Raw genomic sequence first — 57,671 nt, 5'->3', positions numbered from 1 at the left:
AGCAGCATTTCGGAAACGCCTTTAGGCGAAGTGATCGCGACTTTCTTGCCGGGCAGATCCGCGACCGTTTGCACGTTGGTGCCAGGCATCGTGACCATCGAGGCTTCCGCCACGCTGCGCGTGCCGACGTTGACGATCACCAGATCGAGCCCCTGGCGTTGCGCGGCCAGCGCCGCCGCGACCGCCACTTCGCCATACGGCGTCTTGCTGGCCAGGATGTTGCGAACGGTCGTGCCGCCGCCGCCCGAGGTGAGAATGCCCGTAATATCGACGCCGGCCTTCTTGAAGAGGCCCTTGTCCATGGCGACCGCATACGGCAGACCGTAGAGGCTGCTGCCCCATTGCGTGACGGAGATTTCATCGGCCTGCGTGGCCGGCCCGTACACCAGGCTGGCAGCCGATAGCACCAGCGACGCACCGAGCGTGACGCAGGCTCGCTTGACGAACCACTTCATAGAGAACACTCCGGATCAGGAAACCCGATAACTATCGAAGCTGTGCACCGCCCGTCCGCTCGGGTCCAGCCACCGAAATGAGCGTACACGCGGCAATTAAAAGAGTAAATGCAATGACCATGCCATCACCAGCGGCGTTTACCCGAGCCGTCATTACGTCTGAAATAAGCCTCTTAAGCCCTTTATATTCAGGGCCCCGGCTCTTCCATCCATATTTTTCAAGCCCGCAACCCGCCCTTCCAGCAAACAGCGCGTCGCACCACAAAAAACATTTACACACTATAAATGCACACTGAGTGGGATCGGCCCACGCTTGGTGCACGGCGCACAGCTTAACTCCAATACGACCTTAACCCCGTGCGCCTGTCACGCGGCTAAGGCATTCGGCGAAATCGGCCGCCGCGGTTTGCGGGTTGCGGCTGCTCCGTTCCACCAGCCCGACTTCGCGAACGAACGCGTCATCGTCAAGCGGCAAGGCGGCAACGGTCTTCGGCATATGAAGCCCCGCAGCCTGCGGCACGAGCGCAACACCGACGCCTTGCGCCACCAGCCCGATGATGCCCTGCAACTCGTCAAGCTCGACGACGTCGTGCACCGTCACGCGAATCCTCCGCAGAAAGCGCTCCACTAACCGGCCGCCAAACGAGTTGCGATCGTAGCGGATGAAGGGCTCCGATTTGAGCAGCGAACGCCACGGACGATCGGCCAGCTCGCGCCGCACCAACAACGCGAACGGCTCCGCCATCAACGTGCGCCACTTCAACTCGGCCGGCAGCGCAAACGGCGGCTTGATGATCACCGCGACATCCACCTCGCCCGAATCCACCTGCGCCAGCAGATTGAGCGACACGCCCGGTATGACCCGAATGCGCCAGCCCGGCGAATCCTCGCGAAACCGCTGAATGGCGTTGACCAGAAACGACCCTTGCGCCGAAGCGATGGCCCCTACCCGCAGCAGGCCCGACTGTTCCGCCGCGCCGCCGCGATCGGCCAGGCGCGCATAGACCGAGAGCAGTTCTTCCGCCACTTCGACGGTCCGCTTGCCTGCCGCGTTGAGCGTCGCGGAGCGGCCGGTTCGATCGAACAGCGCAAAACCCAGATCTTCCTCCAGACGCTGGATCTGCGCGCTCACCGCCGATTGCGTCAAGCCGATGTGCGAGCCCGCGCCCGCAAACGTGCCGTAACGCACCACGGCCAGGAAGGTCTTGAGCTCGCGCATCATGATGGAATTGATCGATTTTGTTGTTGCTGAGGGCAAAAATATATCGTTATTCGACTATTTTTGTCATCCCTAGACTGGTTTGCATGGCGCGGACCTAGCGTGACGCGCCACGACGACGGCGCCGTACGGCGCCTGCTCGAAGGCAGACGAACTGCCATTTGAACCATCTCAGGACCCCAATATGAACGACATCACCAGCGCCGTGCCTCCCTTTCATCTGGCCTTTCCGGTCCATAGCATTGCGGCTGCCCGCGAGTTTTACGGCGACCTGCTCGGTTGCCCCGAAGGCCGTAGCGCGGAAGACTGGGTCGATTTCAACTTCTACGGCCATCAGATCGTGGCCCATCTCTCGCCTGATGAAGTCGGTCACCGCAAGACTAGCGCTGTGGATGGCGACGCGGTTCCCGTCCGCCATTTCGGCGTCGTGTTGCCGATGGATCAATGGCAAGCCGCGGCGAAAAAGCTCACGGCGGCCGGCCTGTCATTCATTATCGAACCGCACATTCGCTTCAAGGGCGAAGTGGGCGAGCAAGCCACGATGTTCTTCCTCGATCCGTCGGGTAACGCGCTCGAGATGAAGGCCTTCGCAAACATCGCGTCGTTGTTCGCCAAGTAGGCCGGCGCACATGAGCACCGCCATGCCCCTGAATCGCGCGGCAGCGAACGCCGCGTCCGATGCGGCCGAATGGACCCTTCATGCGTCGGGCGAGCGTTTGCTGATCGTCGAGTTGCAGGCGAAAGATCGCGTCGCGGCGAATCGGCGTGCGCGCGATTTCGCCGCGCGCATCGGCGCTGAGAACCTGCCGTACATCAGCGACATCGTGCCGGCCATGACGACCGTCGGTATTCACTACTCGCCCAGTCGGGTTCCGCTCGTGAGAGAGGGGCAAGCGCCCTATGAGGCGCTCGTCGAGACGCTGAACCGGCTGCTCGCCAGCGTCGCCGCCTCACAGAGCGCTGCAGCGCGCGTGGTCGAGATTCCGGTTTGTTATGGCGGCGAACATGGGCCCGATCTCGAAGATGTCGCCCGCGCTTGCGGCCTGTCCGTCGCGGAAGTCATCGAGCTTCACAGTGGCGCGCTGGTGGACGTGATGATGCTCGGCTTTGCACCCGGGCATCCTTACATCGGCATGTTCGACGAACAGTTGAGCCCTGCGCGGCGTGCGACGCCCAGGACCGCTGTCGCGGCCGGGTCGATTGGACTGGCCAACCGGCAAACGGTCATCTATCCGTTGACGCTTCCCGGCGGCTGGAATCTGATTGGCCGCACCCCGCTCACCTTGTTCGACCCGGCGCGAGAAGCGCCCTGTCTCGTCGACGCAGGCGACCAGATCCGCTTCGTGCCGATCACACCAGCGCAGTTCGACACCCTGAGCCCGACAACCGGAGTGCAGCGATGAGCATCGAAGTCATCAAACCCGGGGCGCTGAGCACCTTTCAGGACCTTGGCCGCACCGGCTATCAACATCTGGGCATTCCGGTCAACGGGGTGATGGATGAGCGCGCCCATCGGCTGGCCAATGCGCTCGTCGGCAACCTGCCGCAGGGCGCAACGCTCGAGATCACCTTGATGGGACCGGTGCTCAAGTTTCATCATGAGGCCGTGATCGCGATCAGTGGTGCTGATCTCGGCGCACGAATCGAGGGCGAGCCTCTCGCGCTCGATCAGGTCGCCGTCGTCGCGGCGGGCAGCGAACTGTCGTTCGGCAAGCGCAGTGCCGGACTGCGCGCCTACCTGGCAGTGCGAGGCGGATTCGCCGTCGATGCGGCGATGGGCAGCGCCAGTACCTATACCCGTGGCGGCTACGGCGGTCATGCAGGACGTCCGCTGAAGAAAGGCGATCTGCTCGAGACGGGTCCGTATGTTCAGTCCAGCAAACTGGCCAGGCTGGCCCAGGTGGCCAAAAGCCTGAGCAGCGCGTTCGACGACGCGGTCGCGCTCCCACCCGACGCGCCGATACGCGTGATCCCCGGGCGCGAGTGGACTTACTTCTCGTCGCATGCCCGCCAGGCACTCGAAGCCGCACCGTATCGCATCTCGCCCCAGTCCGACCGGATGGGCTACCGCCTCGAAGGCGAGAAGCTCGAACTGACCGAGCCGCGCGAAGTGGTTTCGGAAGCGGTTAGCTTCGGTTCGATTCAGGTGCCGGCCGACGGTCAGCCGATCATCCTCATGGCGGATCGGCAAACGACGGGCGGCTACCCGAAGATCGGCCACGTTTGTGCGGTCGACCTGCCGCGTCTCGCGCAAAAGATGCCCGGCGAGACCATTCGGCTCAAAGTCGTCGATCTGGGTACGGCCCAGCGCCTGATGCTGTCGCAGGAACGCAGCTTCACGGCGCTGGAGCAGCATTGCCGGACATCGACGTGAACGCGCCGGCGTTCGCATTCGGGCCGCGCGGCACAACCCAGCAACAGATTGGGGCTGCGCAGACCTGATTGTCCGGACGGAATTTCGAGTAACACGCTTTGGCATTAATTAAGACAACTTATCTATCTCGCTTGCCTCTCACGCGTCACTTACCCTGGAACCGAACATGTCCAACGCCTCAACCGCAAACCTGAATGTGGACGCGCCGCCTTCGACGGCGTCGGCCAGACATGCCACCCACAAGGCCGCGATGGCCGCAGCCGCCGGCACGGCAATCGAGTACTACGAATTCGGCGTCTACGGGTACATGGCGGCCATTATCGGGCCGCTCTTTTTCCCGGCGGACAACGCCACGGCCGCCTTGCTCTCGGTCCTCGCCATCTTCGGCAGCGCGTTTCTGATGCGCCCGGTTGGGGGCATCGTGCTGGGCCGGCTCGGGGACAAGCTGGGGCGCCGCAGCGTCCTGCTCGTGACGGTGATCGGCATGGGCGTCGCCACCGTGGCGGTTGGGTTGCTGCCCACGGCCTCGGTCGCCGGCGTGCTCGCCCCGGTCGCGCTTCTGCTGGTCCGGCTTGCACAAGGCTTCTTCTCCGGCGCGGAAGTGACCGGCGCCGCCGCGTATGTGGCGGAATGCGCCCCACGCGGCCGGCGCGGTTTCTACGGTGCGGCGACGCCTGTGGGCGTCGCGCTCGGCGGCGCGCTGGCCGCGGCCGTCTGCGGTTTGACGACCGGCTTGATGAGCACCGCGCAACTGCACGCCTGGGGCTGGCGCATTCCATTTCTGATGGCGTTGCCGCTGGTTCTGCTGTCGGCGTTCGTGCGCCAACGGATCGAGGAATCCGCCGCGTTCAGGAAGAGTCTCGAAACCAGCCAGCCCGTCAAGGCGCCGTTGAAAGAGGTCTTCGCGCATCACCGCGCCGCGCTGCTCAAAGTGTTCCTGATCTCGTTCGGCCAGAATGCCGGCTACTGGGTGGGCTTTGTGTTCATGAACATCTACATGATCACCTACCTGAAGTACGACAAGACGAGCGTCTACTGGACGATGTCGGCAGTCAGCCTCACGATGGCGCTTCTGATGCCGGTCTGGGGTGGCCTGTCCGACCGCATTGGCCGCCGCAAGGTGCTCGCCATCGGCTTTACCGCATACATCGTGCTCGTCTTCCCCATGATGATGCTGATGAACCACCAGAACCTCGCGCTGGCGGTTCTCGCGATGTTTATCGTTGCACTGCCGATGCCCATTGTGCAATCGGTGGGCTACCCCACTTACGCTGAACAGTTTCCCACCCGCGTTCGCTACACAGGCATGGCGTTCAGCTTCAACTTCGGCGCAATGCTCGGCGGTGGCGTCACCCCGTATATCGCCACTGCATTGATCGGCCATACCGGCAACCTGCTGAGCCCGGCATTCCTGCTGGTCGGCGCGGCAATCGTCGGGCTTCTGACGCTGACCCGGACCCGCGAAACCGCGGATGAATCGTTGCAGTAAAGCCTCGTCGCATCGTTTGCAATCCGAATCAATCGCAAGGGAAGTTCCGTCGTATGAATGACGTCACGAGCAAGCCGCCTGAAACTTCGCCGCCGCTGGCATGGGCGTTCACCCCGCAGGGCGCCCGCGCCGGAATCCGCGCGGGTTTCAATGGCAACACGAGCGGCATGGCGCCGGGCTACGCGCAAGGCAACCTGGTGATCCTGCCGCGCGACTGGGCGGACGAATTCGCGAGTTACTGCCGGGCCAATCCCACGCCGTGTCCGTTGATCGGCATGACGGAAGTGGGCGAGAGCCTCGTCCCCATGCTCGGCGACAACGTGGACCTGCGCACGGACCTGCCGCGCTATCGGGTATGGCGCGACGGCGTGCTAGTGCAGGAACGCGACGACATCGCGGCGATCTGGCAGGACGATTTCGTCGGCTTTGTGCTGGGTTGCTCGCTGTCGTTCGAACATGCGCTGGAGTTGGCCGGCTTGCGCGTGCGCCATGTCGACGAAGGTAAGGTGGTCCCCATGTATCGCACGGCCCTTCAGACGCAACCGGTTGGGCGATTTCACGGCCCGATGGTCGTATCGATGCGGCCTTATACGCCGCAAGAGGCCGAGATTGCCTACGAGGTCTGCGCGAAGCTGCCGGGCGCACACGGCGCACCCGTCCATATGGGCGACCCGAGCGCGATCGGGATTCGGGATGTCGCCGTTCCGGACGAAGGCGAACCGACGGCGATCCTCGCGGGCGAACAACCTGTCTTCTGGGGCTGCGGCGTGACGCCTCAAGCGGCGGCCATGGAGGCGCGTCCGCCCATTTGCATCACGCACGCGCCGGGCCACATGCTGGTGTGCGATGTGCGAGTGGAAGACCTGAGGCTTCTCTAGTCCCCTCGCACCATGCCGCTCAGCCGAGCGCGATGACCGCGATTTCCACCAGCAGATCGGGGGCGGCCAACTTCGATTCCACCGTCGCGCGAGTCGGTGCGCAGCCCGGCGCAACCCAGGCGTCCCACACTTCGTTCATCGAAGCAAAGTCGCGGGCGATATCGGCCAGCCAGACTTGCGCGGACAGCAGCCGCGTTTTGTCGATGCCGGCCTGCGCGAGAAACGCGTCGATCTTCGCGAGCACCTGCTGCGTTTGGCCTTTCACGTCGAGCGTGCGGTCATTCGAAGTCTGCCCGCCGACGAACACCAGCCCCGCCGCTTTCACGACCCGGCTCATGCGCTGACTGCTTTCGATTCTCACGATCTCATCCATACCTGTTCCCTTTCAAGTTGAATCCGGGCGCCGGGTGGCGCCGTTATCCTTCGTCCGCCGATTCTTGAACCGGCCCAAAGCGATCAATAGCAAACGCATCCAGCGGTAACGACGCGACACCGTCCAGCACCAGTTCCGACACCAGCTTGCCGCAGCCGGGACCAAGCTGAAAACCGCTGCCGCAATAGCCGAACGAGTACGTCAGGTTCGATGCCCGGCGGCTCGGCGAAATCACCGGCAACGAGTCGCTGGTGAACGCTTCCACGCCCGCCCACGCGCGATTGATGCCCAGATGGCGCAGATGCGGAAACAGGTCGACCACGGTGTTGGCGCTTCTGACGAGGCGGGCGAAATCCACTTCGCCATGACGCCCCGGCAAATCGGCAATCCCGATCAGCTTGCCGCCGATCACTACCGTGCCGTTGTCGAACTGTTTGAACGACAGCGGCCGACCCGTTGCGCCAAGCGTCGAGCGGCAGAACGGCGCGACCCGATGCGTGACCATCAGCATCAGCCCTTCCGGGTAGACCGGCACCGGCTCGCCGACCTGCTGCGCGAGTTCACCGGCCCACGCACCGGCCGTGATGACGAGGTGCCCTGCCGAAAACACACCCGCCGGTGTCTGCGCATACCAGCGCTCACCGCGCTGTTCGATGCGGCCAACCGGCGTGCCTTCATGAAACACCGCCCCGCGAGCCTGCGCCGCACGGCGAAACGCAGTGGTCGCCCGATACGGCAGCGCGTAGCCATCCTGTTCGACCCAGATCGCGCCGGCCACATGCGGCGCGAGCGCCGGCTCGAGTTCGCGCACGCTCGCGCGGTCGATAATCTTCTCGTGCGTAAAGCCCTGCGCCTCGAGCGACGCGACGCGCTCGCGGCACTCGTCGAGTTCGGCCTCGCTCTCGGCAATCTTCATCTGGCCCGACGCGACAAAACCCGCGTCGTCGCCGATGGTCTCGACGAGGTTGTGCCAGATCTCGCGCGACATCAGCGCCAGCGGGATTTCCGGCAACGGCCGGCCGAGCGTGCGCACCCCGCCGGCATTCACGCCCGACGAATGGCGGCCCACGTAGTCGGCTTCGAGCACCGTCACGCGCACGCCACGGCTCGCGAGATGAAACGCGCTGCTCGATCCGTGCAGCCCGCCGCCGATCACGAGCACGTCCGCTTCCTGAACGGCGGCGCTATTCACCGGCGAGTTCTCCGAGCGTGAGCGGCTTGATCGGCGGGCGGATGCGGTAATAACCCACGGTTGCCGGCGGCACCTTGCGCGCATCGGCGATCACTTCGGTCACGGTCAGCCCGCACATGCGCCCCTGGCACGGTCCCATCCCGCAGCGGCCGAACGACTTGGCCTGATTGGGCCCCTCGCAACCCAGCGCCACGATGCGGCGCACTTCCCCGGCGGAGACCTCTTCGCAACGGCAGACCAGCACGTCGTCCTGCGGCACGCGATTCTCGTCGCGCGGCCGGTACAGGCTGTCGAGGAACGGACGGATGCGCCGCGCCTCGGCCAGCTTGCGCAGCGGCGCCGTCGCGTCGCGATCGCGCGTAGGTTGATCGATGGCGCCGAGTTGCGCCGCAATCGCCAGCGCGGTCACTTCGCCCTGCGCTCGCGCGGCCTGGGCCCCGGCGATGCCGCTGCCGTCTCCGGCGACGAAGATGCCGCTCACGTCGAGTTCGCCCCATGCATCGGTTTGCGGCGTGAAGCACAATTGCGCGTCGTCCCAGCGATGCGACGCACGCAACGACCAGGTGAACTGCGTATTCGGCACCACCCCCTGATGCAACAGAATGACGTTGGCTTCGACGCGCTGCGGCACGCCGCGCACGGAAAAACTCAACGCATGCGCCCGTTCGGTCCCATCCTCGCCCGGTGCGCCTTCGATACGCAGATCGTCCGCAGCCTCATGGACCGGCACGCCCGCCTCGCGCAACGTACGGATCAATTGCAGGCCCTTACGCAGATCGGGCCACGCACGCAACGCCGACACGAGGTGCCGCTTGGCACGCCAACGGTCCTCGTTGCGCGTGGTATCGATTAGCGCGCGAATCGGCACGCCGGCTCGCACGTATTGCCAGCCGAGCAGGTAGAGCAGCGGGCCGCAGCCGACCAGCACCGGCGGCTCCGTCGGCACTTCACCGGCACTTTTCAGCAGGATCTGCGCAGCGCCGGCCGTCAGCACACCCGGCAACGTCCAGCCGGGAATCGGGAACGGCCGCTCGAGCGCGCCGGTCGCGAGGACGACGCGCTTCGCTTCGAAGCTGCCTACGCTGCCCTCCTTCAGGTAATGCACCGAGCGTTCGCGTGTGACTTGCCAGACCGAAGCGTTAGGTACATAGGCCGCGCCGCTGCGCGCGAACTCGGCGGCAAGCGCGGCGCCGGCGGCATAGTCCGGGCCGAGAATCTCACGACGCTGCGCATCGCTGCGCTCGATTGCCCGATAGATCTGTCCGCCGACCGCCTCCTGCTCGTCGAGCAGGACCACGGACAGACCCGCCTGAGCGAGCCGCGTCGCACAGGCAAGCCCAGCAGGCCCGGCGCCGATCACGGCGACATCCACCTGATCAGCGGCCATGAGCATTCTCCTCGCTGACGTGCGACGGCTCGAACGGCAGATCGCGCGCGCCTTCCTGCGAATGAATCCGCATGCCGTCCTGCACCGTCACCAGACAACTTTGCCGGCTCGGCACGCCGTCGATCTCGACGAGACATTCGAAACAGGCGCCCATCATGCAATACGGCGCACGCGCTGCGCCCGTAACCGGTGTTGCGCGGAAGCGCTGCACGCCCGCAGCCAGCAGCGCGGCGGCCACCGAGCGGCCACCTGGCACGGCGAGCGGCTGGTCGTTGAACCAGATCTGGACAGTGGCGTCGGCAACAGCGGGCGCACGCGGGGCGAGCACTCTGAAAAGCGGTTTGGAAGTCATATCAGAACGGAATGGAACATTTATCAAGCATGGCTAAGGATCTGGCCGGCGGCGCGAAACCGGTCGCCGGGAAACGCGTCCAGCTCGTCGGGCATCGCCCCGCCGGCGATCCACGGCGCCACGCGCAGCGCGTGCGCAGCAGCGAGGGTCACGCCGCTGTGACAGGTGACGACAAACGCCCCCGGATACTGCGACGACTGCTCGTAGATCGGAAAGCCATCGGGGCTGTACACACGCAATGCCGCCCACATGCGCACCAGCCGGACCTCCTTCAGCAGCGGGAAGGCGCGCACGCCGCGGCGGGCGATCGTCGACAGCACGTCCGTGGTCGTGAAGTCGTTAAAGCCGACCTCCTCCATCGAATCGCCGAACTGCACGGACCCCTCATCGGTCTGCCGCACGTTGATGGTGGGGTAATGCAGGAACGGCGCGACGCGCTCGCTGACGAGTATCTGGCCGCGATTCGGCGCCACCGGGGCATGCAGTCCGAGCTGCGGCGCCAGCGCGCGATTGCCGAGGCCCGCGGCCAGCACGATGCGCGGCGCGCGCCACACCCCGAGCTTGCCGTGAGCCGCGAAGCCCCCCGCTTCCGGCGCGATCCGGCTGATCTGACTGCTGCCGATGAGCGTCACGCCGCGCCGCTGCATCGACTGGTGCAGCGCCCGCAGCAGCTTGAGCGGATTCACGTGGCCGTCCATCGGCGTATAGCTCGCGCCGACCACCGCGGGGCCGACCGCGGGCAAACGCTCGCGCAGCGCTTTGGCGTCCAGCAGTTGATACGGATAGTCGCCGCCCAGCTCCGCTTGCAATGTAGAGAGGCGCTTCTCGCGTTCGGCCAGCTCCTCGTCCGAGAAGCACAAATGAAAACCACCCGGCTGCCGCAACGACACGTCGACGCCGGAGTCCTCGAGCAGGGCCGCCGCGAGTGCGGGCCAACGCTGCGCGGAACTGCGCGACCAGCGCGCGTACGGCGACAGGCCGTAGCCCTTGCCCTGCACCCACACCAGACCGAAGTTGCCGCGCGACGCGCGAAAACCGCCGTCGCCTTCGTCGAGCACCGTGACCCTGGCGCCTTCTCTCGCCAGCCCGTACGCCACCGCCGTACCGACCAGGCCGCCGCCTACCACCAGCACATCGGGGCTTTCGGCCGTATGACCTCTCATCGTGTTTCTCCGATCAGGACGCGGTCCAGACCGACCATGCGGTCCAGCACCAGCATCAGGACGACCGTGCCGACGATCAACACGGTCGACACGGAGGCCACCAGCGGATCGATCGTCTGCGCGATCTGGTTGTACATCGCGACGGGCAGCGTGGTCGTGCCAGGCGTCGCGACAAAAATCGTCATGGTCAATTCATCGAAGCTCTGGATGAAGGACAACACCCAGCCTCCGACCACACCGGTGCGTATCATCGGCAGCACGACGCGGCGAAACGCCGTGAAGCGGCTCGCCCCGCACGATAAAGCGGCCCGCTCCGCATCGCGATCGAGCCCGACCGCCGACGATAGCGCGAGCCGTAACGCGTATGGCACCACGATGATCACGTGCGTCGCGCACAGCGCCCAGAACGAGCCGCCGAGTCCGAGCAGGCTCAGAAAGCGCAGGAACGCAATGCCGAGCACGACAGCGGGAATCATCATCGGCGAGAGGAAGAAGCCGGTCAACGCGCCGCGGCCCGGAAAGCGATAGCGCGCGATCGCCAGCGCCGCGGGCACCGCGAGCGCCACGCCGAGCGTGGCCGCTACGAGCGCGAGGCGGATCGACAGCCAGAAGGCGTCGACGATGTCCTCGTTCTGCAGAATCGCCCTGAACCAGCGCAGCGAGGCGCCGTCGAACGGCATCGAGATATAGCCCTTGTCGGTGAACGACACCGCGATCACCACGACGAGCGGCGCGAGGATAAACGCGAGAAACAGCGCGTTGAACACCAGGCCCCAGAATCCGTTCTGCTTCATGGCGGCCTCCGCGTCAGTCGAAGATATGCTTGAAACGGCGTTCGGCCAGCCGGCTGCAGCCCATCACGATCGCCACGTTGGCGATCAGCAGCAGCACGGCAATCGTCGCGCCGAGCGGCCAGTTGAGGGTGCCGAGGAACTCGTCGTAGGCCGCGGTCGCGACCACCTTCAGACGCCGGCCGCCGATCAGCGCCGGTGTGGCGAACGCCGAAGCGGACAGCGCGAACACAATGATCGAACCGGACAACACGCCTGGCAAGATCTGCGGCAGCACAACGCGCCGGAATACCCGCAACGGCGAGCCGCCCAGCGACAGGCCGGCCCATTCGACCTGCGGGTCGAGCTTTTGCAGCGTGGCCCAGACCGACATCACCATGAAGGGCACCAGCACGTGCGTCAGCGCGATCACCACGCCCGTCATCGTGAAGACGAGGCGGATCGGTTCGGAGGTGAGATGCAGCGCCTGCAGCGCGTTGTTCAGGACTCCGTTGTTGCCGAGCAGGATCTGCCAGCCCAGCGTGCGCACCACCACCGAGATCAGCAGCGGCCCCAGCACGATCAGCAGGCACACAGACTGCCACGGCCGCTTCATGCGCGCGAGCACAATCGTCTCAGGCACGCCGAGCACGATGCATAGCCCGGTCACCGCGAAGGCGAGTCCTGCGGTACGCGCGAAGATCGCGCCGTAGTACGGGTCGGTGATAACCCGCAGGTAATTCGACAAGGTGTAGGCGGCGAGGGTACCCTGCGTGTCGCTGAAGACGTGAAACGACAGCACGAGGGTCAGCACCAGCGGCACCAGCAGCAAGGCGCCGAACAGCAGGAGCGCCGGTGCGGACAGCAGCCACGGCGCCGCGCCGGCGCGGTCCTGATCAAGCGTGGCCATTGCCGGGTTCCTTTGCGAGCATGCGCAGGTCGTCGTCGGACCACACGAGGCCAACGTGTTCGCCTTCTTCCGGCGGCGGCGCACCGAAGTTCGGCTGCGCCACGCTCAGGCGGCCGAGACCGGTATCGACCTGCAACAGCCACTGGTTACCAACGAACACCCGCGTCGTGATACAGCCGGTGGCGCGCGCATCGGCGCCGGCCAGACGGACTTTCTCCGGGCGGATGTAGACGTTCACCTCGCCTTGCGCGGGCCGCCCTTCGTGCGGCACCTTGAGCGTCGTACCCGCCACGTCCACTTCGGCGCAGCGGCCGTTACGGCGCACCACCGCGCCCGGCAGCAAGTTGGTCTTGCCGAGGAAGGTCGACGCGAAAGGCGTCTCAGGCCGCTCGTAGGCTTCGAACGGCGTGCTCAGTTGCGCGATCGTGCCGCGATGCATCACCGCAATGCGATCGCTCATGGTCATCGCTTCGACCTGATCGTGCGTGACGAGGATCGTCGTGATGCCGAGACGCTTCTGGATGGCACGTAGCTCGATGTGCATTTCCTCGCGCAGCTTGGCGTCGAGATTGGACATCGGTTCGTCGAGCAACAGCAGTTCGGGCTGCATCGCCAGCGCGCGGGCAATCGCCACGCGCTGCCGCTGGCCGCCCGAGAGCTCCTTCGGATAACGGCTTCCCAAACCGCTCAGACGTACCAGTTCGAGCGCTTCGGCCACCCGTTCGGCGCGCGCCGCCCGCTTCATGTTGCGCATCTCGAGACCGAAACCCACATTGCCGTCGACGGTCATATGCGGGAACAGCGCGTAGCTCTGGAACACCACCCCCATGCCGCGTTTCTCGGGCCGCTCATGGGTGATGTCGCGCCCGTCGAGCGTGATCGTGCCGGTGCTCGGCGTGACGAAGCCGGCCACCATCTGCAGGGTCGTGGTCTTACCGCAACCGGACGGCCCAAGCAGCGACAGGAACTCCCCTCGCTCCACATCAAGGTCGATCTGTTCGATCGCGGTGAAATCGCCGTAGCGCTTCGAAATGCCTTTGAGTGTCAGGAAACTCATGTGCGTCCCTGGTGGGTGGGCGAATTCAGCATTCAGCGCTCGACGCTGCGATTCCAGCGTTCGGTCCACTCGGCGCGGTGCTGGTTGATCGTCGTCCAGTCGACCGCGATCAGCTTCGCGACCTGGTCCGGGCCATACGGCACGCGCGCCGCGACATCGGGCGCCAGCTTGACCGTCTTGTTGACCGGGCCGAGCCCCATCGCCTGCGCCTGGGTGGCCTGCACCTGCGGGCTCAACAGATACTGGATGAACTGCTGCGACAGCGCCGGCTGCGCGTTCTCGACCACGGGGCACGCCGCCACCTGCAAGGCGATGCCGCCTTCTTTCGGATAAAGGAACTTCAGCGGAAAGCCCGTGTTCTGCAGCGCAACCGCACGGCCGCTGCCATACGGCGCGAGGATCACGTCGCCGTTCTGCATCAGGCCGTCCATCTCGCCTGGCGTCGGCGCCCACGACAGCACGTTCGGCGCGACCTGTGTCGTCATCGCGGTGAAACCCGGGTCGATATTCTTCTCGCCGCCGCCGTTCATGCGCGCCAGCATCACGAGTGCGTGCAGGCCGTACGTGTTGGTGATCGGCGGCACACCGAGCTTGCCCTTCAGGCGCTTGTCGGTCAGCACGCTCCATGAATCGGGCGGCGGCAGGCCCATCTTCTTGAACGCTTCTTCGTTATAGCCGATCCCCGTGGCGACCATGCCGACCCCGACTGCATTCGGTCCAAGCCGCGCGAGCGGATACAGGTCGTTCATGACCGGCGCGTCGTCGACTTTCGAGCACAAACCCATCTGCATGGCCTGGTACATCGGACCATCGTCCATCACGGCGACGTTGATCTGCTCATGGCCCTTCTGCGCCTGCAGCTTGGCGAGCGTATCGCTCGAATTGCCCGCTACGTAGACGATCTTGACGTTGTGCGCCTTTTCGAACGCCGGGATGATCGTCTGCCGATACATCTGTTCATTCGAGCCGCCGACGTTGGCCACGTAAAGCGTCGCCTCGGCGTGCGCCAGCAGCGGTCCGCACAACGCGCCGGCCCCGGCGAGCGCGGCCAGCAACGGACGCCATGAGGAACGGAACGACGACGGACGACGGCTTCGCTGCGGGTGTCTCATGTGCATTTCTCCAGTCGATACACTGCCGGCAATTGCGGGGGATAGGTGTGAGCGAAATTAATTCTGTCGATCTAAGTGCATAACGTCCAATACGAATAAAATAACGATCCATACCGATCTGATATGGGTTGCGTTCGATGAATCTGAAGCACATTGAAGCGTTTCGCGCGGTCATGCTGGCCGGCTCCATGACCGCGGCGGCCAAGGAGTTGTTCACTTCGCAACCGAACATCAGCCGGCTCATCACCCAGCTCGAACGCGAAACCGGACTGCTGCTGTTCCAGCGCAGCGGCGTCAGACTGATCCCCACCAGCGAAGGCAACGCCTTCTTTCGCGAGGTCGAACGCGCCTATGTCGGCCTGCAGGGGCTCAGCAACGCCGCGGCGCAGATCAAGAATCTGGGTAGCGGGCGCTTGCGCATTGCAGCAATGCCCTCAGCCGGTTTGACGCTGGTGCCGCACGTGATCAAACGCTTCCAGGCGTTGCGCCCGGAGGTCACCGTTTCGCTGCACGTGAATACCTCGGGCACCATCAATCATTGGACCTCCTCACAGTTTTGCGATCTGGGCGTGGCGGTGTACCGCAGTGAAGCGTCAACCTGCGAAGTGGAAATGCTGTCGGAGGTCGCGGCCGTCTGCGTCATGCCGGCGGGCCATCGGCTGGCGAAGAAGCGCGTGCTCAAGGCTGAAGACTTTCAGGGCGAGCCGTTTATCTCGCTCTGTCATGGAGACGGCACGCGGGCGCAAATGGATGAGGCCTTCGACCGCGTGGGGGTGGAACGGGTGCTCGCCATCGAAGCGCAGTATTCGGCGATCTGTTGCGAGATGGTGCGCTGCGGAATGGGCGTGACGCTCGCGCACCCTATCGTCGCGCGTGACTTTGCGGGGCCCGAAGTCGAAATCCGGCCGTTCAAGCCTTCGGTGATGTTCCCCACGTATCTGCTGTTTCCGCCGCATCAGCCGCGCGATCGCCTGACGCTCGAGTTCGTCGACCTGCTGCGCCAGGAGCACAACGAGTTGCTGGAGAACCTGGAAAAGCCGCGGCGCGCGAGCCGGCGCTGAGCCGCCCGCGCCGCAGACTAGCGTGCAGCAACGGCGCGGTGCCCGGCGAAGCTGCAGCGCCCGAATCTACAACGCTGCAATCCGCGCGCGAAAGTGTTCGGTCCCGGCGACGATCTTGTCGAGCACGGCGTCCAGTGCCCAGAAGCGTTCGCGCACGTCGTAATCGATCGCGCGGCAACGGATCGAAGCAAACGTGCCGATACGCTGATGGTAGATCTTCGCGAGCGCCGGATAACCGAGCGCTTCCGAGACCGCCGCGACCACCAGAAACGTCGACAGCTCTTCGGCCAGCGCGGGATTCTGAGCGCTGTGGTGGCGCAGCCAGTGATACAGATCCGGGTGGAAGTTGGTGAAGACGCCGTTGAAACCGGCCGAACCTGCTTTCATCGCATCCCATGCGATCGCGGCGTTCGCATTGAGGATCTTCAGTGGCGAGCCCTCAGCCAACGCGACGCGTCGCTTCACGGTGGCGAGATCGCAACTCACGTCCTTGAGCATCACAAAGCGGCCGGTGTCGATACAGGCCTGCAGTTCTTCATCGGACAGTAACCGGCGATACGGCGCAGGACATTCGTAAAGACCGAGCGGGACCCCGGCCGGCAGACGCGCCAGCAAACGCTGCAGGTTGGCGAGGAAGGTCGCCGTGCCTTCGCGTTTCGGGTCGAGCCGGTTCGTCACCAGCACCACGCCTTGCGTCCCGGAGGCCGCGGCGGCGTTCAGTTCTTCGGCCTGCGCGTCGGGATCGTCGCTGATGTGACCGGACGCCACCACTGGCACGCGGCCCGCCACCTTGTCCACCACGAAGCGCGCCAGCGCGCTGCGTTCGGCGAGGCTCAGGAACTGCATCTCGCTCGATTGCGCGACCGCGAACAAAGCGTCCGCTCCGTGTTGCAGATACCACTCGATCAGACGTTCGAGTCCGGCGTAGTCGATTGCGCCTTTATCGTCGAACGGCGTCAGCATCACCGGAACGATCCCTTCAATGACACCCGCGGTCTTCGGTGTATGACCCATCAAGCTCTCCTCAGGAAAAATTTGCGTTGCGCGGCGCGCGCCCTGTGCAGCACGCCTTCGCGTTACGCGTGTGCATGCGCGCCTGCCGCGGCCGGTTCGTGCTCGGGAATCGGCTGGCGTACCAGCACCAGGTAGGCCAACGCCCCCACGAAGGCGATGCCTGCCGCCGTCAACAGCGCCGGCACGAACGACGCGCTCTGCGCGATGAAACCCGTCACGATCGGCGCCAGTGCGCCGCCGAGAAAACCGCCGAAGTTCTGGATCGCGCCCAGCGACGCGACCCGGCGAGGCGGCGCCGCAGCCGTCGCCAATGCCCACGACGAAGCCGACGCCGCATTCGCCAGAAAGATCACCACCGAAATGCAGGCGAGCGCAATCGTATTGCTCTCGACGAGCGCAGCCGGAATCGTGAAGGCCACCATGCCGAGCATCGCGATGACCACCGCGTTGCGCCGGCTCGCCACCGGCGAACCGCTGCGTTGCGTAATACGGTCGGAGAACCAGCCCGCCAGCAGCGAACCGATAAAGCCGCACAGGAACGGCACGGATGCCGCGAAGCCGGTGCGCAGCAGGCTCATGTGCCGCTCGATGGTCAGATAGCCGGGCAACCACGTCAGATAGACCCAGTTGAGATACACCGAGCCGAAGAAGCCGATCAGCATGCCCCACGTCGTCCGATACGCAAACAGGCCGCGCCATTCCGCAAAGCTGAGTTTAGGAGACGGAGTGCCGGACAGGTCCGCATCCGCGTCGAGGTAGCGGCGCTCGGCTTCGCTCATGCGTGAGCGGTCCGGATCGCGATAGAGCGCGAACCACACGAGCGCCACCACGAGACCCAGCGCGCCGGTCATGACAAAGGCCCAGCGCCAGTGGAACGACACCACGATCACCGACAGGCAGAGCGGCGCCAGCGCGGTGCCCAACGGCGAAGCCGCATTGAAAATGCCGGTGGGCATGCCGCGCGAGCGCAGCGGAAACCAGTTGCTCACCACCCGCGCCGCCGACGGATACTGCGGCGCTTCGCCGATCCCCAGCAGGATGCGAGCAATGACGAAGTAGCCGAAGCCCGACGCAAGGCCGCCGGCTGCCTGCGCGAGCGACCAGAGGATCAGCCCGAGGCCGAGCAACCGGCGCGGCCCGATGCGGTCGACGAGACCGCTCACCGGCAACTGGCACAGCGCATAACTCCACAGGAACGCCGACAGCAGCAGTCCCATTTGCCCGAGCGACAGGCCGAGGTCGGCGCGAATCAGCGGGTTGGCCACCGCGAGCGTGCCGCGGTCCAGGTAGTTGACGACGCCGCTGACCAGCAGCAGCGTCAGCGAGACCGTCTGCGCGCGGCGGATTCGCGGCGGTGCGGATTGCCCTGGCGGGTGCGATGGATTTGATGGGTTGTCGATCATCGTCGCCGGCGCGGTCGTCAGATCTTCGCGTGCAGCGGCTCGGCCGGCTTGGCCGGCTTACCCGGTTTGCCCGCACGACTATCGGCCTGCGCGGGACGCAGCATGGCAATCAGACATGCCGCGACGAGCCCGCTCGCGGCAAGCACATAGAGCCCCGCGGCGGGCGAATGAAACGACACCTCGGCCGCGTTCCTCACCGTGGGCGCAAAGAAGCCGCCGAGATTGCCGATAGCGTTGATCACCGCGAAGCCCCCCGCCGCCGCCGTGCCGCCCAGGTACGCCGCCGGGAAGGTCCAGAAGATCGGCTGAACGGTCATGATGCCCATGGTCACGAAGCAGAGCGCCACGATTGCCGCCACCGGACCCGTGTTGGCGGAGACCGCGAGGCCGCCCGCAATCGACAGCGCCGACAGCACCGCAAAGCCGCGCCGATATCCGGTGCGCACCGCAAAGCCCGGATAAAACGCGCCCGCGACAATCGCACAAGCCCACGGAATTGCCGATATCAAACCGACGTGCAGGCCCACCTTGACGTGCAGCAGCGCACTCACCTGGCTCGGCAGATAGAACGCCACGCCATAGCCGGCAATCTGGATCGAGAAATAGAGGATAGCGAAATGCAGGAGCTTGGGATCGGCTAGCGCGGCGCGGAAACTGGTCTTGCCCATCTGGAGTTTCTGCCGCTCTTCAGCGGCGAGAGTACGCGCGAGCGCTTGCGCTTCGTCGCGCGGCATCCAGGCCGCATCCTCGGGACGATTACACAGGTAGAAATAGCCCCAGACACCCACCAACGACGCCAGCAGTCCCTCGACGAGGAACATCAGTTGCCAGCCGTGCAGGCCGAACAGGCCATCGAGCTCCAGCAGATACCCCGAAAGCGGGCCACCCAGCATCAATGCCAGCGGCGAGCCGAAATAGAAGATCCCCATGATCTGTCCACGCGCGCGGGCGGGAAACCAGTACGTCATATAGAGGACCGCGCCAGGAAAGAGCCCCGCCTCAGCCGCGCCAAGAAAGAAGCGGATGAAGGAGAACAGCGAATCGCTCCTTGCATACGCCATGGCCGCCGAAATCAGTCCCCACGTGACCATGATGCGCGAGAGCCAGATGCGTGCGCCCACGCGATGCATCATCAGATTGCTTGGCACTTCGAAGAGTGCATAGGCGACAAAGAAAATCCCCGCGCCGAACGCGAACGCCGCGCTACTCACCCCCGTCGACGCCTGATAGGCCTGCTGCGCAAAACCGATGTTCGCGCGGTCCAGATAGGCCATCATGTACATCAGGATCAGAAACGGCACGATCCGCCATTTCGCACGCCGGATGGCGCGTTCCAGCAAAGCCTCTTCCTCCCCGTTGCCGGGGTTCAGGTTCGTCTCCATCTCGTCTCCTGTGTGTTCCCTTGTCGCCATACGACATCCGGTCTGGCGCCGGTGATCGTCGTAAGCGGGGATTCAGACTACCTTGCCCGGATTGAGCAGATTCTGCGGATCCAGCGCGGCCTTCAGGCGCCGCATCAATGCGAGTTCGGGTTCGCTGCGCGTGTACGGCAGCCATGCTTTCTTGGTGAGGCCAATGCCGTGTTCCGCGGAAATCGTGCCGCCGAATTGCTGCACGAGACTGTAGACAATGCCGGCGATCTCCTCTTTCGGTTGGGCAGACGCACCCGGCACGCAGGCGACGATGTGCAGGTTGCCGTCGCCGATGTGTCCATAGAACAGCGCGACCGCATTGGCAAAACGCGAGCGCAGGGCGGCGCCGCATGCGCTCACGTACTGGTCCATCGCCGCGACCGGCAAGCCGATGTCGAACGACTCGTGCGGCCCGAGCACCTGCGGAAATTCGGCGCAGGCATCGCGCACGCCCCAGAAGGCCTGCACGTCCGCGAGCGATTGCGCGAGCGCTGCATCGGCAAGCACGCCGGCTTCCATCTGGCGCGTGAGCCAGGTTTCGAAACGCGGCGCGTCGAACGCCTCATCCATGCCCTGGGCTTCGATCAGCACATAGCAGGCGTGCTCGCCGGCTAGCGGATTGCTCACGCCGGGCACGCGCTGCGTGACCGTGCGCCAGTAGTCCGGCCACATCACTTCGAATGCGGACAGGAGCGGGCCGAGGCCGCGCCGCGCGGCATTCAGCAACGCGATCAGCTTGTCGTAGCTTTCGACGGCGCACACAGCCGCCATCGTGCAACCCGGCTTGGGAAACAGACGCAGCACAATGCGCGTGATGATGCCGAGCGTCCCCTCGCTGCCGATAAACAGATGCTTGAGGTCGTACCCCGCGTTGTTCTTCAGCATCTTGTTGAGGTTGGTGACCACGCTGCCGTCGGGCAGCACGACTTCGAGTCCGAGCACCATCTCGCGCGCCATGCCGTAGCGGATCACGCGATTGCCGCCGGCGTTGGTCGAGAGATTGCCGCCGATCGCACACGACCCGCGCGCGCCGAGATCCAGCGGGATGAAGAAGCCGGCCTCGTCCGCCGCCTGCTGCACGGTCTGCAACGGCGTGCCGGCCCTGACCGTCATGGTCGCGGAGGCGGGATCGATTTCCTCGACCCCCACCATGCGTTCGAGCGATAAAGCCACCGCGCCTTCGACGGGTCGCGCCCCGCCGCACAGGCCGGTCAAGCCGCCTTGCGGCACGACCGCCACGCCATGCTGCGCGCAAATGCGCATGCCGGCGGCGACGCCCTCGGTGTCGGTGGGACGCAGGACGGCGAGCGGCCGAAGCGCGGAGAGTGTGCTCCAGTCTTTCTCGTTGCGCGCCGGAATGTCCTCACCGGTCAGCACCGCGGCGGCGCCGAGTGCCTCGCGCAAAGCCGCGAACAACGTCTGTGCCGCATCGCCGGCCTGCTCGGGCAGGCAGAGTTCGTGATCCATCTCGTCTCCTTCTTGTCCCCGGGTCGTGCGCGGGTTCGCAGTTGTATTTACAGCGCTGTGGCGGGACGCAACGAGCGCGGCAGTGAAGCCGCCGCCTCGGCGCCCGCGGGCACCAGCGGCGCCCTGACCCGGCGCCAGCCGTCATTGCCCTGGGACGCGGCAAGCCACGCCTTCAGAAGCGGAACGAAGGGCTGGCCCTGGACCGCGTGCAGGAGTTCCTTGAGAACGCCCGACTCCGGGTCCTCAGCACGCTGGTAGGACGCGAGGACCTGCTCCGGCGCGAGGTTCGCCAGCCCGCAGATCGATCCCGCGCCACCCGCCGCGCGGGCCCGGCCAATCGTGTCCTCGGCGCCCACATAGACCTTCAGGCCCGCATGCCGACGGATCAGCCCGAGCGAATGCTCGAGGCTCCCGCTGCTGTCCTTGATCCCGTCGATCACGCTGCCGTAGCGCTCGCGCAGCGTCGCGATGGCTTCGTCGTCGAAGCCCACGCCGGACACCTGGGGGATGTGATACAGGATGACGCGCAATTGCGGATCGCGGACCGCGTCGATCACCGACCCGATCGCGTCGGCCACGCCCGCGCTGCTGACACCCTTGAAGAAAAACGGCGGCAGCAGCAACACGCGCCGGCAACCCTGGTCAAGCGCATGCCGCGTCAATTGAACCGCGTCGCCGAGCGCGGCGGCGCCGGTGCCGACCACCAGCTCGCTGCTTTCGATCCCCCGTGCGAGCAGACCTTCAAGCGTGGCGCTCCGCTCGGCGACGGTGAACGACGGACCCTCGCCAGTGGTGCCGAACAACGTGATGCCATGCAGGCCGCGCCGCAGAAGCTCCGCGCAATGCTGCGCGAGCAGCGGCAGATCCACCCGGTTCGCCGCATCGAGCGGCGTCGTCACGGCTGCCAGGACGCCCTGTCCATCGAAAGACATACCCGTTTCCTCCCGTCATGCATAGGGCGGCCCGACGTCCGTCCGCCCCGCTCGCCATCGTCTCCGTTCAGCCTCATGACGCACCAAACTGTGACTGACATGTTAGTTAGAAATCAGTGGTCCGTCAAAGAAGAATTTGTGAGCCAGTGACGAGCCCGCTCCGCTGGGCCCTCTACCATGCGTTCCGGACGGCGCGCGTCCTGTCAGCCGAAGTTGCCCATCGACCGTTGGCGCGCGTTCTCGATATGCGTATTGAGCAGCTCGACGGCCTTTGCGACATCGCGCGCCTTGAACGCCGCGATCAGTTCGAGATGTTCGTACATGGTCGGCAGCACCACTTCCGGCTTCAGCACCACATGCTCCAGGCGAATCAGGCGAATGCGCAAACTGTTGACCCGATAGATGTTCGAGATGATTTCGTTGCCCATGGCGTCGATCATCATGTCGTGCAGCCCCCAGTCGACGGTCTGCGCGTCGTTGAGAAGACGGTCGTCGATTTTTTTAGCCAGCGCGCGGCGCACGATATCCCTGTGGGCCCGCTCGATCTTGTCCAGATCGGCGTCCGAGGCGGTGCGCGTGAAATTCGCCACCGCTTCGCGCTCAAGCACGAGACGCACCTGGAAGGCATTGCGGATCAGCCGCAGATCCACATGACAGACCTGCAGGCCGCGGTTCGGCACGGTCTTGATCAGCCCTTCGGCTTCGAGGCGCGGCACCATCTCGCGAATCGCGCCCAGCGGCATATCGGTCAGCAGCATCAGTTCGCGCTGCGAGACGAATTGCCCTGGGCGGATATTGGCGTTCAGGATTTGCTGCGTGAAATTTTCATAGGCGACGAGACGTAGCGATTTGCCCTGGGTCTCGTCCGGCTCGGTTTTTGCCGGTGCCATTGTGTTCATAGCCGGTCTCATGTACGTGTGAGTTGCACGCTAACATGTTAGCACGCACGCGGCGATCGGACTGGACAAGACGAACTACCTCAGCCGCACCTGATTGCAGTGCGGGCAGAGATTCACAGGGTCTTTTCGCCCGTCTCACAGGCAACACCGGCACCCCGTCCTGTGCCTCGCCAGGTACGCGCCGTCGTCGCTGGCTTCCTGATCGTCAGCATGCCTTATCAGTACCGGTAACCCATTCGGAATCCGCACTGCAGCCATGCCGCACCATGGGCACTCCGCCGGCAAATCGCGCGCGGCGACGCTGCGCATCTGATCGAACGCGCCGCATGCGTCACAACGATAGTCGTAGATCGGCATGATGGCGCTACCAGTGCGCGCCCAGTTCGCCACGCGGCACAAATTGTCCGTGTCCGGTGCCGCCCACCCACTCACCGTCGTCGATCAACAACTCGCCGCGCAGCAACACCTTCTTCACCCGTCCGGTCACCTGATGACCTTCGAATAACGTGAAGTCGCAATCGCTGTGCTGCGTGTCTGCGCGAATCGTATGCGCCTCACCCGGGTCGAACAGCACGATATCGGCGTCACTGCCGATCGCCAGCGTGCCTTTCTTCGGGAACAGCCCGAACAGTTTCGCGGGCGCCGTCGAGGTCAGCTCGACGAAACGGTTCAGCGAGATTCGACCTGTCCGCACGCCGCCGTCGTACACCACCGTCATGCGCGTTTCGACGCCCGGCACACCGTTTGGAATTTTCGAAAAGTCGTCGCGGCCAAGCGGCTTCTGGTTGACGTTGCCCCGATGTCCCTCCTTCATGCAGTAGGGACAATGATCGGTGGAAATGAGTTGCAGGTCGTCGGTTTTCAGCGCGGTCCATAGCGCGTTCTGCGCGTCTTTCGAGCGCAGCGGCGGACTCATGACATAGCGTGCGGTATCGAAACTTTCGTCGGCGTACGCCGAGTCGTCGAAGAACAGATAGTGCGGGCAGGTTTCCGCAAACACCGGAATACCGAGGTCGCGCGCTTCGATCACATGTTTCAGCGCCTCCTTGGCCGAAAGATGCACGAAGTACACCGGCGCTTCCGCGAGTTCCGCAAGCTTGATGCCGCGATGCGTCGCTTCGCCTTCCATGATGGCCGGGCGCGTGAGTGCGTGATAGCGCGGCGACGTATGACCTTGCGCGATCGCCTCGCGAATCAGCAGGTCGATCACCGTGCCGTTTTCGGCGTGCAACGCAATCATGCCGCCGTGCTGGCCGACCATGCGCATGGCCTGAAAGACCGAGGCGTCGTCCGACATGACGGTGCCCGGATACGCCATGAACATCTTGAAGCTCGACACCCCTTCGTGACGAATCGCGTATTGCATGTCGCCGAGTACGCTTTCGTCGACGTGCGTGACGATCACGTGGAACGCGTAGTCGATGCTGGCGACCGCAGCCGCTTTCGACTGCGCGCGGGCGATGGCATCGAGCGGGCTTGTGCCGGCGTTTTGCAGGGCAAAGTCGATGATCGTCGTGGTGCCGCCGAACGCGGCCGAGCGTGTACCGGAAGCGAAATTGTCGCAGGTCACCGAAGGGCCGAACGTATTCTCCATGTGCGTATGCGCATCGACGCCGCCGGGGAACACCAGCAGACCGCTCGCGTCGATCACACGGGTGTCCGGTCCCGCTTCAAGCTGCTGGCCGATACAGACAATGCGCTCACCCTGAATGACGATATCGGCAACGTAGTCGTCGACGGCCGTAATCAGGCGTCCGCCACGGATCAGGATGCGGGTCGGGGTGTGAGTCATGAATCGCTCCGTTCGGTGTCAGCGGCAAGCGCAAAAGAGAGTGCCTCTTCGAGGCGGCGGGTCTCCGCGGCGGACAGGCGCGGGATCGGCGGACGCATCGAAGGTTGCGGAAATTTTCCCAGAAGATGCAGACAGGCCTTCAGTCGCGCATTCGCATGCGAACCGGGGGCGGTGCCGTAAATGGCCTTTGCCAGCGGATACACATGGGCATGTAGCCGTTGCGCCTCGCGGAGTTCGCCGCACAGTACCGCCCGATACAGCGCGACGATCAACTCCGGCACCACGGCAGCGAGACTCACAAGGCTGCCTTCGGTCCCGATCGCGAAGCATGGGAACAGGTGTTCATCGCCTGACGCCATGACGGCCACATGCGGCGCAACATCTTTCGCGAGTCTGCGGTTGGCCTCGTAGGCGCCGGTTTCCCAGCTCCCTTCCTTGATCGCCACCACCTCCGGCAGGCTGACCAGCGCCGTCAGCATCTCCGGCGTGTAGGCCATCGCACCCGTGTTGACGCCCGCCTGGTACAGCATCATCGGCAAGCGTGCGTTCTCGTTGACGATCCGGTGATGCGCGACAACGGTTTCCAGATCGGTGGAAAGCGCCCACGAGTAAGGCGGAAACAGCAGTATCGCGTCGGCGCCCGCACGTTGTGCGTCGTCGGCATGCGTTTGGGCCTCGTAGCTGTCTTCCGAGTTGATACCCGCGACGATGATCGAGCGATCGCCGCAAACACTGCCGGCAATCTCCACCACACGCCGCTTTTCCTCTCGCGACAAGGCGACGTTCTCGCCGGCATGGCCGTTGATCAGCAGGCCGACAATTCCGTCGACCGCTGCCACGTCTTCGAGATGGCGCGCGAGCGCGGCCTCGTCCAGATGGCGGCCGTCTGCATCGAGCGGACACAGCGTGGCGGCATAGATGCCATTGAAGGGAGCGTCATGCGAGGGGATCATGGGGTCTGTTCTCGATGAGGGAGTTCGGGCGCGGCCGCAACGAGCCGCGCAGGATCGAACAACGGCAGCTCGGGCGTCTCGCCGAGCATCGTTTGAGCGAGCAGCTTGCCCATGTAGGGGCCGCTCGTGTAACCGGAGTGCACGCAGCCGATGACCCACGCATCGGCAAGGCCAGGCAGTGGGCCGATCATCGGCATGGCGTCGGCCGTCTCCGCTTCGAGCCCTAGCCAGATACGCGCCACACGCGCTTTGGCGAGTGCCGGGATCACATGTTGTGCGAGCCGCAAGTTGCCAGTGAGGTTTTGCGGAATGGTCTCGACGGGGCCGCGTGCGCGATCACCGACACCTTGCCAGCCGCCACCGATCAGCACCGTGCCGTTGGCAAACTGCTTCATCGACAGCAACCCGTTCGCAATGCTCAGCACCGAACGCATCACAGGCGGCATCCGTTCGGTGATGATCAACTGGTTCACCAGCGTCTTCACGGGAATGCGGACATCGAGCATGGCCAGCAGCGGTTCCAACCAGACGCCGCCCGCCATCACGAGGCGCGTGGCGTCGATCCGAATCGAGCCATCGTGGTTGTCGGGGCCATGCACCCGGTAGTGTCCATTGATCTGATCGATACGGGCAGCGGCCGTCTGCTCGAAGATCTGTACGCCGGCCGCACGCAGTGCGGCATGATAGGCGCGCCCCGTCAGATACGCGCTGGCGAAACCGTCGGTCCGGCAGAACGCGGCTTCGAGCATCGCGGGGTTGAGGCCGGGTTCGATCGCGAGCGCGGCGTCGCGCTCGAGCAGGTCGATCTGCGCGCCGTATTCGCGCCGTGCCGCAGCACGGGCCCGCAGCAGTTCACGTTCGGCTTCCGTAAAGGCGAGCGACAGTCCCGGCGCAGCGGTCGCGAGTACGCTCGAGCCAAGCCATTGATCGGTTTCCATCCACATCTGCCATGCCCGCATCGCGTAGGGGACCAAAGCGGCGCGTGTCATATGGAGCGTGAGCGTGCCCGCGTTCACCCCGGATGCAGCGCGACATAGCGCGTCGCGTTCAATGAGCGCCACACGCATGCCGCCACGCGCGAGGAACAACGCGGTGGTGCAGCCCATCACGCCGCCGCCGACGACGGCGGCATCGAAGGGGCCATGCACCGTTTGACCCGGCGTGCTCATAGCGGGGCCGCCTTCGGAATCGGGATATCGTCGTACGTGAACTCGCCGGTTAGCGCTTCGACCTCCACCGGACGCAACGGCGTGCGGGCGGAAAAGCATCCGACGCTTTCGCGCGACGCAGCGCCCACGCGCAGCATGAGCAGTTCACCCGCGACGTCGCCGCACGTGCGGCCCTGGCACGGGCCCATGCCGCAACGTGTCCACGCCTTGAGCTGGTTGAGCTCCTGTGCGCCGGCTTCGCATGCGGCGTCGATCTCGGCGCGTGTCACGTCCTCGCAACGGCACACGATGGTATCCGGTGCGATGCTGTCGACGTGACCGGTGCGCAGCGCCATCAGCTTTGCCATTGCATGTCCAAAGCGCGCTGCCTGCCGATGCGCCTTGCGCGCCAGCTCGGCGCGGCGCTTCAGGCGCGAGGGGTTCGAGGCGCCGAGATCGAGCGCGCACGCCAGCCCGGCCAGCACGCCATGTGTCGCCGCAGCGGCCGCACCCGCGATACCGGCACCGTCGCCGGCGACATACAGCAGAGGACGCGACGTGCGCCCGTCCTGATCGGCGACAGCGACCCACCCTCCCGCTGTACGCGAATAAACATGTCTCGCACGCAACAACCGGGTGATTTCGGTGGAAGGCGTGAGCCCGTGTCCCACGGCAACGCAATCGACGAGGACGGTTGTCTGTTTTCCGTCTATTGGGTGTCCGGCCGCCTCACAGGGCGCAAGCGTGGCGCGTAAGCGCTCGCCGGCCGGCTCGACACGAACGATCATGTGCCGCGCGAGGCGAGGCGTGCCGGCGCGGCGGATCGTGCGCCACCACTTTGCGCCTTGCCACAGCAGATCAGGACGTGCGAGCAGCGCGGGCACCGTACGTGCCCAGTCCACGGTACCGGCGAGGTCCGCAATCGCCTCGACCTTGCCGCCACCTTCAATGGTTTTCGCCGCCACGGCCGCGAGCAGCGGACCACATCCGGCGACGAGGGTCGAGCGGCCGGGCAGCATGCCTTGCGATTTCAGCAGGATCGTCGCAGCGGCGAGACCGATCACGCCTGGCGTCGTCCATCCTTCGAACGGCACGACCCGTTCGGTCGTCCCGGACGCCACGATCAACGCCCGTGCCGAGCAATGCACGGGGCCATGCGGACCGGTAGCGTCGACACGGTACTCGCCGGTCACCGCCCACACCGGATGGGCAAAGAAAGTCGTCACCGTGCTCGCAGCAAGTTCACGCCGCAGTGCGTCGCCAGCCTGCTGATCGGCGCCGCTGCCGGCGTCGATGCCGGCGCCGGGGCCATCTATGGGTGCGCGATAAACCTGGCCGCCGGCGCTGGGGTTTTCGTCGAACAACGCGACGCTTAGCCCGGTCGACGCTGCCGCCAGCGCCGCATTCGCGCCTGCCGGGCCCCCTCCGAGCACCACCACGTCGAATTCAGACATCGGCGCCGGTCTCCTGAACGGTTTCGATACGCAAGCCCTCGCTGACAGGCGTCTGGCAAGCGAGCACGCGGCGGCCGTCTACCATCACCAGACACTCCTGGCACGATCCCATCAGACAAAACATACCGCGCGCCTCTCGCAGACGCGGACTCACGCGCAACGCCTTCACGCCGGACGCGAACAGCGCGGCCGCGACGCTTTCGCCGGCGCGCGCTGTGAAGCGCCGGCCGTTGAAAAACAGCTCAATCGCACCCGCATGCTTCGAGTCGTGAATACGCATGGCGTCCTCTGCAGACATCGGCATCAACCTCGCTTGACAAGTAATTTAGGCGATGCTTTGATACTAACGTATACGATACGTATACGCAAAGTCGCCAAAAACAAACGGCGCCGCGAACGCCTCGATCCAGCACTTTCCACACCTTGACGTCCTCTCACGGAGTTACAGCATGAAACCCTCGATCATCCTGAGCCGCATGCTCGCCGTCGGCCTCGCAGCATGCGCGCTGCTCGGCTCACTCGATGCAAGCGCACGCACGCTGGACGAGATTCTCGCGTCGAAGAAGATCGTGTTCGGTATTAACCCGAACCTGCCGCCCCTCGGCACCTACGATGCGAAAAACAATATCGACGGCTTCGATGTGAGCATCGCGAAGAAGATTGCGGATTCGCTGGGCGTCAAGCTGGAAATCGTGCCAGTAGGATCGAACGACCGTGTGCCGTTTCTGATGGCCGACAAGATCGATGCGGTGATGGGTGGCATGACGCGCAACGCAGACCGGCTGAAAGTGATCGACTTCACGGACCCCGTGAACACCGAAGTGCTCGGCGTGCTGACCACCCAGGACAAGCCTTATAAAGACTGGACGCAACTGAACGACCCATCGGTGCGGCTCGTGCAGGTGCGCGGTACGACGCCGGTGAAACTGATCCAGGACAAGCTGCCCAAGGCGCAATTGCTGCTGCTGGATAACTATCCCGACGCGGTCCGCTCGATTGCGCAGGGCCGCTCCGACGCGCTGATCGACGTGCTCGATTTCATGCTGAGCTACACGAAAAACTATCCGACGAAATGGCGCGTGGTCGACGCACCGATCGAAGTGGATTACGACTGTATCGGTATCAAGAAAGGCAATACCGAGCTGACTGAGCGTTTGAACAAGGAAATCGGCATACTGCAAAAGAACGGTTTTGTGGCAGCGAGCTGGAAGAAATGGTTTGGCAGCCCGATGCTGTATGACCCGACTGCTGCGCCGCCGGTGGTTGCCGCGCAGTAACTTTGCTTCGTCACCGGCAGCGCGCGCCGCCGCATAGGGCGACGCGCGCTGCCTATCTTCGTTGCAAGGAGTGCTGATTCGATGACGCTACAGTTCGGGCCCATCCTCGAGCAATGGCCGTATCTGCTCGGTGGCGCGTGGCTCAGTCTTCAGATCGCGGTGCTGGCGTTCGCGTTCGGCATGCTGATCGGACTCGTCTGCGCGTCGCTCCTGCGCTACGGGCCGGTTTTTGTACGCCGCCTCGTTGGCGCGTATGTGAGCTTCGCGACCAATACGCCGCAGCTGGTGCAGATTTTCTTCCTGTTCTTCGCACTACCCGGAATCGGCATCACGTTATCGCCCTACACCGCGGTCCTGATTGGCGCCACGTTTAACGCGGGCGCTTACCTGTGCGAAATCCAGCGCGCCGGTTTCGCGTCGGTACGATGGGTGGAAATCGAAGCGGCCGAGGTGCTCGGCTTTTCGACGCCGCAGATCGTCCGGCATGTAATCTTTCCACACGTGATAAAGGTCATGTTTCCACCGCTGTCGAACCAGTTCATCGTGATGACGCTCGGCACTTCGATGGCATCGATCTTCGGTGTCGAGGAGCTCACGGGACGCACCTATAACATCAGTTCGCAGACCTACCTGTCTGTCGAAGCGTTTAGTGTGGCCGCGGTCATGTATATCGCCATCACGCTGCTGGCTACCTTCGCGCTGGCGATGTTCGGCCGTCACGTCTGCCGCGCGAAGATAAAGGTGTTCTGATGTTCGGCTCAACCCTGTCACAACTCACCCAGCTGTTCTCGTACTACAACGTACTATTGCTGCTCGAAGGGCTCGTCGCGACCTTCGTTCTGTCGGTGATCGGCTGCTTCGCGGGTTTCGTTTCGGGCTTCGTGGTGGCAATCTTGCGTGCGACGCGCTCACGCGCGATGGCGCCGGTGCGCGCGCTGATGTTCGCGTACTGCCTGCTGTTCCGGCGCGTGCCGTTTCTTGTCACCTTGATGCTGGTGTTTTTCGCGAGTCAGTCGATCAACGCCAACCTGTCGACCTTCACCGTTGCATTGATCAGCATATGCCTGATCGCCACGGCGTATCTCGGCGAGATCGTGCGCAGTGGTCTCGAATCGGTTCACGTCAACCAGTGGGAAGCCGCCAGCACGCTGAACTTCAGCCACCTGGAGACGCTGCGCTATGTGATCGTGCCGCAGGCGTGGCGCGTGATCTTGCCGCCCACTTTCGGCTTCTTCGTCATGTTCATCAAGGACACCGCGCTGGCTTCGCAAATCGGCGTGATGGAACTCACCTCGGCGGGAAAAGTGCTCAGTAACAAGGGCTTTTCCGCCACATTCGTGTACGGAACGGTGTTGGCGCTGTATTTCCTGATGTCGTATCCCCTGTCGCGCCTCGGTAAACGCCTGGAGAAAAATCTTGCCGCAACTCGAAATCGTTGACCTGAAGGCCTCCTACGGTCCGCACACAGTATTGGAGCGCATCAATCTGTCCGTCGAGAAGGGCGAGATAGTCAGCCTGATCGGGCCTTCCGGCTCGGGCAAGAGTACCTTACTACGCGTCTTGATGGGGCTGCTGTTGCCCGAGGATGGCAGTGTGCGCCTGAACGGCAGCGAGGTGAACTACGCGGACCGGGCAGCCGTCCGTGCACTGCGCTCGGATATCGCGATTGTGTTCCAGCAGTACAACCTGTTCCAGAACATGACCGTGATCGACAACGTGATGATCACGCCGACCAGGATCAAACGATGGCCGCGTGCCGAGGTCGAGCAGAATGCGATCAATCTGCTGACCCGCGTCGGTCTTGCGCATCGCTTGCATGCCTACCCTGACCAATTGTCGGGCGGTCAGCAACAGCGTGTCGCAATCGCACGGGCGCTCGCGTTGAAACCAAAGGTGTTGTTGCTCGATGAAGTCACCGCCGCGCTCGACCCTGAACTCGTCAATGAAGTGCTCGACACGATCCGCGAACTCGCGTCGGACGGCATCACGATGTTTATCGTCTCGCACGAAATGGGCTTCGTGCGCGAGGTGTCGTCAAAGGTGGTGTTCATGGCGGGCGGCCACGTGATCGAAACCGGGACACCGCAGCAGGTACTCGATGCGCCGCAGGAAGCGCGCACGCGTGAGTTTGTTGGAAAGATTCTGCGCCACTGATAGCCCCGCTCAGGCACCGGCGCGCGGCGGAATGTTTCCGCGCCCACGCCGTCAGCTATAGGTGCCTTCGGCTAGCCGGTCGAGCACAAAGCGGCGCAAATTCTGCAGATGCTTGCGGACGGCGGCGCGCGCCGCCTCTGCGTCGTCCGCCAGATACGCTTCGAGAATCGCCAGATGTTCTGCGCGATCTTCTTCGATGCGATTGAACGGCGTGATCAATTCAAACAGGCGGCTGTTGGTGCGCACCAGATCGATGGTATGGGCGAGCACGTCGTTGCCGCTGGCGCGCGCCATCATGGTGTGGACCTGATCGTCGATCTGCCAGTGAGCCTGTTCCTGCTGGCCGCTGCTCAATGCCTTGATCTTCTTGACCAACTGCTGAACCAGCTTCTTGTCGATCTTGCCGATAGCGAGGCCGATCGCCTCCGCTTCGAGCAGTTCGCGCACTTTCATGGCCTGAAAGTACTCCTGGGCACTGACAAAACGCACCGAATACGAGCGCGCCCCTGCTCGCACCAGCAACCCCTCGCCTTCGAGACGCAGCAGGGCCTCGCGCATCGGCGTGCGAGAGATGTTGAGTTCCTCGGCAAGCCGCCCCTCGACGACCGGACCACCGCTGCGTAAAGCCTTGTCCAGGATCATGCGGCGTAGCGTCTGATAGGCCAGCTCGCCGAGTTTCTCGGGACTGGAGGTGGAATTAGTGTTCACGCGATCTCGCTGAAGTTATATGTTGAGTATACGAACTGTATGCGCATACGCAAGTCTACCCGTCGATCGCGGCGCCCGTAAGGGCAGTCGTTCAGAAGGCGTCAGAACACCCCGCCATAGGCCGTCTCCGCACACCCCGTCACGCCGGGGCGCACCGCAAACACATGTCCATCGCTTTCGTTCGCGCCTGCATCCGGGCGGATCGTCGTGATGAACAGCGTGTCGAGCGCACGGCCGCCGAATGCGCACATCGAAGGCTTCATGGCCGGCAATTCGATTTGCCGGTCCAGCTTGCCCTGCGGCGTGAAACGCAGCACCCGGCCCGCGTCGTTGGCGCAGATCCAGTAGCAGCCGTCGGCGTCCATCGCCGCGCCGTCGGGGCGGCCCACGTAGTGATGCAGGTCGGCGAACAGACGCCGGTTGTGCGGCTCGCCCGTTTGACCGTCGTAGTCGAATGCCCAGATAAGGCGTTGCGACGTATGCGAATCCGAGAGATACATGGTGGCGCCATCCGGCGACCAGGCGAGGCCATTCTGCACGATCAAGCCGTCGATGACCGGCGCCGACAATGTGCCCTGCGTATCGAAGCGGAACAATTCGCCAGCCGGTCGCGCAGTGGGATTGTCCTGCACCATCGTGCCCGCCCAGAAACGCCCCTGACGGTCGCAACGGCCGTCGTTAAAGCGCATGTCCGGCAGCGGGAACGCCGGCGCGGCCAGCTTGCGCACGTGGGCCTGAAGCGGCGCCGTGCCGGCGGTTTCACCCGCCGCGCCAGGTTCGGGCAGCGTCACGGAGAACAGGCCCGTTTCGAGGCCGGCCAGCAGGCCGCCTGCGCTTCCGAAGGCGAGGCAGGCCACGCGCTCCGGCAGCACCCATTCGGCTCGCACACCGGACTTGACATGCAGGCGGATAATCTTCCGCGCCACAATATCGACCCAATAGAAAGCGCCTTCTACCGCGTGCCAGATTGGGCTTTCGCCAACCGTCGCCGGCACGGCGCCCGCCGCTTCCACCCGTTCCGCACGAAGGCTCGCTGCTGCGCTCATGGGTTCGCCTCCGTCGGACCTGCAAACGTCACGCACAGGGTGCACCAACCCGCTTCGATGCCGCTACGCATCGCTTCATCCCGACTCATCTGCTGCTCCTTCATAGAGTCGGGGACGAGACCGGCAATACCGCGCATCCACACTGCGCCGCATGCCCTTCCCGTCCCCGTGACGTCAACCTGTTATGCGTGTCATCTCGTGACTAGCGCTGGTCGACGATCGTCGTGTTGTACGTCTTGCCGCCAATGATGACATTGTTCAACTGAATGCCGTTGACGTTGTACGCGTAAATCGGCCCCGGCGTGGTCGCGCTTGCTGTGCCGTTGTTCACCGGCGTGCCGAGGTTGCAGTTCGAGATCGTGACACCGGTGATCGCCGGAATCGCAGGCGTGGGTGCGGGGCCGTTGTAGTCGAAGCCGACCGGCCCTTGCGCCACAATGGCCTGAAAGCACGAGGCCGAAGTGCCGTTCAGCGTCACGTCGGTCACCTGCACGTTCGAGATGTTCACGTTCTGCACGACCGGCGGACTTTCGCGCACGGCATCGCCAGCCGGATCATAGTCGCAATCGAAGGTAATCAGGCCGCCCTGCGACGCGGACGGATTGCCCGCCGTCGACGTGACCACGCCGAGCGGCACCGTACTGTTGATGGGACTGCCCGCGAGCAGCGAACTGCCATAGCCCGAGCCGGTGAGATTGACGCCATTGGGCAGCGTGACCGTATCGACGTAGAAGTTCTTCACGAAGCCGCCGCGATTCATGTTCGTCTTGATGCGAATCGCGATGTTCAGCGGATTGGTGGCCCAGTTCTGGTTGAGCATCTGCAGATTGCGCGCGTAGACGTTCTGCACGCCGCCACTCATTTCGCTGCCGAGCGTGATGCCGCCGTGTCCGCTGTTCATCGTGCAGTTCTGCACGACGATGTTCTGCGAGGGACCGTATTCGGTATCGAGCGCCTTGCCCGATTTGATCGCAATGCAGTCGTCCCCTGTGTTGAACTTGACCGTATCGCACAGCACGTTGCTGCAGGCATCGGGGTCGAAGCCGTCGTTGTTCGGTCCGATGCTGTCGGCGAACACGCCGCGAATCACGACGTTGGTGCAATCGGTTGGGTGATGCTGCCAGAACGGCGTGTTGTTGGTGTGGTAGTTCTCCATCAGCACGTTCGTGCAGCCGATGAACTCCACCATGCATGGCCGCAGATAGTGCCCAAGGCCGAAGACACGCTGCGCAACCGGCACGCCTGCCTCGGACAACGCCGGCAGGTAGTTCTGATCCTGCTGCCAGGGTGTGGTCGGGCTGGTCAACAGCGCGTACAGCGCGTCGGAGATGTTGGGTGCAACCGTCTTCAGGTCCACGTTGTTCGGATTCGCATAGGCCTGCGAGGGGGTCGTCGAACCCGCGCAGCCGTACTCCCCTTTCGAACCCTTGTAGGTCCACCAGCAGGTGCTCGTGTTGCCGCTGCCGGCAAACGGCGTCATGGCCTGGCCGTTCAGGACCGAGGTGGTGTCTTCGCCGGTAATCGCGATCTTGGTCTGATTGCGGGCATAGATGGGTGCGCCGAAATTCAGGCAATCGTTTGCCTGCCAGCGGCTATAAAACAGTTTGCCGTTCGCGCCGCAGTTGACCGGACCGTCCTTGGCGTAGTCCGCGGGATTCGGGCTGAAGTAGATCGTGCAGTTGCTGCTCAGGTGAAAATTGACGTTGCTCAGGAGGACGATAGGCCCCGCGCAATACCAGTTGCCCGACGGCACCACCACCCGGCCGCCGCCCGCCGCATTGCAGGCCTGAATGGCGGCGAGGAATGCAGGCCGCGAATCGAATGCGCCGGCGGCGTTGGTCTGGGTCGCGCCCGGACTCGTGGGCGAAGTCGTGCCCGTGTACGGATTGGTTGCGGCCACAACCGAACAGGTCTGCGCGCCGTAACTGGTCACAGTGAAGTCCACACTCGGGAACATCGACTGCGTGATGCCCTGCAATGAATTGACGATCAGGGTGGCGGCGCCGACCGTCCCCCAGATGGGATCGAGGGCGCCCGGCGCGGCGTCCACGCCACCGCCGCAGCCCGGCAGCGTGCCCAACAGGGTTGCCCCTGCGGATGCGCCCGCAAAGACCATGAAAGCACGGCGCCCGGGTGAACCCGGCTCGCCGTCATGACCGCTGCCCTTCCTCGCACGTTCACCGACGTTTCTGTTGCGCGTTGCCACAATTGCCTCCTGATGTTTTTCTGGTTCTATGACCGGTTTCTGATCGATGTCCTGACCCGGCGAGCGTCGGTCGCGAGACCGCTACAGAGGCGCCGCTCGAACTTCAGACGGCTCGCCCCATGTCGCACAGGGTCTCAAGCATTGTTGTTATACAACGCAATAGATGTCAAGCCATGACGTAAGGCCGCACGGGACGCCACTCAGGCGGGATACCGTGGAGGCGAAAGATCGCGATGCGCCCATCACGCTATATAGATTGGGATCTCTGAGGTGAGGCTCAGTATTTGAAGCACCTAAAAAGGAGGCAACCCGATCTGTCGATGCCAGGGAAACTCCTGACCCAAACGTCATTTGCTTGACAACTTTTGAACGAATCGACATGATTGCCGGACACAATCGATGAAGCTGCGCCCACGCCCACGGCGAGTCCTGGCGAGTGGCTCAGCAAGCCGCCTCTTTGCGCGCGCCAGGCCGCCGAAGTTCAAACGGATGGCGAGCGCCTCCCCGCGAAGCACCGGACGCCTCACCGGCAGTCCCCGCTTTACTAACACCTCTCGTTAAGGATGAGACCCGTGAAAAAAATTGCATTGAGCGGCGCAGGCGGCCAGCTTGGCCGCGTGTTGCGCAAAGCCCTGCTCGAGCGCGGCGCGAACCTGCGTTCGGCAGCGGGCTCGCGCCCGCTGGAGCCGATCGTCGACGGCGAAGATGTCATGCATGGCGACCTGCGCGACCCGGCCGTGGTCGACCGTCTGCTGGAAGGCGTGGACGTGCTGATCCACATGGCGGGCACCAGCGTCGAGCGTCCGCTGCCGGAAATCATCGAGAACAACCTGCGCGGGCTTGTCGAAGTGTATGAAGGCGCGCGCCGCCACGGCGTCGGCCGCGTCATCTTTGCGAGTTCCAACCACGCCATCGGCATGCATCCGGTCGAAGACAAGCTCACGCTCGACTGCGATTTCCGTCCCGACGGTTTTTACGGTCTGAGCAAGGTGTGGGGCGAGGCGCTTGGCCGTCTCTACTGGGACAAGCACGGCATCGAGAGCGTGTGCATCCGCATCGGCAGTTGCATCGAAAAGCCCACGGAGTTCCGCCATCTCAGCACATGGCTCGGTTTCGAAGATCTGCTGCAGTTGATCGAGCAGTCGGTGAACGTGCCCGATCTCGGCTATCAGGTGGTGTGGGGCGTGTCGAACAACACGCGCAGCTACTGGGACAATGCCGGCGCTGCACGCCTCGGTTATCAGCCGCGCCAGAACGCCGAAGACTACGCTGCGGAGATTCTCGCCCAAACCAATCCGCTCGATGCCACCGCCCAGCAGTATCAAGGCGGCAGCTTCGCCAGCTTCGATTTCACACCGCCGGAGCGTAGGAATCCGAAGCGCTAATGCGCCTGTGGAGGTGATGAGGCTCCGGGCGGGAGATTGACGGAGCCTCTTCCTCCAGACGGAACACAGCAACCGCATCGCGCAACACCGACGCCTGCTCCTCCAGCGACTTCGCGGCAGCCGCTGCCTCCTCGACAAGCGCCACATTATTCTGCGTGACGTCGTCGATCCGGCTGATGGCCTGATTGACCTGCTCGATGCCCGAGCGTTGCTCCTGCGCCGCCGCCTCGAGTTCGACCATGATGCCGGTCACGCGCTCCACCGCGCGCATCGCCTCGTTCATCGTGCCGCCCGCCTGCGCCACCAGCGAGGCGCCTTGCTCGACCTGCGCGGCCGACGCGCTGAGCAGGTCCTTGATCTCCTTGGCCGCCGTTGCCGAGCGCTGGGCGAGGCTGCGCACTTCCGAGGCCACCACTGCGAAGCCGCGTCCCTGCTCGCCGGCACGGGCCGCTTCGACGGCCGCATTCAGCGAGAGGATGTTGGTCTGGAAAGCGATGCCTTCGATCATGCCGATAATCTCGCTCACCTTGCGCGACGACATCGTGATGTCGTCCATCGTCTCGATCACGCGCTTGACGACCGCACCGCCGCGCGTGACGGTCTCCAGTGCGCCATGCGCGAGCCGGTTCGCTTCCTGGGCGTGATCGGCGTTCTGCTTCACGGTTGACGACAGCTCTTCGATGGTCGCGGCCGTTCGCTCCAGTGAAGCGGCCTGCTGTTCGGTGCGGCCGGAGAGATCGAGATTGCCCTCGGCGATTTCCTTCACACCGTGCGCGATTACGCCGGCGCTGCCTCGCACCTTCGACACGGTATCGGCCAGTTCAGCACGCATCTGCTTTAGCGCGCCGAGCAATTGGCCCATTTCGTTGCGGGAGTCGTCTTCGATCGAGCCAGTCAAATCCCCGGCAGCAATGCGGCCGAAATGCACGATGGCCCGGTCAACCGGTTTGACTAAAGCCGCCGTCAACATCGCCCGCGCGAACAGCGAAATCAGGATCGCGGCGGCGCCGATGCCCGCAAACAGCAGAACGGAGACTCTGAACCGATGCGTCATCGCCTCCGCGCCGCGGCGCTGCGTGTCCGATTGCAAACGCTCGAGCGCGTCGATGGCTTTCGCGTAGACCTGGTAGCTGCGATCCGCGGTATCGCCCTGAATCGTGCGGAAGGTGTTGAAGTCGTCGTCGACGAGCGCCTTGTATTCCGGCTCGATGGCCTGATTGACGAGTGCCGCACGGGCCTCGCCTACTGTCTGCGCGAGCTGACGTTCTTCGTCACTCGCAAACGGGCCATTGGCATAGACCTGGAAGTCCGCATTCGATTCGCGCAGCATCTGCTCCGCGCCTGCCAGCAGACCGTCCGTCGGCTTGCCGACATGAAACAGGATCTCGAAGCTGCCCAGCGCGAGCCGCGCCTTCAGCAATTTCTCGGAGCTTGCGTTAAGCGATGCGAGCGCAGCCGAGCTGCGCTGCGCGTCCTGGAAGCCGTCAATCGACTGTTTGAGCGCGCCGTAGCCCACGCCGATCACGGTCATGAGAAACGCCACGAAGATGCAAACGACCAGCGTCAAGCCCGTGCGTATTCTGATGTTATTGAGCATGCTGTCCCCGATGTCTTTGGCGCTATCGTTGTTGATGTCTCTGGCAACATCGCCGGCGGTCTGGTGCCGCCCTGCAACAGAACCCGGCCAGGCGGGTTCTGTGTGTTCAAGCCACTGCCACTGCTACTGCTCTAGTGCTATTTTCCGAACCGGATCAATAGACCGGGTGGCCGTTGATCAGGCTGGGCAACCAGGTGGAAAACATCGGCACGTAGGTGACGATATTGATCGCGCTGAAAATGGCCAGGTAGTACGGCCAGGCAATCTTGGTGGTCTCCCCGATCGACACTTCACCGATCGCGCAACCGATGAACTGCACCGAGCCAATGGGCGGATGCACCAGCCCCAGCGAACAGTTCAGCAGGATCATGATGCCGAACTGCACCGGGCCCACGCCGTAGTGCATCGCCATGGGCAGGAATAGCGGCGTCGTGATCAGGATGTGCGCCGCCATGTCGACGAACGTGCCCAGAAACACCTGGAGGATGTTGATGTACAGCAGCATCAGCCAGGGGATGGTCGTCGCGTGTTCGAGCAGGTGTTGAATCGCGTCCGGAATTTCCAGGTAGGCCATCTGGAAGCGCAGCATGTTCGACACGCCGATCAGCAGCAGCACCACGCCGGTGGTCCGGGTCGCACGGGCCAGCGCCGTCGCAAGCTTCCCGAGCGTCATCGTGCGATACACGACGAAGGTCAGCACCAGCGAGTAAGCTACCGCAATCGCCGCGGCCTCGGTCGCCGTTGCGATCCCCTTGGCCACGCAGGTCAGGATGATCAGGATCACCAACAACCCCGGCAACGCACCCACGAAGGTCCGCGCCACGGTCAACCAGCCGGGAAATTTCGGCAGTTCGGTCGAGCCGTCGGCACGGCGCGGGAACTTGTAGCGAACCGCTTGCCAGTAGGCGGCGAGCAACACGAAGCCCATTACCCACAGCACCGGCACCAGTCCGGAGAACAGCAGGTCGCCGATCGACACGCCGCTCACCGACTGCCCCGCCACGATCCCCGTGATGCCCTGTGCTGCAAGCGCGTAGATGATCATGTTGGTGGAGGTGGGCATCAGCGCACCGGCAAGCGAGGCATGGGTCGTCACGTTGACCGCATAGGCCGCGCTATAGCCTTCGCGCTTCATCAGCGGAATCACCACGCCGCCCATCGCCGAGGTATCGGCGGTCGGCGAACCGGATACGCCGCCGAACAAGGTACAGGCGACGACGTTAGCCATGCCGAGCCCACCGCGGAAATGCCCTACCGTGGCTTGTGCAAAGCGCAGGATGCGGTCGGCGATGCCGCCGTGCAACATCAGCTCGCCGGAGAGAATGAAGAACGGCACTGCGAGGAACGAAAAGGCGTTGATGCCCGAGACCATTGACTGGATGGCCGTTGCCGCCGGTAGACCTTCATGCAGGTAAGTGAGGATGCAGGACAGCCCCAGCGCAAAGGAAACGGGAACCCCAAGTACGAGGAAGACAAGAAAACTGATAGTTAGAATCGCAAGTTCCATGATTGCTCACGCCCGCTTCTGCGCGAAGAGGTCCACTAGATGTTCGATTGAAAAGAGAATGGTGCAGGCGCTGGCCAGGAATGGAATCGCGTAACGAACGGCTTCCGGCAAACCCAGGATGGGGATCTGGTCGTCGATCGTGGTGGCCGCCATATTGGCCGCGCCGAAGCAGACCGCAACCGAGAAAGCGATCACGCACAGTTGCTGAAACACCGCCATCGCAACCTGGCCTTTGGGCGGCAGTTTCTTGACCAGCGAATCGAGGCCGATATGACCGCCGTCGCGCACCTTCAGCGCAGCGCCGAAGAACGCGATCACCAGCACCATCAGCAGGCCGACCGGTTCGACATAGTCGGGGGCGTCGTTGAAGATGTAGCGCATCACCACGCTGTACATCACCAGCACCACCAGCACAGCGAGGCAAATCGACGCCACCACTGTCGCCACGCGGGCAAGAACCCTGAGCGGGCATTTCACGAAGTTCATCTATCTCTTCCTCGTACAAAACAGCGCAGCCGTGACTCCCCACACGAACCTGCCGGTACACCGGGTTGGGCTCGCTGCCGAGTCCAACACAAACGACGAACGCCGGAAACCTTGAGATTGCTCCGCAAGGATTTCCGGCTGGACTAGCGATGGGGATGGCTTACTGGATCGCCTGGATCTCGGTGACGATCTGCTTCATTTCAGGGGTTTTTTCATACTTCGCCCAGACCGGTTGCATGGCCTTCACGAAGGCTGCACGATCGATCTGCGAAGCGGGCGTGATCGTCACGCCTGCCTTGGTCACCGTCTGGACGCCCTCGGCTTCCTTCGCGGTCCACAATTTCACGTAGTACGGCACCGAGTCGGCCGCAGCCTTGCGGATGGCCGTCTGTTCCTGCGGCGTCAGCGTGTCCCATACCTTCTTGGAGAACACCAGCACTTCCGGTGTCATCGAATGTTCGGTTTCGGAGAATTGCGTCGCCACTTCGTAATGCTTGGTTTCGACGTACGACGGCATGTTGTTCTCGGCCGCGTCGACCAGACCGGTCTTCAGCCCCGTATAGACTTCCGCGAACGGCATCGGCGTGGGTGTGCCGCCCATGGCCTTGATTTCGTCAACCATCAGGTCGGACGGTTGCACGCGCACCTTGAGGCCCTTCATGTCGGCCGGCGAGTGAATCGCTTTCTTGGCGTAGATCGAACGCGCGCCGCTCTCGTAGAACGTCAGCGCAATCATGCCCTTCGCTGCGAAAGCGTCGAGAATCTTCTGGCCTTCCGGACCGTACATGACCTTGCGGAACTGGTTGACGTCGCGGAACAGGAACGGCAGCGACGGAATCATCGACTCGGGAACGATGTCGTTGAAGGCCGCGGCGTTGGCGCGCACCATGTCGATCGCACCGATACGCACCTGGTCGATCGTGTCGTTTTCCGAACCGAGCGCGCTGTTGCTGAAGACCTTCACAGTATCCGCGCCGTTGGTCTCCTTGGACAGTTCGTCGCCCATATACTTGAGCGCCAGGACGGTCGGGAAGGTGTCGCTATGGACGTCGGCCACACGGAAGGTGTGGGCTTGCGCGGCGCCTGCGCTCAAGGCGAGAACCGAGGCGGCAACCAGCATCGAGATACCGGACAGGGCGAAATTTTTTTTCATCTGTGATCTCCTCAAAATTGTTTCATCAAGTGCGCAATCGGTGCGGCCAGCCCCTCCCCGATTTACAACTTAGCACAAGCCGCCATGTTGTAAGACAAGATGTGATTGTATAAATATCTCACCCGCTTGCGGCCTAGGACATACCCGTAGGCGGGATAGGTCGTAGAGATACAAGAAGATGGGGTTTTACAGCTTCCCGGCGAGGCTGGCCGGGGCTGCGGGACGGTTAGCCGGCGTCCGATATTTGCTTGATAAGATGGGGATTCGGCCGCGATGATGTCTTACACATCGGCGTCTGGGCCGGCGGTTGCCCGCCATAACAGGCTTTACAGAAGTTGAATTGGCACTCGTGCCGTCGACGGGCGGCACAGGCTTCTTTTTCACGGGTCTCGCTCCACATGCCATGTCTGGCGCGTCTCCAGACCCGGCAATTCAAACTGCCTCGAACAGCGCCTGACCTGTCGATTAACCGTCAATACGTAAGCATGACTAAATAATTGACAGGACCGAGTAAGATTCGGCGCGATAGCGGGGACGTCGAAAAAACGCCCCCGCCATCAAGCTGCTACTGCATCAGAACTGGTGATTGATACCGATCGTCGCCGCGAACTGGCTGCGGCTCGATGCAGCGGACTGTTCGCCGATCGCTGCCGTGGCGGTGACCACCTTGCCGCCGTTGATCGTCTGGCCGTTGGCGCGCTCGTACGCTTCCAGCACGTAGATACGGGTGCGCTTGGACAGGTTGTAGAGCTCGGTCAGGTTGATCTGTTGATAGCTCGCAGCATCCTGGACACCGTTCGCCTGGGTCGCACGCGTGTAGCTATAGCCTGCTGCGAAGTCCCACGACACCACCGGACGGTAGTGGAGCACGGCGCCGCCGGTGTTGAAGATGGCGGTCGTCGAGAAACCGGAATTCGGGCCGGCGATGTATTGCACATTCGAATACGACGCCGAGACATCCCATTGCGAGTTGAACTGATAGCCGCCCGTCACCGCGAAGCGCTGTTGCGCCGCTGCGTTCTGGTAACCGTTCGTGATGCTCGATTCACCCTGCTCGCCCGTGCCCGAATACGCCGTGGAGCTGGAGCTCCATGCGCCGCCGCCTTCGGTCGCATTGTTAAAGCGCGCGAAACCGACGCCGATGCCCGCGGCACCCGCCAGATACTGCGCACCCACGCTCCAGGACGAGCCCAGATTGGTGCTGCCCGCCACGCCACCCAGTGCATACATGCCGCTCAGCTTCAGGCCGCCAAAGGTCGGCGTCGTGTAGACGAGCGAGTTGTTGACGCGGTAGTCGGTATCGAGGGCGTCGAGGTCGCCCGGGTGAGCGCCGTATGCGCCGGTCAGCCACGGCGTCGGGCCGTACTGCGCGAGCATGTTGTAGTAAGGCGTGTACTGGCGGCCGGCCGTGAAGGTACCGTAGGTGTCGTTGCTCAGGCCTACCCAGGAAGCGCGGCTGAACATCAGGCCCGACTTGCTTTCTGCGCCGGTGTCGGCGTTGAAGCCTTCTTCGAGCTGGAAGATCGCCTTCGTGCCGCCGCCGAGATCTTCGCTACCCTTGAACCCGAAGCGCTCGCCGCCCCAGACCCCTTCGATCATCTTGAACACCGATTGACCGCCCTTCGTTGCGCCCGTCGAAGGCGCCTGGCTGCTCAGATAACCGATGCCGGTATCGATCACCCCGTAGAGGGTCACGCTGCTCTGCGCGAAGGCTCCGCCCGTAGCGAGCATGGCCGCCACGCCGGCAACGGCCAGCTTGGCTTCTTTGTGGTAACGCTTTTTCATCAGATCGTCCTTTGTTGTCATTGGAGTTATGGCGGCACGTTATGCCGCACGAAATTGCCTGGCCGCCATCGGGCACCCAGTATTCGCTCTCGTTGACGCACATCCGCCGGTAAGTCGATCGGCACGATATGCAGTCCTTATCGTAGGTTTCGCCGCCTGGTCTCCTGCGCGCGGCCTGACTGCCCAAAACTTTTTCGGTCGGGTGATCTCCGACGCTAGTGCCGCTGTTCGAACCGCGTGGTTTGGAACAGCAGCACTTTTAGCTAACTCAGTGAATCTCCGGCTCGGCTGCAGCGCCGCCGCAGCTCGCCGCGCCGCCCGCACCTTCGCGTTGCAGGAAGTCGAAGTCGCAGCCCTTGTTGGCCTGCATCACATGCACCTGATGCATCGCGCCGTAGCCACGCGTGAAGCGCGGTTCCGGTTCCACCCACGCCGCCTTGCGCCGCGCCAGTTCCTCGTCCGGCACCAGCACGTTCAGCTTGCGCTGCGGCACGTCGAGTTCGATCAGGTCGCCGTCCTGCACCAGCGCAAACGGTCCGCCGATGAACGACTCCGGCGCCACGTGCAGCACGCACGCCCCGTAGCTCGTGCCGCTCATGCGTGCATCGGAAATCCGCAGCATGTCGCGCACGCCCTTTTGCAGCAGCTTCTTCGGAATCGGCAACTGGCCCCACTCCGGCATCCCCGGCGCACCCACCGGACCCGCATGCTGCAGCACGATCACGCAGCTCTCGTCGATGTCGAGCGCGTCGTCGTCGATACGTGCCGCCATGTCGTTGTAGTCCCTGAACACCACCGCACGGCCTGTATGCACATGCAGCTTCGGATCGGCCGCGCCCGGCTTGATCACCGCGCCGTCGGGCGCGATATTGCCGCGCAGGACCGCGAGACCGTTGTTCGGCAACAGCGGCGCCGCGCGGCGGCGGATCACGTCGTCGTTGAAGATCTTCGCGCCTTCAAGGTTCTCGCCGAGCGTGCGCCCGTTCACCGTCTTCTGCGAACGGTCGATCAGCTCGCCCAGTTCGGCCAGCATCGCCTGCAGGCCGCCGGCGTAGTAAAAGTCCTCCATCAGGTACGAGCCGGTCGGGCGGATGTTCGCCAGCACCGGCGTGTGACGCGAGATGTCGTCGTAGCGGTTCAGGGTTAGGTCGATGCCGGCGCGGCGCGCCAGCGCGATCATGTGGACGATCGCATTGGTTGAACCGGACAGCGCCAGGCACGTGGTGACGGCGTTATCAATCGAACCCGCCGTGATAATGTCCGACGGCTTCAGGTCCTCCCACACCATCTCGACAATCCGCATGCCGGTTTTCGCCGACATCTGCGCGTGGCGCGAATCCGGCGCCGGAATCGACGCGAAGCCCGGCAGCGTGAAGCCCAGCGCTTCCGCGGCGCTCGTCATGGTGGACGCCGTGCCCATCGTCATGCAGTGGCCCGGCGAGCGCGCAATGCCGCCTTCCACGCCCTGCCAGTCCTGCTCGGTGATCTTGCCCGCGCGCAGGTCCGCCCAGTACTTCCAGGTGTCCGAACCCGAACCCAGCGTCACGCCGTTCCAGTTGCCGTTCAGCATCGGGCCGGCCGGCAGGAAGATGGTCGGCAGGTCCATCGAGATCGCGCCCATCAGCAGCGCCGGTGTGGTCTTGTCGCAGCCACCCATCAGCACCACGCCGTCAGCCGGGTACGAGCGCAGCGTTTCCTCCGCTTCCATGGCGAGGAAGTTGCGGTACAGCATCGTCGTGGGCTTCTGGAACGGCTCCGAGAGCGTCTGCACCGGCAGCTCGATCGGAAAGCCGCCGGCCTGCCAGATGCCCCGTTTCACTTCCTCCACACGCTGCTTGAAGTGCGTATGGCACGGGTTCATCTCGCTCCACGTGTTCAGGATTGCGATCACCGGCTTGCCCGCGTACTCCTCGCGGCTGTAGCCCATCTGCGACGTGCGCGAACGGTGGCCGAACGAACGCAGGTCATTCACGCCATACCAGCGGTGGCTGCGCAATTCTTCAGGGGTCTTTCTCTTCGTGCTCACTTCGTAGTGCTCCAGAAAACTTAGTCGGTAAAGCGCCCGCCGCAAGATGACACGGCCGGAAGCCGGACCCGCATGGCCCACCGCAGGGTCGACTCGACGCAGGCAACACACGCGTCGGCGCTGGGTGAAAGGAGTGCGATGCCGCGGCCGCCTGCGACCTGCACTGCCCTGGTGTTGACGGGCGATTGCGGCGCTGGCGCTTCAGTGGTCGGGATAGTGGAAAGGTGGCTCGGGCGTGCTGCCTTCAACCCGGAGATGCTTTCCTGTGTGAGCCTGTGATCGCTCGAGAAGTTGTCAATGTTCTGCGATGCGGGCTGGGCCGCGTTCGCGTCGGCGGCAAGGTCGACGCCGAATGCAAACCACGCATCCGGAGATTTGACTGACAACCCACCCGAGTCGAACATTTCGTCTCCTAACCTTCTTGTTATTTGGACAGTCCGTCCGTCAGATGCCTGACGAATTCCCGCGCGAGGCGGTCCGATGAGCGAACATACCTAACCACGCACAATGATGTCAAGCAACTATACAAACCCCATCCCTTCGGCAACTTGAGGAAATTAGCCACAACCCATTGTTTTTATTGTGTTTACCATCGTAAATCAGGAAAACCCCAATGTTGCAGGGTTGTCAAAGCCTAACATCCGGGATGTCAATCACCACTGGTAAGACAAATATGCGCCACTCATCAGGGCTGACGCCATGCCGCCTGCGCTTGCAGGTCGATCAAGGCGCAACGGCAGAGAGCGACGCACGTGCGAACGCGGACCTCCCTGTCACACAAGGCGATCGGCAAGATCAATGGGGCGGCAAACCACGTTGCGAGGTTCGAGCGGGCAACGCGGGATAAGGGGTGTTTCTCCTGCAATGGGAGAAACGGATCTTTACGGTCGCCAGCCTCGCTGGCGACCATGCAGGCGCCGCTGCAGACCGCGAGCCGTCGCGGCACTCGCAGTCCTCATGCAGCACCGCAGCGGCTAAGGCTTAGGCTGACGCGCTCGCCGCGAGATTGCGTTCGAATGCGAGCAGGGCCTGGGTCGCGGCATCGACCGCGGCGTGGTGTTCCTTCGGCGTGGCGCTTAGCAGCGGCAGGATCGCGCCCATGTCGGCGATACCCGAGAACGTCACGGCATCGTGCAGCACGCGAATCAGCGAAATGTTGTCGCGCAGCGTTTCTAGCGGCATGAACGCGTCGTAGATACGCTGAGCATCGGCGGCTCGCCCTTCCTTCGCGGCGCGCAGCAGCGCGGTTACCGAGTGCGAGGCGATGCAGCCCGAACCCGTCGTCCATGAAGCCAGCCCGAAGTCGCGCACATGGACGAGCGCCGGGCGCTCGCCCATACCCGACACGACGCGCGCCGGGTTGACGCTTTCCAGCAGGCGCCGCAGGTAGGCGTCCTGCGCGGGGTTGTCGCGCACGATGGCGTACTTGACCGCGATCAGCGTGCCGCGGTCGACCAGCCGGGCGAGCGTATCCACGTCGACGTAGTTCTCGCTCTTGATGTACAGCGTGAGCGGGATGCCGGCTGCGTCCACGATCCGCGTGAGGCCCGCTTCGACGCCTTCCGACGTGGTAAAACCGCCGAGCGGCAGCACCATCGCCGTGCGATACGAGGTCTGCGCGAGGATCCGCGCCTGGTCGAGCATCTTGCCGTAGTCCGGGCCGATCGCCGGGATGACCCGCGTGTCCGGGCCGGCGCTTTGCGCGAGCATGTCGAGCAGCTCGCGGTATTCGCTGACGGCGACGTGATAGAAATTCGCGTTGCCGCCGTACAGCAGCGTGCGGACACCGCCCGCCTCGATGTGCCGGATCAGCTTCAGATTTTCGTTGGCGTCGAGCGACAGGTCGGCGCGGCGCGCCAGCGGCGGCACAGCCATCACGGTCGAGGCAAATTCGCTCTCGACGATTGGGGACACGTTCATGGGGTCTCTTGTCTCTTGTCGGAATTGATTGACAGGCTGAACGGTAGCATTGCGATCGTTATGTTGTCAAACAACATGACAAATCAATCGAATTCTCGTTTTCGTCGGGGAAATCGGCGGGCGGCGCATGGCGGCTCCCTGCCGCTTCAAGACACAGCCTAAGCCCCCACCATCCGCTCCATGGCGTTGGCCAGATGCTCCCGCATGGCCCGTTCCGCGCCGCGCGAGTCGCGCCGCCGGATCGCATCGAGCACGGCGAGATGCTCCGCCTGGACGAGGCGCTGCCGCTCGACCGACTTCGCCTGCGAGAGCTTGCGCGACAGGTTCATGCTCGATTCGACCTGCTCGTGAATGAAGGACAGCGCCGTGATGAAGAACTGATTCTTCGACGCGCGCGCCACGGCCAGATGAAACGCAAAATCATCGCGAGCACCGACGCCTTCGCTATGAATCACTTGCTGGAGCGTGTCCCAGGCCTGCTGGATGGCGTCGATATCGGCCTCGTCGGCCTTCTGCGCGGCGAGCGACGCGCCGCCTACCTCGGTCATCACGCGAAACTCATAGCAGCGCCGCACGTCCGACAAGGTTTCGAGCGGCGCGAAGCGGCGCAGGTCGGGATCCGGCCGGCGCCTCACCGTCGTGCCGGAGCCTTGCCGGGTGGCGATGATGCCGTCCGCCCGCAACTGGGCTAGCGCTTCGCGCACGGTCGGGCGCGAGGTCTCGAAGCGCTCGGCCAGCGTGTGCTCGCTCGGCAGGCGGTCCCCTTCCCGATACTCGCCGTCGATGATGCGATTCAGGATGTCGCTATAGACCCTTCCCGGCATGCCGGGCGATTTGTGTTCGATCATGGCCGAGGAATCGTCTGAAGTTGTCACGCCAGACAATAATTGTACGACCACTTTTACTGGAAGCGCATAGTGGTAAACAACTTAAGCCACGACCGGACCTGAGCGGGCCCGCGTGTCATCAGCGTGCCTCCACCGCCGCGCTCGCCGGTTGGTGTTGCAGATCGGCGCCCGGGCCTTCCTCGACCACCCGGCCGTAGTCGAGCTTGATGTAGCGATCCGCGAGTCCGAAGTAACGATCGTCGTGGGTAATCACCAGCACGGTTTTGCCCTTTGCCTTCAGATCGGGCAACAGGCGGCGGTAGAACACGTCCTTGAAGGTTGGGTCCTGGTCGGCGGCCCATTCGTCGAACACGTAGAACGGACGATCCTCGAGATACGCGACGAGTAGCGCGAGACGTTTGCGCTGCCCCTGCGACAGATTGATCGTCGACAGGCGGCCATCGCGAATCGTGACCTTGTGTTCGAGATGCAGCAGTTCGAGCAACTGCTGCGCCTGCGCGTCGAGACCCTCGATATGCAGGCCATGCAACTGGTCGAACAGAAAGAAGTCGTTGAACACGACCGAGAAGTGCTGACGATAGATATCGCGCTCGGCCTCACCTATCGCCTGGCCGTTCAGCAGAATCTCGCCGCCTTCCGGCGCATAGAGACCGACCAGCATCTTGGCAAGCGTGGTCTTGCCGCTGCCGTTGCCGCCTATCAGATACACCAGTTCGCCGGGCTTGAACGTCAGGCTCACCGGGCCAAGCGTGAACACCTCGTTTTCTTTCTCGCGGAAATAGCTGTGCGTCACGTGCTTCAACGCGATGCTCTCGAACGCATGCGCGGATTCGGCCGGCAACACGTCCTCGCGCGGCAGATCGCGGCTGACCTGATCGATGCGTTCCAGCGCGACCTTAGCCGAACTAAGCGACGGAATCGACGACAGCAGGCTTTCGATCGGCATGATCATGTACAGGAAGATCACCGCGTAACCGGACAGCACATGCGGCTGCACCGGATAGATGCGCGTCAAAAGAAACAGCACGCAGCCGATAAAGGCCAGAAAGATCATGCTGCCCCAACTGGCCGCCGCCGTGTACAGCACATAGCCGCGCGTACGCTGCACACGCACGGCCTCGACGCTGGCCGCGAGCGAATCGTCGACGAAGGCCTGCCTGCGGCGGCGATGCAGCTTCAACTCCTTCGCGCCGTCGAACAGCGAACGGAAGTCGCCCACCAGATTGTCTTCTCGCTTGCGCGAACTGCGCAAATGGAACATGGCGCGCGTATTAGCCAGATGGAAGCCGAGCGAGCCGATCAGGATCGTCACCAACGCGAACAGCAGTATCTGCCACGAGAGGTAGCCGAGATACGCGAGACAGCCCAGCACGATCGAGCCGTTCATCGCGAGCGTCGGCACGCTCAGGAAGAACACGACGATCGTATCGAGGTCCTGGGTCAGCACGGCCATTGCCCTTGCGCCGCCCTGGCGCTCCAGGTTTTGATAGGAGGCCTCAGTGACGCTGCGGATGGTCCGCATGCGCAGCGCGGCTTTGGTGCTTTGTCCAAGCCGCACGAAGAAGGTCTGCGACAGCGTGCGGGTGACGAGTACGGCGAGCGCCAGCAGCAGGAAACGCCAGCCGAGTTCCGGCAGCTTGTCGGCCGATACGCCGAGTGCCTGATTGATGATCGCGACGAGCGCGGCGTTGCTCAGACCGCCGACCACACTCGTGATCAGCGCGAGCAGCAGAATCCAGCGGGATTGCCGGACCAGGGTCAATAGCAGGGACATGAAAACCTTTTTTTGAAGTGATTGAAAGCGCCCAGCGTGTTCGCGTTGCGCATGACTGGCCGAACCATCGTCATAGCTCCGCGAGAATATCCTGCATTTCGGCGGCCATCGCATCGTCGTCTTGCGCGACCCGGCCGGTGGACATGAGCGTCTGCGCCAACCGGTACAGCGGCTGATTATTCATCAGATCCGCGAGCTGCGCGTCGATTCCGAGCGTGCGCCGGATCGACGCTTGCACCTGCATCGCCGCCAGCGAGTGGCCGCCGAGTTCGAAAAAGCGGTCGCTGCGCTGCACGGGTTGTACGTCGAGCACCGTTGACCAGATCGCGGCAAGCGCGGTTTCCAGTTCGCCTTGCGGCGGGTCGGCCGCTTCGCTCATCCCGGCCGCCACCGCTTCATGCGCGCCGGGTAAAGGCAGCGCGTGCCGGTCGATCTTGCCGTTCGGATTCAACGGTAACGCATCCAGTACCAGCACGGTAGACGGCACCATATAGTCCGGCAGCGTGGCGGCGAGACTCGCGCGCAACGTCGAGCCGTCGAGTTGCGCGTTAGGCGCGGCTGCCACGTAGGCCAACACGCGAGCGCCACCTGTGCCCTCGCGGACCACCGCCACTGCCTCGCGCACCGTGGGCAGCCGCAGCAACTGCGCCTCGATCTCGCCCAGCTCGATGCGAAAACCACGCACCTTGACCTGATGATCGAGACGGCCCAGATAGTCGAGCGTGCCGTGTGCATTCCAGCGCACCAGGTCGCCGGTTCGATACAGCCGGCCACCGGGCGATGCGGCATGCGGATCGGCGATGAAGCGCTCGGCCGTCAAACCCGCTCGCCCATGGTAACCGCGCGCGAGCAGCGCACCGCCGATGCACAGCTCCCCCGCGACGCCAACCGGCACCGGATTAAGCTGTGCGTCGAGCACCCGCAGCGAGCGCCCCGCGAGAGGCCCACCAATCGAGATCTGCGCCGGCACTTCGGCTGCCGCCTGCAGATAGGGCGAGCAATCGAACGCACTTGCTGTGACGGTTGCTTCGCTTGGCCCGTAGGTGTTCGCGAGCGCGACGTGGGCGAGGCCCGCCATGCGCCATGCGAGGATGCCGTCGGCCGGCATCGCCTCGCCGCCCGCATGCACGCGGCGCAGGCTTGCGCAAGCGGCGCGCGCACGCGGATTGACGGCGAAGTCCTGCGCGAGCACGTTCCAGTAGGCCGTCGTCAGATCGGCCACGGTGATGCGTTGCCGCACGACCTCGTCGAGAAAGCGCTCGCTGCTCCACAACTGCGGGCCGCGAAGAATCAATGCAGCGCCTACGCTCAACGTCGCGAACACCTGTTCGACGAAGCCGTCGAAGTTGAAGGTGGAGAACTGCAGCACGCGGTCTTCGGCGGTGACGCCGAACAGATCAATCGATACCTGCGTATGCTGCGCCAGTGCGTCGTGCGTGATGCCGACGCCTTTGGGGCGGCCGGTCGAACCCGAGGTGTAGATCACGTAGGCGAGGTTGTCGCGCGATACGTTACTGGATGGCGCGTCGTCCGCGTGATGTCCGCGATCGGGATAGGCACTCGCCGGCGACGCGGACTGCGTCACGTCGATGCATGCCACGCCGAACTGCGCCAATGCGTCCGCAGAGGCGCCGGACGTCAACGCCAGCTCGATCCCGCTGTCTTCGATCATAAACGCGAGCCGTTCAGCCGGATACGACGGATCGAGCGGCACATACGCCCCGCCCGCTTTCAGTACGGCGAGCACCGCGACGATCATCTCGAACGAACGCTCAATGGCAATGCCGACCCGCGACTCCGGTCCGACGCCCGCTGCTTGGAGACGATGCGCGAGCCGGCTGGTGCGGCGCTCGAGCGTGTCGTAATCGAGCGACTCGCCGTCGAGTACGAGCGCCTGCTTCGCGCCATATGTTTCGGCCTGGCGAGCGATGCGCTGATGCACCAAAGGCGCCTGCGCGATTTCCGGTCCCGCACCCCATTGCTGCTGTTGTCCGAGTTCGGTGTCGTCCAGCATCGCAAGCGAGCCGAGCGGCGCAGCCGGATTCGCCGCAAACGCGTCGAGCAACGCGGCCAGATGTGCAGCGAGCCGCTCTATCTGCGATGCGTCGAAAGCGTCGCACGTATAGGCAAATTCGATCCGCAGGCTTTCGCCGTCCGGTGACGCGTCAGTGTGTCGCGCGTGTCGTCCATGGCTGATCGATAGCGTCAGCGGATAGCTCGTGCGGTCCTCGTTGCGCTGTCCCGAGAATTGCAGTTCACGCGGCGTCGCGGCTTCAAGGATTTCGTCGACCGGATAGTTTTCGAACACGACGAGGCTGTCGAACAGCGCTTGCCCACCTTCGATCTTCGCCCAGCGCTGGATGTCGTATAGCGCGACATGTTCATGTTCGCGCGCCGCGACGCCGTGCTGCTGGATCTGTTCGAGCCATTGGCCGACGCTCAGCGACGGCTGCGGCGTCGCAATCACGGGAATTGTGTTGATGAACAGGCCGAGCGTGCGCTCGGCCCCTTCCAACGATGCCGGGCGACCCGCCACGGTTGCACCGAATGTCACCGTGCGCTGCCCGGTGTAGCGCTGCAACAGCACGAGCCAGGCGGCTTGCACCAGCGTGTTCAGCGTCACGCGTTGAGCCTTTGCAAAAGCGCTTAGTTGTGCCGTGTGTGTTGCGTCCCAGATGCGTGTGGTTGAAGCGTGGGTGGTCGCAGGCACTGCGTCTGCCGCATCGACCGCGGCCGGCTTCGCCAACGCGCTCGCCAGCAAGGTCGGGCCATCGAGACCGCCGATCTGCACGCGCCACCAGGCCTCGCCCGCATCGCGACCGCGCGCCTGCAGCCACGCGATGAACTGCCTATAGCGCGCAGGCGACTCAGTTGGCTTGCGACCTTCGTACGCACCGAGCACTTCCGCAAGCAGTTGCGCCGCGCTCCAGCCATCCAGCAACGCATGATGGAACGTCCAGACCAGGTGATAGCGCTCCGCCCCCGTGCGGATCAGCGTGACGCGCCACAACGGCGGCCGCGCCAGATCGAAACCTCGCTCGATCTGCGCCGCCGCGAAAGCGTCGAGCCGCGTGGCGAGCGCGGGAGCGTCCGAGGTGTCCCGAGCGCTCACGTCGCGCCAATCCTCGACGCTAAACGGCACGGCGACGCTGCGTGCTACCCATTGACGCGACGCATCGTCGAACGCAAGGAAGCCCGTGCGCAGGATGTCGTGACGCGCAGCCGCCGCTTCCCATGCCGCCTGGAAGCGCGCGCAATCGAGCCGGTCGATATCGACGCGCAACTGGTTCACATACGCGCCCGGCTGCTGCCCGAGCAGGCTGTGAAACACGATGCCGGTCTGCATCGGCGCTAGCGGATAGAGATCCGCAATCTCGCTGGCCGGCACAGGTAAGTCGTCGAGCTGGGCCTGATCGAGCGCGGCAAGCGGCACATCTGAAGGCGTCAGGCCGCTCGCACCGCTTTCGCAATGCGCCAGCACCGCAAGCAGTTCCTGGCGAAAATCTTCCGCGAGCGCTTCGAGCGTCGCTGCATCGTAGCGCTCGCCGTTGGCGTGCAACCAGGTCAACGACAGTTCTCCGCCTTGCACCTGGCCCGCGATTTCGAGTGCATGGGTGCCGCGGCTGCGTTCGCTGTGCGCGTGGCCGGTGCGTTCACTTGCGAGTTGCCACGCGCCGGCCTTGTCGATGTTAGCGTTGGCGTCATTGGCGAGTGTGGCGTCGAACTGGCCCAGATAGTTGAACAGCACCTCGGCGTGACCGACGCCCGACAATGCAGCGCGCTGTTCAGGCGTTCCCAGATACTTCAGCATGCCGAAGCTCATGCCACCGTGCGGTACGGCCCGGCGGGCTTCCTTTACTCGCTTCAGCGCGGCGCCGATCTCGCCGGTGGGCGCCAGCCGGAACGGATAGACCGCTGTGAACCAGCCCGTCGTGCGACTGAGGTCCGCCGCGCCGAAGTGGGTCTCGCGACCATGTCCCTCCAGATCGATGCGCAGGACGTCGCGTCCGGCGAAGCGACACAGCGCGCGACCGGTCGCAACTAGCAACAGATCGGCGAGCTGGGTTCGATAGGCCGACGATGCATCCCGCAGCAGACGACTCGTTGTGGCCGCATCGAAACGCACCGTTGCGCTGACCGGTTTGGCAGTCGATTCGTTGCCGTCGTTAGCATTCGCGTTGACCTCGACACGCTGATCAAGCCCCGCACCCGTAGCACCCGGCGGCAGCGCAGCGGGAACATCCGCAAGCGCTTGCCACCATGCACCATACTGTTCGATCTCCGGCCGGCGCGCTGCCTCCTGCAACTGCCTTCCGAACACCTGGTACGACGTCGTCCGCGCCGGCAACTTCACGCCTTCACCCGCTTGCAATTGCATATAAACGCGCCGCAGGTCGTCGAGCAGAATCCGCCACGACACGGTATCGACAGCAAGGTGATGAATCGCGATAAACAGACGCCAGCTACCGTCGTCGATCTGCATCGCCAGCGCGCGCAGCAGCGGACCATGCGTCAGATCCAGCGTGCGCTGCGCGGTATCGCACAACGCTTCGACGGCGGCGGTACGCACGCCTGTCGCAATCTGCAGCAGCGTCGTGGGTTCGCTGCGCGCATAGCGTTGCCGCCAGTTGGTATCGTCCGCATGCACCGGATCGCACGGCTCGAAGCGCAAACGCAACGAGTCGTGATGCGCGACGATGGCCCTCAAGGCCTGCTCCATGCAGGCAGTATCGATCGCCTGATCGATGCGCAGCAGCACGGCCTGATTCCAGTGATGACGCTCCGGCAGCGGCTCGGCAAAGAACCAGGCCTGAATCGGCAGCAATGGCACGGGCGCATCCGGTTCGATCGTGCTGGACGCGCTGCTGTCGTCCGGTAACCCGTCGACGTTGTGAATCGCGACCGCACAGGTCGCGAGCTGCGCGATGGTCTGTTGCTCGAAGATTTGCCGGGCCGTCAGCAGGAGTCCGGCCTGGCGTGCACGAGCGACAATCTGCAGGCCCATGATCGAATCGCCGCCCAGCTCGAAGAAGTTCTCGTGACGGCCGATGTGTTCGCGCCGCAGCAACTGTGCCCAGATCGCCGCAAGCTGCGTCTCGACAATCCCTTGCGCCGCCTCGCCGCTCTCCAGCGCGGACACCGCAGCGGGAGCCGGCAACGCGCGCCGGTCCACCTTGCCGTTCGGATTGAGCGGCAATGCATCGAGTACCATCAGCACGCCCGGCACCATGTAGTCCGGCAGTGTCGCGGCCAGTCCGGCACGCAGCACCGCGGTATCGAGCGTGCATCCCGGCACCGGGCTCACGTAGCCAACCAGCCGCGTGCCGCCCGGACCTTCCTGGGCGTCGACCACGGCATCGCGCACGCCGGGTTGCGCACGCAATTGCGCCTCCACCTCGCCCAACTCAATACGAAAGCCACGCACCTTTACCTGATGATCGATGCGGCCGAGGTACTCCAGTTGCCCGTCGTGGCGCCAGCGCACCAGATCGCCGGTTCGGTACAGGCGTGCACCGGGTTCGTCGGCAAACGGATCGGGCACAAAGCGTTCGGCCGTCAGCGCCGGGCGGCCCAGATAGCCGCGCGCCATCCCATGACCGCCCAGGTACAACTCGCCTGGTAATCCTTGCGGTACACGGTTCATCTGAGCGTCGAGCACCCAGGCACTGCGATCGCCAACTGGTCGTCCGATCGGCGCATAGCCGCTGTCGAACCCGGCGGTTGCGTTGGACGCTGTGTCGAACTGCCAGAGCGTCGGTGTGATCACCGTCTCCGATGGCCCATAGGCGTTGAAGACCCGTTGCGGCTTTAGATGACTGCACACTGCCTCGAATCCGGATTTCGACCATGCTTCGCCGCCTGCGATACAAACGCGCACGCTTACCGCGCCTGCCTCCGTCGACTGAGCGAACGCGTCGAGATAGGCCGGCGGCAGGTTCACGACCGAGATGCCCTTCGAGCGAATCTCATCGGCGAGCCGGTGCGCGGACCACACTTCGTCGTCGCGCAGCACGATCGCGGCGCCGTGCATCAGCGGCCCGAGGCACTGTTCCGTGGCAGCGTCGAAACTGGCCGATGCAAAATTCAGGTAGCGGTCCATGGCGCTCACCTCGTAACGCTCGGCGACGGCGCGGCAATGCATCGCGAGCGCGCCATGTGCGACCGCCACACCCTTCGGCCGTCCGGTCGATCCCGAGGTGTAAACGACGTAGGCCAGGTTGTCCGCGTTTGGATTGCGCGTCGGGTTGTCTACCGGTTCGTCCGAGACATCGAGCGTGTCGAGATCGAGCGTGCCAGGCGCGCCGGAGAGCGGCAGACGCGCCATCCCCAGGTGCGTTTGCACCAGCAGCAGTTCGATGCCGCTGTCCTCGATCATGTAGGCAAGCCGCTCAGCCGGGTACGCTGGATCGAGCGGCACATAGGCACCGCCCGCTTTCAGGATCGCAAGCTGCGCGACCAGCATTTCGACCGAGCGCGCCATGGCGAACCCAACCCGAACCTCCGGCCCCACACCTGCGCGGATCAGGTACGCAGCGAGGCGATTGGCGCGCTCATTTAGCTCGCGGTAGCTGAGCCGCTCGTCGCCGAACATCAAGGCCAGCGCATCCGGCTGCGCTGCCGCGTGGGCCTCGAACTGCCGATGCGCGAGCGGCGCGCCATCCGACGCGCCGGTGCCCTGTGCCCAGTCATGCAACCGCTCACGTTCTGCGAGATCGAGTAACTCGACTTCGCCCACCGCCTGAGCGGGATTCTCCGCGAGCGAGCGCAGCAGGTTCACATAGTGATGGCCGAAACGCTCGATCGTCGCCGCGTCGAACAGCTCGCGTGCATACATCAGTTGTGCGGATAAACCGCCATCCGTGCTCTCGACGATGTTGAGCGTCAGTTCGAACAACGCCTCGCCCTCCGTGAACTCGTACCATTCGACGGCGAGCCCCGGCAGTGCGTCAAGTACACGGTAATCGCTGCGCAGATGGTTGAACATCACCTGAAACAGCGGATTGTGGCTCAGACTGCGCTGCGTGTGCAGCGCATCCACCAGCACGTCGAACGGTAGGTCCTGGTGCGCCTGCGCTCCGAGCGTCGCCAGCCGGGTTCGCTCAAGCAGTTCGCCGAGTGTGTCGCGTGCGGCCACCTCGGCACGCAACACCTGAGTGTTGACGAAGAAGCCGATCAGCGGCTCGGTTTCGACGCGGTTGCGGTTCGCCACTGGCACGCCTACGCGGATGTCGCCCTCGCCGGTATAGCGATGCAGCAGCGCCTGGAACGCGGCCAGCAGCACCATGAACGGTGTCGTCGAACTGCGCTGTGCGCGCTCGCGTACCGCCTGGGCCAGCTCCACCGGCAGTGTCACGCCGTGACGGGCCGCCCGATACGATGCGTGCGCCTGGCGTGGCGCGTCCGTGGGCAGCGCCAGCACCGGGTGTGTCTCGCCCAACGTCTTGCGCCAGTATTCCAGTTGCTTTTCACGTTCGCCCGCTTCGAGCCATTCGCGCTGCCACGCGGCATAGTCCGCGTATTGCACCGGCAGCG

At 63.9% G+C, this 57,671-nt stretch carries 48 protein-coding genes (1 of these 48 running past the window's edge); 11 read left to right on the top strand and 37 right to left on the bottom strand.

What is annotated here, in order from left to right; translation table 11 throughout:
- Together P3T42_RS32000 and P3T42_RS31995 are read right to left on the bottom strand one after the other, a co-directional pair.
- On the bottom strand, positions 1–455 hold the 5' end (the start) of the coding sequence (locus P3T42_RS32000) for an ABC transporter substrate-binding protein (RefSeq protein WP_074296421.1). 544 nt of this gene lie to the left of the window's left edge; only the first 455 of its 999 coding nucleotides appear in the window; its start codon is at positions 453–455; its stop codon lies off the left edge, out of view.
- A gap of 349 nt (positions 456–804) precedes the next feature.
- Positions 805–1,677 carry a LysR family transcriptional regulator gene (locus P3T42_RS31995; protein WP_429308333.1) on the bottom strand — a complete coding sequence of 291 codons (873 nt, stop codon included), beginning with the start codon at positions 1,675–1,677 and terminating at the stop codon, positions 805–807.
- Positions 1,678–1,858: 181 nt separating this feature from the next.
- On the opposite strand from P3T42_RS31995, the gene P3T42_RS31990 reads away from it, so the two are divergent.
- From P3T42_RS31990 to P3T42_RS31970, 5 genes are all read left to right on the top strand, one after another.
- Positions 1,859–2,293 (top strand): VOC family protein, encoded by a 435-nt coding sequence (locus tag P3T42_RS31990; RefSeq protein ID WP_074296423.1) that lies wholly within the window; start codon positions 1,859–1,861, stop codon positions 2,291–2,293.
- 22 nt (positions 2,294–2,315) lie between these two features.
- Positions 2,316–3,077: a 5-oxoprolinase subunit PxpB gene (gene pxpB, locus P3T42_RS31985; RefSeq protein ID WP_429308332.1), complete on the top strand. Its 762-nt coding sequence runs from the start codon at positions 2,316–2,318 to the stop codon at positions 3,075–3,077.
- Complete coding sequence (locus P3T42_RS31980) at positions 3,074–4,048, top strand: biotin-dependent carboxyltransferase family protein (RefSeq protein WP_429308331.1); 975 nt, start codon at positions 3,074–3,076, stop codon at positions 4,046–4,048. Before pxpB ends, P3T42_RS31980 begins: the two co-directional genes overlap by 4 nt.
- Positions 4,049–4,214: 166 nt before the next feature.
- Complete coding sequence (locus tag P3T42_RS31975) at positions 4,215–5,537, top strand: MFS transporter (RefSeq protein WP_083640405.1); 1,323 nt, start codon at positions 4,215–4,217, stop codon at positions 5,535–5,537.
- A 53-nt stretch (positions 5,538–5,590) separates the two neighbouring features.
- The gene (locus P3T42_RS31970; RefSeq protein WP_429308330.1) at positions 5,591–6,415 is read left to right on the top strand and encodes a putative hydro-lyase; all 825 of its coding nucleotides are present in this window, start codon (positions 5,591–5,593) and stop codon (positions 6,413–6,415) included.
- 19 nt (positions 6,416–6,434) lie between these two features.
- On the opposite strand, the gene P3T42_RS31965 is transcribed toward P3T42_RS31970, so the two are convergent.
- The 9 genes from P3T42_RS31965 to P3T42_RS31925 are packed head-to-tail and all read right to left on the bottom strand — an operon-like array spanning position 6,435 to position 14,731.
- Complete coding sequence (locus P3T42_RS31965; protein WP_074296427.1) at positions 6,435–6,788, bottom strand: RidA family protein; 354 nt, start codon at positions 6,786–6,788, stop codon at positions 6,435–6,437.
- A 43-nt stretch (positions 6,789–6,831) separates the two neighbouring features.
- Positions 6,832–7,980 (bottom strand): NAD(P)/FAD-dependent oxidoreductase, encoded by a 1,149-nt coding sequence (locus P3T42_RS31960; protein ID WP_429308329.1) that lies wholly within the window; start codon positions 7,978–7,980, stop codon positions 6,832–6,834.
- Positions 7,973–9,367 (bottom strand): FAD-dependent oxidoreductase, encoded by a 1,395-nt coding sequence (locus P3T42_RS31955; RefSeq protein ID WP_429308328.1) that lies wholly within the window; start codon positions 9,365–9,367, stop codon positions 7,973–7,975. The genes P3T42_RS31960 and P3T42_RS31955 overlap by 8 nt, the downstream gene beginning before the upstream one ends.
- Entirely contained in the window at positions 9,357–9,719 is a 363-nt protein-coding gene (locus P3T42_RS31950; protein WP_074296430.1) for a (2Fe-2S)-binding protein, read from the bottom strand. The genes P3T42_RS31955 and P3T42_RS31950 overlap by 11 nt, the downstream gene beginning before the upstream one ends.
- Before the next feature lie 23 nt (positions 9,720–9,742).
- Positions 9,743–10,882 (bottom strand): NAD(P)/FAD-dependent oxidoreductase, encoded by a 1,140-nt coding sequence (locus P3T42_RS31945; RefSeq protein WP_429308327.1) that lies wholly within the window; start codon positions 10,880–10,882, stop codon positions 9,743–9,745.
- Positions 10,879–11,676, bottom strand: coding sequence for an ABC transporter permease (locus tag P3T42_RS31940; protein WP_429308326.1), 798 nt, complete (start codon positions 11,674–11,676; stop codon positions 10,879–10,881). Before P3T42_RS31940 ends, P3T42_RS31945 begins: the two co-directional genes overlap by 4 nt.
- A gap of 13 nt (positions 11,677–11,689) precedes the next feature.
- Complete coding sequence (locus P3T42_RS31935; protein ID WP_074296433.1) at positions 11,690–12,562, bottom strand: ABC transporter permease; 873 nt, start codon at positions 12,560–12,562, stop codon at positions 11,690–11,692.
- Positions 12,549–13,619, bottom strand: a complete 1,071-nt coding sequence (locus P3T42_RS31930) for an ABC transporter ATP-binding protein (protein WP_074296434.1) — start codon at positions 13,617–13,619, stop codon at positions 12,549–12,551. Before P3T42_RS31930 ends, P3T42_RS31935 begins: the two co-directional genes overlap by 14 nt.
- Before the next feature lie 32 nt (positions 13,620–13,651).
- Complete coding sequence (locus tag P3T42_RS31925) at positions 13,652–14,731, bottom strand: ABC transporter substrate-binding protein (protein ID WP_074296435.1); 1,080 nt, start codon at positions 14,729–14,731, stop codon at positions 13,652–13,654.
- Between the two features lie 137 nt (positions 14,732–14,868).
- On the opposite strand from P3T42_RS31925, the gene P3T42_RS31920 reads away from it, so the two are divergent.
- Entirely contained in the window at positions 14,869–15,792 is a 924-nt protein-coding gene (locus P3T42_RS31920) for a LysR substrate-binding domain-containing protein (RefSeq protein ID WP_074297555.1), read from the top strand.
- A gap of 66 nt (positions 15,793–15,858) precedes the next feature.
- Here the strand turns inward: P3T42_RS31920 and P3T42_RS31915 are convergent, their stop codons facing one another.
- The 12 genes from P3T42_RS31915 to P3T42_RS31860 all read right to left on the bottom strand — a co-directional run bounded on the left by P3T42_RS31915 (position 15,859) and on the right by P3T42_RS31860 (position 28,546).
- Entirely contained in the window at positions 15,859–16,806 is a 948-nt protein-coding gene (locus P3T42_RS31915; RefSeq protein ID WP_429308325.1) for a dihydrodipicolinate synthase family protein, read from the bottom strand.
- 62 nt (positions 16,807–16,868) lie between these two features.
- A complete protein-coding gene (locus P3T42_RS31910; protein WP_429308324.1) occupies positions 16,869–18,209 on the bottom strand; it encodes an MFS transporter in 1,341 nt (446 codons plus the stop codon).
- 17 nt (positions 18,210–18,226) lie between these two features.
- Complete coding sequence (locus P3T42_RS31905) at positions 18,227–19,591, bottom strand: MFS transporter (RefSeq protein WP_429308323.1); 1,365 nt, start codon at positions 19,589–19,591, stop codon at positions 18,227–18,229.
- Between the two features lie 72 nt (positions 19,592–19,663).
- The gene (locus P3T42_RS31900) at positions 19,664–21,088 is read right to left on the bottom strand and encodes an FAD-binding oxidoreductase (RefSeq protein ID WP_074296439.1); all 1,425 of its coding nucleotides are present in this window, start codon (positions 21,086–21,088) and stop codon (positions 19,664–19,666) included.
- A gap of 47 nt (positions 21,089–21,135) precedes the next feature.
- Positions 21,136–22,020 (bottom strand): dihydrodipicolinate synthase family protein, encoded by an 885-nt coding sequence (locus P3T42_RS31895; RefSeq protein WP_074296440.1) that lies wholly within the window; start codon positions 22,018–22,020, stop codon positions 21,136–21,138.
- Positions 22,021–22,223: 203 nt separating this feature from the next.
- Positions 22,224–22,919, bottom strand: coding sequence for a GntR family transcriptional regulator (locus P3T42_RS31890; RefSeq protein ID WP_143788328.1), 696 nt, complete (start codon positions 22,917–22,919; stop codon positions 22,224–22,226).
- Positions 22,920–23,054: 135 nt separating this feature from the next.
- Positions 23,055–23,276: an FmdB family zinc ribbon protein gene (locus P3T42_RS31885; protein ID WP_429308322.1), complete on the bottom strand. Its 222-nt coding sequence runs from the start codon at positions 23,274–23,276 to the stop codon at positions 23,055–23,057.
- 7 nt (positions 23,277–23,283) lie between these two features.
- A complete protein-coding gene (gene hydA / locus P3T42_RS31880; RefSeq protein WP_429308321.1) occupies positions 23,284–24,711 on the bottom strand; it encodes a dihydropyrimidinase in 1,428 nt (475 codons plus the stop codon).
- A complete protein-coding gene (locus P3T42_RS31875; protein WP_074296443.1) occupies positions 24,708–25,664 on the bottom strand; it encodes a dihydrodipicolinate synthase family protein in 957 nt (318 codons plus the stop codon). The genes hydA and P3T42_RS31875 overlap by 4 nt, the downstream gene beginning before the upstream one ends.
- On the bottom strand, positions 25,661–26,833 hold the full coding sequence (locus tag P3T42_RS31870) for an NAD(P)/FAD-dependent oxidoreductase (protein WP_429308320.1): 1,173 nt from the start codon (positions 26,831–26,833) through the stop codon (positions 25,661–25,663). Before P3T42_RS31870 ends, P3T42_RS31875 begins: the two co-directional genes overlap by 4 nt.
- Positions 26,830–28,266, bottom strand: coding sequence for an FAD-dependent oxidoreductase (locus tag P3T42_RS31865; RefSeq protein WP_429308319.1), 1,437 nt, complete (start codon positions 28,264–28,266; stop codon positions 26,830–26,832). The genes P3T42_RS31870 and P3T42_RS31865 overlap by 4 nt, the downstream gene beginning before the upstream one ends.
- Positions 28,259–28,546: a (2Fe-2S)-binding protein gene (locus P3T42_RS31860; RefSeq protein WP_429308318.1), complete on the bottom strand. Its 288-nt coding sequence runs from the start codon at positions 28,544–28,546 to the stop codon at positions 28,259–28,261. The genes P3T42_RS31865 and P3T42_RS31860 overlap by 8 nt, the downstream gene beginning before the upstream one ends.
- A gap of 169 nt (positions 28,547–28,715) precedes the next feature.
- On the opposite strand from P3T42_RS31860, the gene P3T42_RS31855 reads away from it, so the two are divergent.
- The 4 genes from P3T42_RS31855 to P3T42_RS31840 all read left to right on the top strand — a co-directional run bounded on the left by P3T42_RS31855 (position 28,716) and on the right by P3T42_RS31840 (position 31,697).
- Positions 28,716–29,543, top strand: a complete 828-nt coding sequence (locus tag P3T42_RS31855) for a transporter substrate-binding domain-containing protein (RefSeq protein WP_074296447.1) — start codon at positions 28,716–28,718, stop codon at positions 29,541–29,543.
- An 81-nt stretch (positions 29,544–29,624) separates the two neighbouring features.
- The gene (locus P3T42_RS31850) at positions 29,625–30,293 is read left to right on the top strand and encodes an amino acid ABC transporter permease (protein ID WP_429308317.1); all 669 of its coding nucleotides are present in this window, start codon (positions 29,625–29,627) and stop codon (positions 30,291–30,293) included.
- Positions 30,293–30,982: an amino acid ABC transporter permease gene (locus tag P3T42_RS31845; protein ID WP_074296449.1), complete on the top strand. Its 690-nt coding sequence runs from the start codon at positions 30,293–30,295 to the stop codon at positions 30,980–30,982. The genes P3T42_RS31850 and P3T42_RS31845 overlap by 1 nt, the downstream gene beginning before the upstream one ends.
- Positions 30,960–31,697 (top strand): amino acid ABC transporter ATP-binding protein, encoded by a 738-nt coding sequence (locus tag P3T42_RS31840; protein WP_074296450.1) that lies wholly within the window; start codon positions 30,960–30,962, stop codon positions 31,695–31,697. The genes P3T42_RS31845 and P3T42_RS31840 overlap by 23 nt, the downstream gene beginning before the upstream one ends.
- 51 nt (positions 31,698–31,748) lie before the next feature.
- Here the strand turns inward: P3T42_RS31840 and P3T42_RS31835 are convergent, their stop codons facing one another.
- From P3T42_RS31835 to P3T42_RS31825, 3 genes are all read right to left on the bottom strand, one after another.
- Complete coding sequence (locus P3T42_RS31835; RefSeq protein ID WP_429308316.1) at positions 31,749–32,405, bottom strand: GntR family transcriptional regulator; 657 nt, start codon at positions 32,403–32,405, stop codon at positions 31,749–31,751.
- A 101-nt stretch (positions 32,406–32,506) separates the two neighbouring features.
- Positions 32,507–33,451, bottom strand: coding sequence for an SMP-30/gluconolactonase/LRE family protein (locus P3T42_RS31830; RefSeq protein ID WP_429308315.1), 945 nt, complete (start codon positions 33,449–33,451; stop codon positions 32,507–32,509).
- Positions 33,452–33,653: 202 nt separating this feature from the next.
- Positions 33,654–35,567: a glycoside hydrolase family 28 protein gene (locus P3T42_RS31825; protein WP_429308360.1), complete on the bottom strand. Its 1,914-nt coding sequence runs from the start codon at positions 35,565–35,567 to the stop codon at positions 33,654–33,656.
- Between the two features lie 662 nt (positions 35,568–36,229).
- Between P3T42_RS31825 and P3T42_RS31820 the strand changes: the two genes are divergently transcribed.
- Positions 36,230–37,042, top strand: coding sequence for an NAD-dependent epimerase/dehydratase family protein (locus P3T42_RS31820; protein WP_074296454.1), 813 nt, complete (start codon positions 36,230–36,232; stop codon positions 37,040–37,042).
- Here P3T42_RS31820 and P3T42_RS31815 read toward each other — a convergent pair.
- The 11 genes from P3T42_RS31815 to P3T42_RS31765 all read right to left on the bottom strand — a co-directional run bounded on the left by P3T42_RS31815 (position 37,008) and on the right by P3T42_RS31765 (position 57,663).
- On the bottom strand, positions 37,008–38,639 hold the full coding sequence (locus P3T42_RS31815; RefSeq protein ID WP_429308314.1) for a methyl-accepting chemotaxis protein: 1,632 nt from the start codon (positions 38,637–38,639) through the stop codon (positions 37,008–37,010). The genes P3T42_RS31820 and P3T42_RS31815 overlap by 35 nt on opposite strands.
- A 154-nt stretch (positions 38,640–38,793) precedes the next feature.
- Positions 38,794–40,146 (bottom strand): TRAP transporter large permease, encoded by a 1,353-nt coding sequence (locus P3T42_RS31810; protein ID WP_429308313.1) that lies wholly within the window; start codon positions 40,144–40,146, stop codon positions 38,794–38,796.
- A 6-nt stretch (positions 40,147–40,152) separates the two neighbouring features.
- Positions 40,153–40,632 carry a TRAP transporter small permease gene (locus tag P3T42_RS31805; RefSeq protein WP_074296457.1) on the bottom strand — a complete coding sequence of 160 codons (480 nt, stop codon included), beginning with the start codon at positions 40,630–40,632 and terminating at the stop codon, positions 40,153–40,155.
- Positions 40,633–40,792: 160 nt separating this feature from the next.
- A complete protein-coding gene (locus P3T42_RS31800) occupies positions 40,793–41,785 on the bottom strand; it encodes a TRAP transporter substrate-binding protein (RefSeq protein ID WP_074296458.1) in 993 nt (330 codons plus the stop codon).
- Between the two features lie 573 nt (positions 41,786–42,358).
- Positions 42,359–43,570, bottom strand: coding sequence for a porin (locus tag P3T42_RS31795; RefSeq protein ID WP_429308312.1), 1,212 nt, complete (start codon positions 43,568–43,570; stop codon positions 42,359–42,361).
- A gap of 268 nt (positions 43,571–43,838) precedes the next feature.
- Entirely contained in the window at positions 43,839–45,596 is a 1,758-nt protein-coding gene (gene araD / locus P3T42_RS31790) for an L-arabinonate dehydratase (RefSeq protein WP_074296465.1), read from the bottom strand.
- A gap of 20 nt (positions 45,597–45,616) precedes the next feature.
- Positions 45,617–46,000 carry a hypothetical protein gene (locus P3T42_RS31785; protein ID WP_429308311.1) on the bottom strand — a complete coding sequence of 128 codons (384 nt, stop codon included), beginning with the start codon at positions 45,998–46,000 and terminating at the stop codon, positions 45,617–45,619.
- A gap of 577 nt (positions 46,001–46,577) precedes the next feature.
- A complete protein-coding gene (locus P3T42_RS31780) occupies positions 46,578–47,516 on the bottom strand; it encodes a dihydrodipicolinate synthase family protein (RefSeq protein ID WP_429308310.1) in 939 nt (312 codons plus the stop codon).
- A 158-nt stretch (positions 47,517–47,674) separates the two neighbouring features.
- Positions 47,675–48,364, bottom strand: coding sequence for a FadR/GntR family transcriptional regulator (locus P3T42_RS31775; protein ID WP_074296469.1), 690 nt, complete (start codon positions 48,362–48,364; stop codon positions 47,675–47,677).
- Positions 48,365–48,482: 118 nt separating this feature from the next.
- Positions 48,483–50,138 (bottom strand): cyclic peptide export ABC transporter, encoded by a 1,656-nt coding sequence (locus P3T42_RS31770; protein WP_429308309.1) that lies wholly within the window; start codon positions 50,136–50,138, stop codon positions 48,483–48,485.
- A gap of 70 nt (positions 50,139–50,208) precedes the next feature.
- The gene (locus P3T42_RS31765; protein ID WP_429308308.1) at positions 50,209–57,663 is read right to left on the bottom strand and encodes an amino acid adenylation domain-containing protein; all 7,455 of its coding nucleotides are present in this window, start codon (positions 57,661–57,663) and stop codon (positions 50,209–50,211) included.
- Positions 57,664–57,671: the final 8 nt, after the last annotated feature.

The sequence above is a fragment of the Paraburkholderia sp. GAS38 genome (assembly GCF_050434965.1).
Taxonomy (GTDB): Bacteria; Pseudomonadota; Gammaproteobacteria; order Burkholderiales; family Burkholderiaceae; genus Paraburkholderia; species Paraburkholderia phenazinium_A.
This window is presented reverse-complemented; position numbering and strand designations above follow the sequence as displayed.

Bases quoted from the DNA above. Each gene is read 5' to 3' on its own strand.
- P3T42_RS31800 (WP_074296458.1), bottom strand. From the start codon at position 41,785: ATGAAAAAAAATTTCGCCCTGTCCGGTATCTCGATGCTGGTTGCCGCC.
- P3T42_RS31825 (WP_429308360.1), bottom strand. From the start codon at position 35,567: ATGGTCTTTGCGGGCGCATCCGCAGGGGCAACCCTGTTGGGCACGCTG.
- P3T42_RS31895 (WP_074296440.1), bottom strand. From the start codon at position 22,020: ATGTCTTTCGATGGACAGGGCGTCCTGGCAGCCGTGACGACGCCGCTC.
- P3T42_RS31830 (WP_429308315.1), bottom strand. From the start codon at position 33,451: ATGAGCGCAGCAGCGAGCCTTCGTGCGGAACGGGTGGAAGCGGCGGGC.
- P3T42_RS31910 (WP_429308324.1), bottom strand. From the start codon at position 18,209: ATGATCGACAACCCATCAAATCCATCGCACCCGCCAGGGCAATCCGCA.
- P3T42_RS31795 (WP_429308312.1), bottom strand. From the start codon at position 43,570: ATGAAAAAGCGTTACCACAAAGAAGCCAAGCTGGCCGTTGCCGGCGTG.
- P3T42_RS31815 (WP_429308314.1), bottom strand. From the start codon at position 38,639: ATGCTCAATAACATCAGAATACGCACGGGCTTGACGCTGGTCGTTTGC.
- P3T42_RS31990 (WP_074296423.1), top strand. From the start codon at position 1,859: ATGAACGACATCACCAGCGCCGTGCCTCCCTTTCATCTGGCCTTTCCG.
- P3T42_RS31950 (WP_074296430.1), bottom strand. From the start codon at position 9,719: ATGACTTCCAAACCGCTTTTCAGAGTGCTCGCCCCGCGTGCGCCCGCT.
- P3T42_RS31995 (WP_429308333.1), bottom strand. From the start codon at position 1,677: ATGATGCGCGAGCTCAAGACCTTCCTGGCCGTGGTGCGTTACGGCACG.
- P3T42_RS31945 (WP_429308327.1), bottom strand. From the start codon at position 10,882: ATGAGAGGTCATACGGCCGAAAGCCCCGATGTGCTGGTGGTAGGCGGC.
- P3T42_RS31980 (WP_429308331.1), top strand. From the start codon at position 3,074: ATGAGCATCGAAGTCATCAAACCCGGGGCGCTGAGCACCTTTCAGGAC.
- P3T42_RS31870 (WP_429308320.1), bottom strand. From the start codon at position 26,833: ATGAGCACGCCGGGTCAAACGGTGCATGGCCCCTTCGATGCCGCCGTC.
- P3T42_RS31915 (WP_429308325.1), bottom strand. From the start codon at position 16,806: ATGGGTCATACACCGAAGACCGCGGGTGTCATTGAAGGGATCGTTCCG.
- P3T42_RS31855 (WP_074296447.1), top strand. From the start codon at position 28,716: ATGAAACCCTCGATCATCCTGAGCCGCATGCTCGCCGTCGGCCTCGCA.
- P3T42_RS31930 (WP_074296434.1), bottom strand. From the start codon at position 13,619: ATGAGTTTCCTGACACTCAAAGGCATTTCGAAGCGCTACGGCGATTTC.
- P3T42_RS31885 (WP_429308322.1), bottom strand. From the start codon at position 23,276: ATGCCGATCTACGACTATCGTTGTGACGCATGCGGCGCGTTCGATCAG.
- P3T42_RS31925 (WP_074296435.1), bottom strand. From the start codon at position 14,731: ATGAGACACCCGCAGCGAAGCCGTCGTCCGTCGTCGTTCCGTTCCTCA.
- P3T42_RS31955 (WP_429308328.1), bottom strand. From the start codon at position 9,367: ATGGCCGCTGATCAGGTGGATGTCGCCGTGATCGGCGCCGGGCCTGCT.
- P3T42_RS31845 (WP_074296449.1), top strand. From the start codon at position 30,293: ATGTTCGGCTCAACCCTGTCACAACTCACCCAGCTGTTCTCGTACTAC.
- P3T42_RS31810 (WP_429308313.1), bottom strand. From the start codon at position 40,146: ATGGAACTTGCGATTCTAACTATCAGTTTTCTTGTCTTCCTCGTACTT.
- P3T42_RS31850 (WP_429308317.1), top strand. From the start codon at position 29,625: ATGACGCTACAGTTCGGGCCCATCCTCGAGCAATGGCCGTATCTGCTC.
- P3T42_RS31860 (WP_429308318.1), bottom strand. From the start codon at position 28,546: ATGCGTATTCACGACTCGAAGCATGCGGGTGCGATTGAGCTGTTTTTC.
- P3T42_RS31965 (WP_074296427.1), bottom strand. From the start codon at position 6,788: ATGGATGAGATCGTGAGAATCGAAAGCAGTCAGCGCATGAGCCGGGTC.
- P3T42_RS31785 (WP_429308311.1), bottom strand. From the start codon at position 46,000: ATGTTCGACTCGGGTGGGTTGTCAGTCAAATCTCCGGATGCGTGGTTT.
- P3T42_RS31780 (WP_429308310.1), bottom strand. From the start codon at position 47,516: ATGAACGTGTCCCCAATCGTCGAGAGCGAATTTGCCTCGACCGTGATG.
- hydA (WP_429308321.1), bottom strand. From the start codon at position 24,711: ATGACTCACACCCCGACCCGCATCCTGATCCGTGGCGGACGCCTGATT.
- P3T42_RS31865 (WP_429308319.1), bottom strand. From the start codon at position 28,266: ATGTCTGAATTCGACGTGGTGGTGCTCGGAGGGGGCCCGGCAGGCGCG.
- P3T42_RS31920 (WP_074297555.1), top strand. From the start codon at position 14,869: ATGAATCTGAAGCACATTGAAGCGTTTCGCGCGGTCATGCTGGCCGGC.
- P3T42_RS31970 (WP_429308330.1), top strand. From the start codon at position 5,591: ATGAATGACGTCACGAGCAAGCCGCCTGAAACTTCGCCGCCGCTGGCA.
- P3T42_RS31935 (WP_074296433.1), bottom strand. From the start codon at position 12,562: ATGGCCACGCTTGATCAGGACCGCGCCGGCGCGGCGCCGTGGCTGCTG.
- P3T42_RS31875 (WP_074296443.1), bottom strand. From the start codon at position 25,664: ATGATCCCCTCGCATGACGCTCCCTTCAATGGCATCTATGCCGCCACG.
- P3T42_RS31775 (WP_074296469.1), bottom strand. From the start codon at position 48,364: ATGATCGAACACAAATCGCCCGGCATGCCGGGAAGGGTCTATAGCGAC.
- P3T42_RS31940 (WP_429308326.1), bottom strand. From the start codon at position 11,676: ATGAAGCAGAACGGATTCTGGGGCCTGGTGTTCAACGCGCTGTTTCTC.
- P3T42_RS31900 (WP_074296439.1), bottom strand. From the start codon at position 21,088: ATGGATCACGAACTCTGCCTGCCCGAGCAGGCCGGCGATGCGGCACAG.
- P3T42_RS31890 (WP_143788328.1), bottom strand. From the start codon at position 22,919: ATGAACACAATGGCACCGGCAAAAACCGAGCCGGACGAGACCCAGGGC.
- P3T42_RS31770 (WP_429308309.1), bottom strand. From the start codon at position 50,138: ATGTCCCTGCTATTGACCCTGGTCCGGCAATCCCGCTGGATTCTGCTG.
- P3T42_RS31905 (WP_429308323.1), bottom strand. From the start codon at position 19,591: ATGGAGACGAACCTGAACCCCGGCAACGGGGAGGAAGAGGCTTTGCTG.
- P3T42_RS31975 (WP_083640405.1), top strand. From the start codon at position 4,215: ATGTCCAACGCCTCAACCGCAAACCTGAATGTGGACGCGCCGCCTTCG.
- pxpB (WP_429308332.1), top strand. From the start codon at position 2,316: ATGCCCCTGAATCGCGCGGCAGCGAACGCCGCGTCCGATGCGGCCGAA.
- P3T42_RS31805 (WP_074296457.1), bottom strand. From the start codon at position 40,632: ATGAACTTCGTGAAATGCCCGCTCAGGGTTCTTGCCCGCGTGGCGACA.